This is a genomic window from Neobacillus piezotolerans (assembly GCF_003362805.1).
GTDB classification, from domain to species: Bacteria; Bacillota; Bacilli; order Bacillales; family Cytobacillaceae; genus Bacillus_D; species Bacillus_D piezotolerans.
This window is the reverse complement of record NZ_QNQT01000003.1, coordinates 170,849-228,519: the sequence shown is the minus strand read 5'-3', so window position 1 is coordinate 228,519 and position 57,671 is coordinate 170,849. Positions and strand designations below refer to the sequence as shown.

The following is a 57,671-nucleotide window of genomic DNA, read 5'->3' as shown; positions in this document are numbered from 1 at the left end:
TGTTTTCTTTTAGACATAAAAACGACCCTGCCAATATAAATTGACGGGGTCGTTTTACTAGCTTTATAGTCCAGGAAGGATTCCCGAGAATAGGCTTAGGATGAAGACGCATGCGAGTGCTGTGAGTCCCGCGATGAAACCGCCGATGGTCCATGCTTTTAGGGTTTGCGGGATGGTGAGTTTCCCGAAACGGTTTACTACCCAGAAGCCGGAGTCGTTTGGCAGCGACAGGCCGATACCGCCGGCACAGATGGCGAGGCCAAGCAGGATTGGCGATACGCCAAGGTCTGCCGTCATTGGCCCGAGAATGCTTGATGTTGTAACAAGTGCGACGGTTGCAGAGCCGAGTGATGCGCGGAGGATCTGCGAGAAAATGAAGGCGAGCAGCAAGACCGGAATGCTCCAGCTTTGCATCGTCGCAATCAGGTATTCGCCGACACCACTCTTGTTAATGACCGCTCCGAACGCGCCACCCGCACCCGTAATCAGGATGATGATACCGGCGGAGTTGATTGCTTCGGAATACAGCCTGTCATAAGGAATCGAAATATATGGCCTTAATAGGATTAGGGCTGCAACAACACTGATGAAAAGGGCGATATTCTTTTCACCGACGAAGCCTAGGAAACTTGCGAGGCCAGTGCCCGGGAACGCAAGCTGTGATACTGTGTTTGCAAGAATCAGGATGATCGGCAGGCCAAGCATGAAAAAGCTGAGGCCGGTGCTGATTTCCTTCTTTGGCGCGTCTTCCGGATTCATTTCGACTTCTTCAATTTCGCCGGAGTGCTGGACGCGTTTTCCGATGAACAGGCCGTATAAGTATCCTCCGATAAGTGTTGCCGGGATGGAAACAAGAATGCCGTACAGGATGAACAAGCCAAGGTCGGCTTTTGTGTTTTCCGCGACGACGAGCGGTCCTGGTGTCGGAGCGACCATGTTGTGGGAAACAATCAGCCCGACGCCAAGCGCGGTAACGAATGTGATAACCGACAAGCCGGTTTTTTTCGAAAGGCTCTTGATCAGCCCGCTCAGGATAACGAACGCGGCATCGAAGAATACCGGGATTGAGACGACCGTTCCCGTAAGTCCGAGACCTGCAGGAGAACGCTTAATACCGAATGCTTTCAGGACTGCCTGGGCGATTTTTTCAACGGCACCCGATGCGCCGAGGAATTGCCCGAATATGACGCCAAGACCGATAAGGATCCCGACGCCGGCCATCGTATTCCCGAAGCCCTGTGTGACGGTGACCGCTACTTCCTTCAACGGCATCCCGATTGCAATCGCTGTGGCGAAGGCAACCCCGATCAAGGACAGGAATGGTTCAACTTTTAATTTAAGAATAAGAAAAAAAAGTGCTCCCAAAGCCAGCAAGAAAATCAAAATTAACATACTGCCAGTAACCATATTCATTTCCCCCTTTGTTAATGAAAAATATATAAAACCTGCAGGCAAGCCCCCTAATGCGTGCCTGCAGGAAACTGCCGAGAATAAATCATTTTCCTTCTAACGTTAACACGACATCCTTCAAGGTCGAGACGGCCCCTACATTCCCAGGGAAAATCACGTATGGAATGAACGGGAAGGTGCTTTCTTCACCGGTTTTCCATACCGGGATTCCCGGAGAGATTTGGCCGGCGACGTCCGCGCGTTTGACACAGAGCCCTTTTGTGCCGACATCGCTTGAGGTGATGCCCCCTTTGGCAATCAGGTATTTCGGGCGAAGGGAAAAGTTACGGACAATGCTCGTCACCGCATCGGAAATTTTAACCGACAGCTTCAATTCCTCTTCCTCTAGCCCGGGGCCAAGGTCGAGCCTCTTCCTTTTTGTAAAAATAACCGTCGAGACTCCTGCGGCAACCATTTTTTCCGCTTCAAGGCGGACTCGCTCGGTTTCTTCGAGGAATGCTTCTTCTTGTAAAACAAGATGCGCGTCAAACTCGATAAAGTGCAGCGATTCGACTGTCTTCAGCTCATTCAGCTGATCGGTCGTTTTTTGAACGTGCGAACCGACGATGACAAGGCCGCCAGTCTTCGCATCCTTGTCTATCAGTTCTCCCCGGGTAAGAAGCGGGCGGGAGCTGATGTCGCCGATGACTTTTGTGAACGCTGCCGCAGTCCGGAAGATGAACCGTTTTCCGTTTTTGAGCGCTGTGATAAGGGCGGCCGCGAACACTCTGACATCGTCTTCCTCGATGGCGTTGACTACAATTTTACCAAAATCACGCACTTCCATAAGCTGCGCGGCAATGGCATCGAGCTCCATGTTGCGCAGGCTGTCGAGCGAAATGTACAGAATATCCTCTTTCTTGTAGCGGCCTTCCGTTTTTTCCTCGATCCAATCCCCGAGGTGGCTTGATCGGTAACCGAACGTCCTGTCCTTGGCAAATTCGGTTTCTCCGGCCGGAACGAGCGTGTCGTTTTGCAGGACATAATGGATGTTGTCGATGGTCAAGCGGCCGCCTTCCTTGAAGAAAGGAAGGAGCACCTCGCCGTCGATGTTCGTGCTGGCAGTTTGCTCAATTGTTTCCTTCAAAACTTCGGTTTCGAGCGGATAGTGTCCGCGGAGTGTTGAATCGCCACGGCTGACCAGGATGTACGGCCTGTTGAATTTCCGGGAAACCTTTTCGGCCCGTTCGGCGATATCCTTGTGGACCTTACGGGTTTCGTCGGCAGTGAACGCCCGCGAATTCGTCAGGATGAAGAATATTTGGTTCTCTTCACGAAAACCCCGCTCGATCGTATCCTCGGACCAATCAGTGTAGACGGAAACGCCGTGGACTGTCTGGACGCCGGTCGGGTCGTCATCGAGGACGATGATTTTATGAGTAAAACCGGGTCGTATTTTTGCCCAAGCCTCCTGAACCCTTTGGTGGTTGACGGCAGGGATGGATGCAAGCGTCTCGTGGAAATCTCTAGGCTTTGCCACGGTGCTTTCATTTTGGGTATCAAAGTTGTTTTCCTCTTGGGTATTTTTAGAGTTTGTCATGTTGACCTCCTCTTGGGCGTTTCTAGGCTTCGTCATGCTGATCGCCCTTTATTTGAAAATTGGCCAGCTTTTCGTAAAACTGGACGAGGCCGCCGTGGTCATCGGCTGCTTTGCCGTCTGCTTTCATCGAGTGGAACATTTCAAGCACCTGGCTTGTAAGCGGAAGCGGTACGCCGAGCGCGTGCGCGGTATCCATGACGTTCGTCAGGTCTTTCGCATTGATGTCGATGCGACCGCCGGGGACGAAATTGCGCTCGAGGATGAGCGGAACCTTTGCGTCGAGGACTGCGCTTCCGGCAAGTCCGCCGCGAATTGCTTCGTACATTTTCCGGATGTCAATCCCAGCTTTTGCGGCCAGGATGAGCGCTTCGGACATGGCGGCGATGTTGACATTGACCATGATCTGATTCGCGAGCTTCGCGGTTGCCCCGCAGCCATTGTCGCCGACAAGTGTGATGTCTTTGCCCATTTTTTCAAAGGCAGGTTTGACCTTGTTGAAAATTTCTTCCTTGCCGCCGGCCATGATCGCGAGCGTCCCGTCGATGGCTTTCGGTTCGCCGCCGCTTACAGGCGCGTCAAGCATTTCGATGCCTTTTTCAGCAAGCGCGTCGGCGATTTGCTTCGAATCAACAGGGGAGATGGAGCTCATATCAACGACGATGGCGCCTTCCTTTGCCCCTTCAATGACACCGCTTTCACCAAGGACGACGCTTTTTACATGCCCGCCGTTTGGCAGCATCGTGAAGATGACGTCGCTATTTTGTCCTACTTCCTTTGGAGTGGTGGCGGATTTGGCCCCATGTTCGGCAAGCTGCTTAACAGCCTCCTCGTTAATGTCAAAGACGGTTAACTCGTACCCCCCGCGCAAAAGATTGAGTGTCATTGGCTTTCCCATGATTCCGAGACCGATAAATCCCAGCTTCATAAAAACTCCTCCTTCTATGTTGTTAAACGCTTTCATTTTGCTTTCTGTCACTAATTGTACACACTTGCTATAATTTTGTATACAATAATTTATAATTTGTATACAAAAAAGTTTTGGCTTTAAAATGGAAGGCTGTCGTTCTATACTTTAGAAGGGAGCCGGCTTGAATTTGAAAGCAAGGACTGAAGACTGGCTTAGCCTTGAAAGAAATAGACTCATCAATTACTTAGGAGAGTCGGTACGATGACAAAGAAAACGCAGCAGCACGCATATTTGCACACATATGAATATTTACGGGATAAAATCCTGCAAGGTGAGCTCGAACGGGGGACGAAATTGACCGAGGAGAAGCTTGCGCAGGAATTGGGGGTGAGCCGGACGCCAATCCGCGAGTCAATTCGCCGGCTTGAGCAGGAGGGGCTCATCAAACAAAAGCGGGTTGTGAATCCTACCGAAACGGATTTGCGAAATTTGTTCCAGGTGAGGATTTTACTCGAAGGGTTTGCGGCGAAATCGGCGGCCGCCTATTTGGGTGAAGCAGATTTGAAAAAGCTCGAGGAGTGCGTCCGAGTGGGCAGGACCGGTACGCCTGACGAAATCATGAAGGCGAACGAAAGCTTTCACGACATTATCGTCCGCTCGACCAACAACCCCGTCATGATCGACACGATTGAACGGATGCAAGCAATCATCTATCTATTCCGGAAAACTGTCGTATATCACAAGCGCCCATTCCTAATCGACGAACATCAATACATTTACGAAGCCATCCGCAACCGCAAAGGAGACGAAGCCGAAAACCTCATGAAAGAACACCTCCAAGCCGACCTCGACTTCTGCCTCCACTTCCTCACCCAGTAAAGGGCCGGAGAGGGCAGTGGGGAAAGAAATGCAACAATGCTTCCGGATGTGAACAGGGTCTCCGAAACGTGAACAGTGCTTCGAATGTAAACAGGGTTTCCGAAATACGAACAGTGCCTGTCACTCCCCGAATTTTCTTGTTTCACAGGGTGTTTCACGGGGGTAGCAGGGCGGTTTAGCGCTTCTTTTCGGTTAGGATGTGAAGCAGGTTGATATAGGGAGAGAGCCTTTTAGCCATTTTCATAATTTTTTGCAAGAAGCTGCTCTATCGGGTTTTTAAACCCGGGTGGGTAGTTTTTTTTATTGACTTTGGAAGGAATTGGGGGTTTTGTGAGTAATATATATGTATTGAAAATTTTTAAAAAGGCGTGTGGGGTTGGCATGTTTATTAGAAAGAGGTTATTGCTTCTTTATTTTGCTGTTGCGGCGCTTTTGGTTGCATTGATGATGGTGGCGGGAAATCCTGTGTTCAGCAAAGATAGAGAGCTCAGGCTCCAGTTTGCCGACAATTTTATCAGCTATGCAGTTGATGATGAGAATGGTGCTGTGTTCAATCTTTTTGCGGTCCAGGATGTTCGAAATAGGAATGTGCCTCTGGAAGATTTAATAACCTTGGTTCAGTTTGCGAATCCGAATATTGAGGTTGTTGATTTCAAAGTGGATACCGGGATGGTTCATAAGGGATATAAATTGGTGAACTTGCGGCTGACGGCGCGGGTTTTGACCGACGAACTTGAGCGGGACAATAAACTAAAGATTTGGTTCGGCAATGAGAAGACGGCGACATACAGATTCGGGGAATTGGTCGTCCAAAACGGAACCGGCTTTCAGGATGGGCACTTTGTTCCAACGGGAAGTTATACGGCCGCATATCCATCGGCAGGTCTGGATGTGCGTATTAAAAATATTTCAGGGCAGGAAGCAACCGGACTGAAGATTGAAGATTTATCTGGAGAGATAACACACCTTTTTGAGGGTGATGTTAAAATTGGCCCGGGTAAGGTTGAGCATTTCGAGATTGAAGGCTATGGTGAAACGGAGTATGACTTTGCAACAATCACCCCAATTCTTTCCTACCAACTGGGAGGACAGGAGTATAGCTCTTATATGCCAGGCGTACTGTACGGGGCGATGCTGACGGATAAAGAGAAGATTGAGAAAATCCTGGAATAAAGAGGAGGCCTGCTGTTGGGTAGCGGGCCTCCTTCTTACATTTAAAACAGTGTTGAAATGCGAATAGTGCCCCCGAATTGCGAACGGTACCTCCGGAAATGCGAACAGTGCCTGTCACTCCCCGAAAAATCTTGTTTCACAGAGGTGTTTCACGGGTTCAAGGCTTTGCTCCATTCAGTTTATTGCACTTGAGCACGTGGCATGTAGAGGTAGACGACGAGGCTTTCGCCGGATACGAATGTTTTGATGTTTTGTGTTGAGTATGCCGTATGGGGATACCCAATCGCGTAGTCGAGGTACTTCATGCTTGAAAAGGCAATGTCGGCTCCCCATACAACGGCAATGCTTTTTTTGAACATAGTCCAGTAGTTGCCGTTCCAGTTGTCCGATCTTAGCTGCCAATAGGTTCCGCGGTTCAAGAGGCCGACCGACATGCCGCCATAGGTGTATACTGCTGTTGTGTCAGAGTTGAATTTAAAGCCCATCTTTTGAAAGCCGCTCTTGTATTTGTCCATGTTTGGAGGTAGCTGGTTTTCTCCAGTTTGAAGTTTGTGCAGCAACAACAGCCGGGTGTTTGTATCGGCCACTTTTTTGATTTTTTCCTCAACGGGAGCTTGTAGTTCGGGAGTCCGCCTTTCCACGGCAATTGCCCTGAATTGATCAATCGCCATTTTTGCTGTAATCGTGTTGCTCGCAGCATTGCGCGCGCTTTCGGCCGGTAGCTTGTACTCTTTCAGGATAGCTTCCCGCGTTGTGCTTCCATAGACTTTGTAAAGCTGATTGGCTGTATGTTTGATTCTGTAGGTTAAATCGTGATACGCCTTTTCGGTTTCATCGGTTGACGGTTGGGCGTTATAGGAAGTTGTGAACAGATCCGCCTGTGCCTTCAATTTTTTGCCGGAGCTGATGGCGTCAATGTATGCGACGGCGCGGGTGTAATGAATCTCAGCCTGGTCGCGGAGTTTGGCTTCGAGTTTGGTTTTTTGGTCCGGTGGGAGTGCGCTGAACTCGGATTTTGCTTTTTGGATATTGTCTTTTGTCGCGTTAAAAACCTTCATATCCGGGTACGAGACGTCCTTTTTATATTCAACGGAAATTTGCCATTTAAGCGCGCCGGCCCAGTAGACCGCCTGGTTGACATAAATCTCCGCTTTTGAAGCCGCGGCTTCCGTTTTTACAGATTGGATAGGTGACAGGATGAACGTGGCAGTAAATGCCGCTGTGATCGCCAAGTTTGCTAGTTTCTTCATAATTCCTCCAATGTTTTTAAAAGTATCCTCAAATTTCCTGCAATACTATTATCTTATAAAAATTCCTATCTAAATATCTATGTAGATAATTTGGAAGGGTAGGGAAAATTAGGGAGATAGCGGAGTGGAAATACGAATGGCGCCTCTAGAAATACGAACAGTGCCTGTCACTCCCCGAATTTTCTTGTTTCACAGAGGTGTTTCACGGGTGGGCAAGCTTGCTATTTTAATAGGGTGAGTGACCAACGAGAAGAATGGTTGAGCCATCCTTTATTTGTATTTTATTGGGGGTTTTTTGGTTAGAAGGTTTCAGCATTTAAGTCCTAATAATAGATAAAATATTTTGAATATTTAGTAACTTTGTAGCTTGTTGATATTTGGAGTTGTGAAATACGATAGAGATGTTGAAAATACCGGATTACTAGCACTATCAGGTGCCAGCTATTTCCTAACAGGGGGACTTGTCTGTTAAAGACATTAAAAAAAGTGAAGGATTCTGTACACGTCCCTGCTTCATTTTGATAGTCTAGTAAACCGGAAATTTGGGAGGGGTTTTATGCCGTATCGTAAGAGAGGATTGAAAGTTGCTTCGTCTTTGTTGGTGTTGTCGATGGTGTTTGGGTCTGCAGGGGTTTTGGCGGCGGAGGCTCCCGGAAAGTCGGGTTATTCGCAGGATGAGAAGGTGGTTGCCCGGGTTGATGCGGAGCGGGCAATTGAGCATGTCCGCTATCTGTCGGAGGAAATCGGGCCGCGTCCAGGCGGGCTTGAAGCCGAAAAGGAGTCGGCTAAGTACATTGGTGACGTGTTAAAGGGCTACGGGTATGATGTGGAGTACCAATACTTTCCGGTAGCGGACCAGTACATAGCGACTGTTTCGTTCGCGGACGGGAAGTCGTGGCAGATGGGCGCAGCGCCTAACGGCAAAATCAGCAAGGACGGGGTTTCCGGAGAGGTTATTTTCGTAAATGGCGGAAAGAACCTTAGCGACTTCCCGGGTGATACAGCCGGGAAAATTGTTGTGATGGCAAGGGAAGCGACAACCGCTGACTACCGTACCCAGGTGAACAACGCAATCAGCAAGGGTGCGTCGGCCGTCATCCTGCAAAGCCTTGTCGGCAGCCGCGGGAATTATGGACAGGCATTCAACCCAAGCCTTGCTTCCAAAGTGGATGTCCCGGTTTTTGGGGCGGCTTTTATCCAAGGAGAGTGGCTGAAGGAACAAGTCGCGGACGGGCCAGTTGAAGTGACCCTGGCCGCGGAGCATTTTTCCAACCTACAGTCAGTGAATGTGATAGCGACAAAAGCTCCAAAAGTGAAAAATAAAGATACAAAGCAGGTAATTCTGAGTGCGCACCATGACAGCGTCGTCGGCGCTCCGGGTGCGAATGACAATGCGTCCGGTGTCGGGTTGGTGCTTGAGCTTGCCCGTGTGTTCAAAGGGTACAACACGGATAAGGAAATGAAATTTATCGCGTTTGGATCGGAGGAGCGCGGATTACTGGGGGCATTCCATTACGTGAACCAGCTGTCCACTGAAGAAAAGGAGAACATTGAAGGAGTTTTCAACGCAGATATGGTTGCCACAAATTACGATAAGGCGAAGAATTTGTATGCGATGACGCCGGACGGCAGCAAAAATCTTGTGACGGATTCGGTTGAAGCCGCCGGAGCGCGCTTGGGGAACTCGGATATTCTGCCGGGGACGTTCGGGTCGAGCGACCACGTGCCGTTCCACCGTGCGGGTATTCCGGCGGCGCTGTTCATCTGGATGGGCATCGACAGCTGGGATCCGCTCGTGTACCACATCGAGAAAGTCTATCACACGCCACAGGATACAATTGAAGACAACGTTTCGGCTGAGCGCATGAAATCCGCGCTCGACATTATCGGAGCCGGATTGTATGACGTTGTTCGTAAAGACGTGCCGGCGTTGAGTAAATAGAGGGGAATTTGGGAGAAAGCCGCGGGCATAGCGGCTTTCTTTTTTGAGGTTGGAATGCGGACGGTGCCTCGGGAATGTGAACGGTGTTCCGGGACTACGGAAATACGAACAGTGCCTGTCACTCCCCGAATTTTCTTGTTTCACAGGGATGTTTCACAGTTGAAGGTATTAGGCACTTCCTGTTCAGCTAGGCAGGGAGAGTGTCCCCTGCCTCACTGGTCTATTAATTTATACTCTTCGGTTATCACAATGCACCTGCTATCCCCGGTTTTTGATCCAGATGGGGATGCGGATGGCCAATGTGATAAGGAGGGTGATGAGGACGAGGAGGGCGGATGCTTTTTCGGCGATTTCTTTTGCGTCCTCGACTAGTGCTTCCGACTGGATGTACCAGAGGTGTACGGGCAGCGTTCCTCCTTGAGACAATAGGTTGAAGTCCCACATTTCCCCTGATGTGCCTGTACCGCCGGCCATTAAAATGAGCGCGGACTCCCCGAAGGCCCTGCATGCGGCAAGGCTGATCCCGCTGATGATTCCGTTTAATGCAGCGGGGATGACGACTTTGGCGATCGTTTGGAATTCGGTTGCCCCTAACGCAAAGGAGGCTTCCCGCAAATCAGGGCTGACCGCCTGGATTGCCTCTTCGGTCACGCGGGTGATGACAGGGAGGTTCAAAAGCGATAATGTCACCCCGGCCCCTAGGATGGTCAATCCGATGTCAAAAACATCAATGAACAGGACGTAACCGAAAAGGCCAAAGACAATCGACGGAACCGACGCCAGGTTCTCGACGCAGGTGCGGATCCATCCCGTAAACCGGTTGTCTGGCGCGAATTCGGCTAAGTAAACGCCCGAACCGACACCAACCGGAATTGAGATGGCCAATGAAATGAACAGGACATATGCCGAGTTGAACAAAAACGGGCCAATCCCGCCGCCAGCTTCGATTTCGCTTGGCAGGCCGACGAGAAAGCCTGGCGTTATTTTCGGCAACCCCTTAAATAATATATAGAGCAGCAAGCCGGTAATGAGAATCAAAACAAGCGTTGTGATCGTCCATAATCCAACCGTGAATAACGTATTTGCGAATGTGTTCGCTTTTTTGAATTTGTACCGTGAACTGGCAGCCATGTTTTATACCCCTTTTGTCCGTAGCTTCCTGACGAGCACAATCAGCAGATTTGAGATAATCAGCAGCAGGAAGGCCATCATGTAAAGTGCGTAGTTCCAGGTAGAGTCAAATTCGACATCGATGATCTGGTTTACGATGTTACTTGTAAGCACAGCCGTTGGCGTAAGTAAATCGGTTGCCAGCTGGGGCGTGTTGCCGATGACCATGACAACGGCCATCGTTTCGCCGATCGAACGCGCCATCCCGAGAATGATTCCTGTAAAAATGCCGGGCGCGGCAGCCGGGAGAACGACTTTAATCGTCGTTTGCATCCTTGTGGCGCCGAGCGCGTAGCTCGCTTCCCGCAGTTCGAAAGGGACCGCCGAGATGGCATCGTCGCTGATCCTCGAAATGGTTGGCAGCACCATAATATTCAACACCAACGCCGCTGCCAATAACCCGTCACCCATCGTCGAGCCTGTCAGATCCCTTAAAAGCGGAATCAGGATGGTCAATCCCAAATAGCCATAGACAATGGAAGGAATGCCGACAAGCAAATCCTGGACAGGACGCAAAAGGCCTTTCAGCCACCCAGGGGCGATCTCCGCGGTGAAAATCGCGACCGCGAGTGATATCGGCGCTGCGAACAGCAGCGTCAACCCGGTCAGTTCAAGCGTCCCCAAAATGAAGGCGCCAGCCCCGAATTTTTCGTCATAAGGCTCCCATATTGTTGAAAAAAAGAATTCCGTAAAGGAAACGTCCTTGAAAACGAGTAGCCCCGTCCGGCCGATAAATACAATAATCGATAAAAGGACAAGGCCCAATAAAAGGACGCTGAATAGGCAAAAAAGCTTAAACAGTTTGTTTTTGAAAAGGGTCAAGTCCTTTACGCCCTTGTCGTCCTTGTTGGGTGCCAGATAGGGGATGTTTAGTTCTTGTTCAATTTTTGCCATGGTATCCTCCAGTAAACCAACATAATGCCAGCCGTGTGAATGGCTGGCATCTCGTCGAACCGATTACTTCATTTGGCTGATTGGGATGAATTTCAATTTTTTCAGTGAACCGTTCTGGAATTTGCTGCTTTGCATGTAGGCAATGAATTTGGCGCTGGCGCCGGTTGGCTTCCCTTTTGTGACAAGGTAGCCATAGCCCCACACCTTGTATTTTCCTTTAATGACATTGTCTGTTGTCGCGGCCACGCCGTTAAAGCTGACGGATTTGATATCCCCTTTAACATAGGCGAGGTCGACATAGCCGATTGCATTTGGATTTGTTCCGACAGCGGAAACCATTTCCCCGCTTTTGCCAACTTCCTTGTAGTTATCGCCTTTCGTCATGAACTCCTTGCCGTCGAGCGCCTTCATTTGGTAATTTACACGCGTCCCGGAGCCGTGCTTGCGGTTTACGACTACGATTTCAGCATCCTTGCCGCCAACTTCTTTCCAGTTCTTGATTTTTCCAGCATAGATGTCCTGTAATTGTTTCGAAGTCAGGTTAGTAACCGGATTATTTTTGTTTACGACAGTGGCAAAAGGAATGACGGCAACTTTGTGGGCCACCAAACCGGAAAATGCCTTGAAGCCAGGAACAGCTTCTGTCGGATCCCAGTCAATCGCGCCAATGGTCGCGGATCCTTTCAATACGGATTGCGGGCCAGCGATGGAAGAGGAACCTGATACTGTGACGGAAACTTTCGGATCGACTTTCTTGTATTCCTTTGCCGCCTGCTGCGTGAGTGGGAGAAGGGCGGTTGAACCGGCGATGACCACTTTATTGGCCGAAGCGGCGAAAGCCTCGCCTCCAAATGTGAACCCGATGGCCGCAACGAATGCCGTGGCCGAGATTGCTAGACGTTTGATCAGTTTCATTAAAATCGCTCCTTTTTATGAGGGGCCCGGGCCGCCTGAGGGAAGATTTCGGCGTGCCTGGGCTCAATTTTAGTGTGGGCAGGACCTTCTGCTGAAGGTTTTCTGTGCCTGCCATTTTTGCGTTTAGCCAGGCATTGTGCGGAGAATGTGCAGCATGCCAGGCTGAATGTTGTGGGTGGCTCAGGCCATCATCCGAAGATTGGCGATGTGCCTGGGCCAATTTTTCAAAAAAACACGGGTTACTTCGTCAGAGCTTCAAAAGCTCCATTTTTGTAAAAAACGACAGTGTCGCCGTTGGTTCCTGGCGTGGTTGCAATGATTGATTTTCCGTCATTGGACACGGTGAACGACGTTAGTTCGAGTTTTGTTTCGAGAACTTTTGTTGCCTTTTTCGTGTCAGGGTTTACTTCATAAATGGTTGTGAGATCTTCATTTGCTAAAATAAAGATTTTGCCCTGTGCAGTCACCGTAATGGCGAGAATGTCTTTGTTTGCAACTAGGTCATCGGTTTTTTTGCCGTCGCCGCTGAGCATTTTAAGCGCTGGAAGGTTGTCGCTTTCTGGATCGGCGCTCAGGTACACGATATTACCGTTTGAAAGGAAAGCGGGATAGACCTTGTTGTCTGTCGAAGATGTGACGGCCGCGGCCACTTTCTTTTCGTCGGACAGATTAATGAGATAGATTTGCTCCTCTGTGCCGGTGATATCGATGTCGATGACTTCGGAATTGTCGCCTTCGGATACTTTTGTATTGCCTTCTTTTCCGACAGTGTATAGGAGTTTTGTTCCGTCGATTGACAGGCGCAGATTTGATTTATAGCCTAGTTTGTCTTTGAAGATTTCCGTGAGTGCTCCGGTCTGAATGTTGATGTAGGAAACCGCGTCACTTTTTTCGCCTTGGATGAAGTAAGCGCCTTTGCCATCCTTTGCCCAAACAAACTCAACCTTGACGGAATCATCGTCGCTATTAATGGTTGTTATTTTTTTGGCGTTTAAATCGGCGAGATGGACGGCTCCGGTTTCATCCGAAAAGATTGCGAGTTTGCCATTCGGGGAAACGGTGAGTTCCGTTCCGTTGATCGTGAAAAGTTCCTTTTTGCTAGGGATGTGAAGCAGTGCTGAATGGCTTTCTTCCTCGGTTTCGGAAGTAACTAGAATTGTCGTGTTGTCCACCCACTGCGGGTTGAATGTGTCGCCGCTTGGCAGGCCGGCGGTGGAGACGAATACGCCGGTTTTCGTTGGCACAATGTCGCCGCCAAGGAAAGCTACGATATCGGAAAGCTCTGCATAGACAATTCCTTTTACCATAATCGGATTTTGCTTCACTTTCTGCGCTTTGTTATCCACTGTAATCGTATTTTGATAAAGTTTTAGTTTGATGGTTTTGTTGGCTTGTGTGATTTTGACGTCTTTATTCGTGACGCTAGTAGCCGCGTTGAATAACTTTGCTACATCCTGTATGGAATGAAGCTGCCTGCCGTTTGCGGTCAGGGTGGCGACTTTTTTATCGCTGCCATCGAACGTTAAGGTTTTTGCTTCGGTTTTAAAAGAGCTGGAAGTTGAGATTAGAAGGTTTTTGTCCGCTAATACATCTCCGCCCAGCGCCCTGATGAAGGAGGCGGGCTCGACAAATAAAGTGGCGCCAACGACAACAGGCGCGGCCGCGAGCTTTGTCTGCTTGCCATTAACGGAGGCTGTCGCTGAATTTGCTTTGTACTCGATTTTTTTGAGCTGGCTGCCCACCTTTTTCGATACTGTGTAAACCTTTGTTTTTGCGTTGTAGGCAATGGCCGCCGACATGGAAGTGGCCAGCTGCTTGCTTGAATAAAGTTTTTTGTTTTTTACGATACTTGTTCCGACTACTTTTTCCTGGCCATTCACTACCACGATTTCATTTTTCACACTTGCTTTGGCTTCCAGCTTTACAGAAGCCGCATAGGTTACGTTTGTGGCAACGGGCGCGAACAGGCCGCCGGATACAACCACCGCTGCAATGGCCAAATTCGAAAATTGACGTCTCATTTCCAACCTCCATAAATTATGTATTAAGAACTAGCACCTTCTTACTGGGTATCATCCAAAAGAAGGAAACAAAGCAATTATATTCCTAAGTTGTTAACCACGTTTTAGAATTTTGTAAATTTTGTAAACTGCGCGTGGAACCCACGTAAAGAAAAACTAACAAAAAACTCGCTCGAATCTTGCAGTTCTTTAACTTTGAACAGACCCCCACCGGAACGAAAACAGAGTCCCAAAAAGTGCGAACGGAGCAAGAAATACGAATAGTGTCTACAGAAATACGAACAGTGCCTGTCACTCCCCGAATTTTCTTGTTTCACGAGGTGTTCCACGGGCGGAAAGAGAACGGGGTTTGGAAAATACGAACAGTGCCTGTCACTCCCCGAATTTTCTTGTTTCACGAGGTGTTCCACGGGCGGAAAGAGAACGGGGTTTGGAAAATACGAACAGTGCCTGTCACTCCCCGAATTTTCTTGTTTCACGAGGTGTTCCACGGGCGGAAAGAGAACGGGGTTTGGAAAATACGAACAGTGCCTGTCACTCCCCGAATTTTCTTGTTTCACAGATTTGTTCCACAAATGAAAGGGGCCGGATTTTAAAATCGGGCCCCTATTTTATTTCTTCTATATTTGATTAAAAGGTGAAGCGGTGGTGCTTCTCCTGCTTTACTTTTCAAGGTGCTGGGTTATGATGTGCTCGCCACCGGGTTGGCTTCTGGATAGGATGGCTTTTTTGGCGATGGCGGCGAGGTCGAGTTGTTGGAGGGTTTTGCAGTAGTAGGTTTTTATGTCGTCGTCGATGTGTTCTTCCGTTTTCAGTAAATGGTGGACGGCGTCCGAATCGGTGAACCAGTCTCCGGGTTCGGCGGGGGGATGTTTTTGATTCGGCCAGGCGTATTGGAGCCTTGGGCTGAAAATCCTTGGTGCGCGCGGGACGAGCTGGCAGGCCAAAATTCTTGGTTTCAGTTCGCTGCCTGGCATGAATTCTTCGACGTCGTTGAAAAGGTTCGGCCAGTAGTCTTTCCGCGACCCGGTGTGCGGATTTGCCAGCGCCCACTCCTTCACACGTTTCAGCCGTTCCTCGTCCTTAAATAGAATCTTATATAGTTTTCCACCTATTAAAATGCGTTCTTCGAGGTCTTCAAACTGGTGCACAGTCAGTCCGGCAAGTTCCGTTCGGCCGCCAGGGCTGTATGGAAAGAGAATGTGGTTCATTGACAACACGTCCTGAAGCAGGAACTCGAGCGAGGTGAAGACATTCTCCTTAAATGCAGGGTTATCCAGAACCCGGGATTCCAAATAGTTTTGTTCGTTGACTACCAGCCCCATCGTAATAGTATAACTGTCCCTCTCCTCCCAAAAATAATTCCAGACTGCCTCCATGAACGCCGATACGCCGAGATGCGGCAGCAGGTGAAAGAGTTTCCGGCCGTGTTTCCGGCTTCCTTCATATAAAAGAAGCTGAGGGAAGGCATCCTGAAAGATCAGCCAGTTGCAGCGCTCCAAAAACGTGAAGAAAGCCTCCGCTTCGTTCTTCGTCAAAAGCCTCCCCACTAGGCCGCCTTTCAAATCCGTCATGTTCCAGCCGCCATTCCGAGATACCATATGCGCCAAGAACGCCCAATGGATTTCGGGAAACTTCACATGGAAGTCGAGGTACGCCTTTGTGCGGGTGATGTTATTCAGGTTTAGCCCGCTCGTGCGATTTTCGATGTCCTGGACGATTCGCGCTTCGGGCGGAGGAAGCGGGGCGTGCAGTTTCTTCTTTTTCTTAAGGTCTTTTTTCAGTTTTAGAAGATGGCCTGGGAGCGTGGGCCGATTTTTCAAAAAGAGCTTCAAAAACAATGGGGCCACCGCCTCTCGTGAATTGTTCGGCTTGCTGGTGAATATGTATTTTGTAGGGAAATCGCGGGGGGAGGATGAGGGTGATGGGTGTCGAGGGTGGGATTCGGCGGCTGGTGGAGAGGCTGCGGCGGGATCAGACTCCGCGCGGGTCGTGGGAGTATCCGTTTGAGACTGGGGTTATGACGGATTGTTATATGATCATTTTATTAAGGACGCTTGAGATTGATGATGAAAAGTTCATTCGGGAGCTTGCTGAGCGGATTTTGAGCAGGCAGGGGCGGAACGGGGCGTGGAAGCTCTTTTACGATGAGGGTGAGGGGAATGTGAGCGCGACGCTGGAGGCTTATTACGCGCTGCTTTATTCGGGACTTTTGGATAAAGAGGATGAGCGGCTTACGTCGGCGAGGCGGTTTGTTGTGGAGAACGGCGGGATTCGGAAGGCGCATATGTTGACTAAGGTGATGCTAGCGGCGACTGGGCAGATGGAGTGGCCGGGTTTTTTTCCGTTTCCGCTTGAGATGATGCTTCTGCCGTTGTCGTTTCCGGTGAATATTTTCAGTTTTTCGGTGTTCGGGCGGGCGAATCTTGTGCCGTTGATGATTTTGGCGGACCGGAAGTTTCAGGTGCGGACAGGGCAGACTCCGGATTTGTCGGATTTGGCCGCGCGGGAGGACGAGGAAATCGAGTTTTTCCGGGATGCGGATTCGTGGCGGTCGCTTGGGTCTTTTTTGAAAAGTGGCCTACAATCTCTCGTCGGGCTGCCGGAGGAGGTTCATCGGGTTGCGACGGAGCGGGCGAAGAATTATATGCTGAACCGTGTTGAGGCGGATGGGACGTTTTTAGGGTATTTCAGTTCGACGTTTTTGATGGTTTACGCTTTGCTGGCGCTTGGTTACAGGAAGGATGATCCGGTGATTTTGGCGGCGGTGCGGGGTTTGGCGGGGATGGGGACGGTTGTCGATGGGCATTTGCATATTCAGTATACGACGGCTTCGTTGTGGAATACGGCGCTGGCAAGCTACGCACTGCAGGAGGCAGGGGTTTCCGCTGCGGATCCGATGGTGGCGCGGGCGAATGGGTATTTGCTGAGCCGGCAGCACCAAAAGTATGGTGATTGGGTTGTGCATAACCGGGATGCGGAGCCGGGGGGCTGGGGGTTTGCGGACAGCAATACGATTCAGCCGGATGTGGATGATGCGACGGCGGCGCTTCGGGCGATTTCGTGGAGTGTTGGGAGTGGGGATAGGGCGAGTGGCGGTGGTTCGGGGGCTGGGTTTTGGGGTGGATATAGTGGTGGTTCGGGGGCTGGGTTTGGTGTTGGATATAGTGGTGACCCGAGCGCTTGGTTTGGGCAGGATGCCGCGCCTGGTGCTGGGCAGGGTGCGCGGCATGGGTTGGGTTCGGGTTATCGAATGCAACCGGGTTATGGAATGGGGCCGGGGTATGGGGCTAGTAATTCTTTCGGTCAAGGTGTGCCGTTTGGGAATGGCACGCAATTTGGGCAAAATTTTGGATATGGGCAGCATCTAGGGTACGGACAGCATTCAGGGTACGTGCTGGGCTCTGGTTACGGGACAGCTTCGGGTTCCATTCCAGGTATGCCAGCGGGACAAAATTTCGCGCCTGGGGCAAATCCAGCTTCGGTTTCGGGCGGGGAAGCCAAGATGCCGGATTACTCCGGCGCCTGGAAGCTTGGAGTGCGGTGGGTTCTGTCGATGCAAAACGGCGACGGCGGGTGGCCGGCTTTTGAAAAAAATACAAACAATAAGCTGCTGATGCTTTTGCCAGTTCAGAAAGCGGAGTATCTTTTAACAGATCCTTCGTCCGCGGATTTGACCGGGCGGACGCTTGAGTTTTTGTGCAATTATACATCCCTGCCGAAAAGTGATCCAGCGGTGAAAAATGGGGTACGCTGGCTAGTGCAGAACCAGAAGAAGGACGGTTCATGGTACGGACGGTGGGGGATTTGCTACATTTACGGGACGTGGGCTGCGGTGACCGGGCTGCGGGCGGCAGGAATTTTCCCTTCAGAGAAGGTGTTGGCGAGGGCGGCTGGCTGGCTGAAGGGAATTCAAAATGCGGACGGCGGCTGGGGCGAATCGTGCTTGAGCGACAGTGCCGGCAAGTATGTTCCGCTAGGTGCGAGCACGCTGGTGGATACCGCGTGGGCGGTCGACTCGCTGATTGCACTCGCGGGGCGCGGGCGGCCAACCGAGGAAATCAATGCCGGGGTTGTGTACTTGTTGGAGAATTTGGGGTCTGTGGACTGGCCGGAGGACTACCCAAAAGGGCAGGGAATGGCTGGCGACTTCTACAACCACTACCACAGCTACCGCTACATCTTCCCGCTGCTCGCTTTGGCGCACTACCGGGCAAAGTTTGGGGAGTAAAAATGCGGAATGCGAATGGGAGGCGGACGGAAATTTGGACAGAAATACGAACAGTGCCTGTCACTCCCCGAAAAATCTTGTTTCACAGCGGTGTTCCACAGGCGGAAGCAGGGAACGGGGTTTGAAAAATACGAACAGTGCCTGTCACTCCCCGAAAAATCTTGTTTCACAGCGGTGTTCCACAGGCGGGAGCAGGGAACGGGGTTTGAAAAATACGAACAGTGCCTGTCGCTCCCCGAAAAATCTTGTTTCACAGCGGTGTTCCACAGGCGGGAGCAGGGAACGGGGTTTGAAAAATACGGACAGTGCCTGTCACTCCCCGAAAAATCTTGTTTCACAGCGGTGTTTCGCAGGCGGAAGCAGGGAACGGGATTTGAAAAATGCGAACAGTGCCTGTCACTCCCCGAATTATCTTGTTTCACAACGGTGTTTCACATGCCATACCTAACGTTTTTTTGAGGGCCAGCTGGTTGGCTGGCTCTTCTCTATAAAATTAACAAAGAATTTTAAATAAGTTTGAAGGATTTTCCTTTTTGGTGTCGAAATTGGACAAGTAAGCGGAGGAAGCTCGACTATTCTTCTTGTCCAAAAGCCAGCGCCACAAACAGCACTTCAGCGTTATTTCACCTCTTTTCTCCCAAGCGGTCTCCTAAATTTCCCGTTTCCTCTTCAAACAATCTTATATCCTTAAAAAACAACGATAACAAATTTGGAGGGTGTTCTATGCCAGATGAAGAATTCTATTTTTACATTGCAATAACCATCTCAAGTCAACAGAAGTTCAGGAGGGAATTATATGCCTCGTAAGAAGCGACTCTGGGTGCCGGATGATTTTTATCATGTTGTGTGCCGGGGAAACCGGCGGGATCCGCTTTTCCGCAATGCCACCGACTTTGAGGTTTTCCTACATATTCTTCAGAAGCTCCATGAAAGATACCCGTTTGAAATCTCCTCTTATTGCCTCATGACAACGCATTACCACCTGCAAATCCGCTCGCCCCAAATCCCATTTTCAAAATTGATGGCACTAATTAATAAGCACTATGCGAATTATTACAACACCAAATACAAGCTTAGTGGCCATGTTTATGAAAAGCGTTATTATGCGAAAAATATTTATGGGGAAGAAGGGATGCTCAAGGTCAGCCATTATATCCATCTCAATCCGGTCGCTGGGGGAATGACGAGGAAACCGGAAAATTATCCTTGGAGCAGTTTTCGGATTTATAAATATCAAAATCTCACTCCGCGTAAATTTATGAACATGGAAAGCATTTTAACGTATTATCCCGGCCAGCTGGAGGAGAAGAAAAAGCAATATTGCCGGGGCCTAAGTCAACCCCAACTGTTAAAAAGTCAGCTTTTGGACGGAGTAAAAGAAAGCAGACATAATTTTGACGTTTCAGCTGAATGATAGAAAGGTAAACGTAAAAAGAGGTGATTCCATGGCGAACAATGTATCGCTACCTGAATTTGTTTCTCATGTCCAGGGGACAGAAGGGAAACCAGTTATCCGTTTTAACGAAAAGGAAATTCGCCCCGACGGGATGGCAATCGGTGATGAAGACAGCACGACCGGCGCCAGCCAAAACCTAATCGTGCAGCTCGAACTCGAAACGTCTGCCGGGCCAGTAGTTTATGAGAACGTGTACGACAATCAAGTCGAGTACGAAGAGGACATGAAAATCATTAAGGGATTATTAGAAGAAACCGGTAACTAAGTTAATGGAAAGGGGCTCGCGGCGCTATCGGCTGTCGAGCCTGATTTTTTGAGGCGGAAGCGTCGAACCCGCGTCTAAGCCAAGATAAAACCGATTCCGCACTCAATGGACCACGAATTCGTTACCGCATCTTTCAAAAACCGAATGAAGCGCCATCCCCGTCCGCGTTTCTTTCAAAACCGAATGATCCACAACTTCACTCATCCAGCCTCAAATTGGCGGCTGATCATGCTGCCGAGTTTTTTGGAATGGGCAGTGGCTTCCAAGATACATTGAATCATCGAGTCATGAACCTGATTGTTTTCCAGCACCCGGATGCCAGCTTCGGTTGTGCCGCCCGGGCTCGTGACCTCATGCCGCAGCTGGCGGGACGGCTTTTCGGAAGTCCGCAGCATTTCCGCCGCACCGAGCAGCGTCTGGACGATGAGATCCTTCGCCAAATCCCGTTCGAGCCCGATTTCCAAAGCACTGTACTCCATCGCTTCGACCAGATAGTAAATATACGCCGGGCCGCTGCCTGACAATCCGGTCACAGCGTCAAGCTGGCTTTCTTCGACAAACGCGGCTAGCCCGACGGTTTCAAACAGCGCCTTTGCCTGGGCGGCTTGCTCTCCGGTAACATACGAGTTGAAGGCGAGGCCTGTAGCCGATTTTCCAATTGCCGCCGACGTATTCGGCATTGCCCGTGCAATCGCGAGTTCTTTATCCACCAATCCTTCAATCGTCCCGATCGACAGCCCAGCTATCACCGAAATGATCAGCATCTTCCCAGTCAAATACGGCATCACGCTCTCTAGCCCGGCCACAGCGTCCTTCGGCTTCATCGCCAAAACCACCGCATCGGCCCCCTTGATCAACGCTTCTTTATCGTACGTAGCCGTCACGCCATATCGCTCCCGCAAATCGTTGAGCCGCTCCCCATCACGTCTATTCGTCACCCAAATATCCCCGTTCTTCACAATCCCATTCGCTGAAATCCTCGCAATCAGCGCCTCCGCCATCGAACCCGCGCCAACAAACACAACCTTCCTCATCGGAACCGCCTCCTTTTTTAAAATAACCGCCTGCCCACTTTCCGAAATCCACAAATCGCCTCAATAGCGCTTTCCTAAAATCCAAAAAACGCTTCAAGCCCGCTTTCCGGAATCAACAAATCGCCTCAAGCCGTGTGTTTAAAATCTACAAATCGCCGATATCCAGTGCACTAAATCCATCGAAAAATACAAAAAGGCCCTTCATCCGCAAAGGACGAAAGGCCATTCTTCCGTGGTACCACCTTTATTGACCCTTTTTGTGGGAAAAGCGGACAACGCACGAAGACAACAAATCTCGCGCTACGCCCATCTTTGTACACAAAAAGGCTCACTCAAATCCAGTATCGCCGGACACGCGGCCAGGTTTGCCTGGCAGCTCATAAGGTAGGTTCAATGGGACAGGGGGCTGCGGTACCTTTCAGCCGGTGGGCACCGCTCTCTATCGCCGTATTCCATCTACTGGCCTTAGTCAACGCTCTGCATAATACAGTTTTGAATATCAAAATCGTAACTGCTCTATACATTTTTTGAATTTTCCAAAGTTTTAATTGTCATTATGCTGGAAACCAAGCCCCTCTGTCAAGGAAATTATTTTCCTTTTTAAAAACTCAAGAAACAGAAAGATTTCCTTCTTTTCTGGAAATGGAAAGGGCATGATAAGTACTCCGGACAAAGAAAAGGATGGCCGCTAATGCCATCCTCTTGCATTTTATTATGAAATTAAACAGTGTCCATCAAGGCTTTCAAGTAAACAGATTGCCACAAGTATATTCGGAAAAAATTCAGCAAGTTAACTCTATGCTGCTAGAAGATCAAAAATCCGAGCGATATGATCACGCCGCTGGCAATGAGGGTCAGGACGCAGTAGCCCATGATGTCTTTTGCCTTCAGGCCGGCGATGGCGAGGGCAGGGAGCGCCCAGAATGGCTGGATCAGGTTTGTCCATGCGTCGCCCCATGCTACGGCCATGGCGGTTTTCGGGATGGAGACGTTCATGGCCTGCGCGGCTTCGAGCATGACAGGGGCTTGGACTGCCCACTGTCCTCCGCCTGACGGGACAAAGAAGTTCACGAGCCCGGCGCTAAGGAATGTAAAGAAGTGGAATGTGTATTCATTGGAAATGGCCACGAAGCCTTTTGACATAACGGCTGCAAGGCCAGATGCTGTCATCATGCCCATGATTCCGGCGTAGAACGGGAACTGGACGATAATGCCGCTCGCTCCTTTCACGGCATTGATGACCGCCTCAAGGAACTTCTTCGGTGTTCCGTGGAAAAGGATTCCGAGGAACAGGAACAGGAAGTTGACGATATCAAGATTGAGTTTGAAGCCGTTCGTTATGAAATAGTAGAATAGAAAAACGAGTCCGAAAATCCCGATTAAGAACGAAATGATACGACTGTTTTCCAAGCGGTCGGCCGGGGTCATTGCACCCGCTTCAATGGCAGCGGCATAGGCCGGTTCCTCAAGGAGGGCAGGGTCGACGGTGACGGTTTCGTCCTTTGCCGGCATCATGATCCGGTTGACGAAAGGCAGGACAACCAACAGCGCCGCGACGATAACCAGGTTGAAGGCTGCGAAAATCGTCTGGTCGGTCGGGATGACGCCAATCATTTTTTCGGAAAAATGCCCAGGAGTCGCGATTGTGAGTGGAATTGAGCCGGAAATCCCGCCATGCCAGACAACAAACCCGCTGTAAGCGCTTGCGATTAACAGCCGGTAATCAACGTTTTTAACCTTGCGGGCAAGCTCCTTTGCAAATAGGGCTCCGATAACGAGGCCGAACCCCCAGTTAATCAAGCTGGCAATCATGGAAACCAAGCTAACAATCAGGATTGCCTGGCCAGGCGATTTTGCGGTCGATGCGAGCGCGCCCAATCCCTTTTTAAAAATATGGCTGCTTGCCAGAACGTGGCCAGTCACGAGGACAAGGACCATCTGCATCGAAAAGGCCAGCAGGCTCCAGAAACCAGTGCCCCAGTGCTGCACCATCTGGTACGGCCCGTTGTCTGTAAAAATTAGCCCAAGGCCGAACACCACGAACGTTAAAATCACAACAAACAAAAATGGGTCGGGCAAATACCGCTGCATAATGCGGTTAAAAAAAGAAACCAACATCCTCATCAATACATCCCCCTTTTAAAATATCGTTTCCCAACCTAATTTCTACAATATTCAGTAAATTCCTTCTTTTTTCGACGAATTAATTGATTTTCCTTGCCATAATAAAGGATGAAATGCAAATTTTTTGTATGAATCTTTATTTGGCTGACTGGAGGATTTATTGCAGTTGTCCTTGAATTAATAGATTTACCTCCTAAGGGCAGGAAAAGGGTCATACCCTCGAGGAGAGTCCACTAACTCGGATCGTTTCCCTGTAACCGCATTGTTTTCCTCGTCTTTGCTTCAATGCAAATCTATCACCAAACCAAATTCCCATAATTGGCAATAAATTTTCCGCCAACCGAAAATCAAGTTCGTTTTTTAAAAAAAATAAAGAGCTCATTCACCAATGGAACGATTTTCTCATTTTTGTGTTTTTTGCATATGGTGAGGGTATGGGAATAGAAAAAGAGGCGTTCGGGGCGGAGGTCCCGGCGTGGGAATGGGGGCGTTGGCCAATTTTCAAAAAAGCGGTTTTAAAATGGTTGGTGTTGGCGATTTTGGTTTTGGGGCTTTTTGCGCCATCATTGGGCAAGCCGGAGGTCGCGGCGGCGGGGCAGACGGGTGTGGTAGAGATCAAGAGCGGGGTGCTGAATGTGAGGAGCGGGCCTGGGGTTAAGTACAAGAGGATTGGGTCGCTAAAGAATAAGGCGAGCGTGCCTGTTGCCGGGGTGAAGAACGGCTGGGTGCAGATTAAATTCGGGAAACGGACGGGGTACGTTTCGGACGATTATTTACGGATTTACATGCCGATGGCCGAGGCGGAAGCGCGAAAGATTGCGGACAGGGCGGACGCCATTCAGCGGGTTTCGTGGGAGAAGAGCTACACGAAGGCGCAGGTTTACGCGATTATGGAGCAGGCGTTCACCCGTAAGTTCGTGGACCGCTATTTTAAGCAGCAGTTCCGGACGGATGGGAAGGACAGCCGCGGAAATCAGCTGTACCATGTGATTGAGACGGAGATTTGGGGGCTGGCGCTGTATCCTCTCGATTGGGAGCTGAAGTACAATCCGAAGAAGCCGGCGGTGACGCGCTACCAGAAGGATGGCGTGGAGTATTTGTTCGTTTCACAATATCATCTTGATGAAATGAGCGGCAACCAAACGACGATGATTTGTTTTGTCAAAACAAAGGCAGGCTGGTTTGTTTATGATCATTTGGTTGCTTATGAGGATTAAATTGTGGTTGGTTTTTTGGACAAATGAAACAGTTAGGGTTTTGAATATATTGGCGGGCGGTCCTGATGATGGGCCGCTTTTATTGTGGATATTATTGTGTAGTTTCTGAGAAACGTAGGTTTGATTCACCAAGGGAGTTGGTTTTATTTTCCAGTGGCAGCTGGGAATAAAGCTGTGCAATGATACGAGTAAAGAGACGAACTAAGAGATTTCTAGGAGGTTTACATGTGATTCAGGAGATGTTGGATTTGGCGACCGGGACATATCCGAAACTGGCTAAAGCTTATGAAAAGAAGCGGGGGCAGGGGTTTTCCGCGACGAGCGTTTACACTCAAAGCGTGGCAGTGGAGACGGGCGACGTTATTTCTGTTGTTGAATTGACGATGGCGGGGCCGGCGGGGGAATTAATTCTCCTTACCTACTCGTATTCGAAGGGTGTGCTTGATATTCTTTTAGAAAGAGAACTTCCCGGAGTTCAACAAAAAGGTGATACAAATCTTTTAATAAGCGGCCGGGATATTCAAGATAAGGAATTTAAACGAAAGCTGGTTAGAGGGTATGACCCGGCGGATGTCGATGCGTTTTTGGACGTGATTTTCAAAGATTATTCTTATATCGAGAACGTGTTAATAAAAGAAAATAAGATTTTAAAAGAAGATGTTGGGAAGCTTCGGAGGAAGTAACCTAGGGCCATATATGGAAAAAATGTGTTTTTTTGGAGACTTTCAAGTATGATAGAGTGAGAGATAGTTTTGCGAGATTAAAAGATTGGAGCAGTGACGAGTTGAAAACAATATTGAAAGCCGCGGTCCTGACACTACTTGCCCTTGGATTCTATCATGAAAATGCTTCCGCTGCTGAGCCGGGCTGGGCCTCGAAGTGCTCGAAGTTTGGCGCGCTGAAGCCGAATGAGAACCCGTCCTTCCAGCATATGAACTGCCTGTTGACGAGCGCGGCGATTGCGGCGGATGTACCGCCTGAAGTGGTGAAGGGAGTCGCCAGCCAGGAAAACGGAAAATGGGAGCAGTTCGATGTGGACGGGAACCCGATTATTTCCTTGGATGGCGGAATCGGCATCATGCAGATTACGAACAAGGCTAAATACGACCAGGAGCGACTGCAAACGGATGTTTATTACAATATTGAAAAAGGAGTCGAGGTTCTGGCGTACATGTACACCAGGACGGATATTCCGAAAATAACGAACACCAATCGGCGTGACATCGAGAGCTGGTATTTCGCGGTCATGGCGTACAATGGAACGAAGCCGGTGAACAGCCCGATTACGAGGAAGGGCGTGCCGTACCCCGATGCCTACCAGGAAAGGGTGTTCAGGAATATTGAAAACGACAGCCTGCTTGGCGGCAAATTGGTAAAGCCTAAGTTCAAGGTGAGTGATTTTGATTACAATTCGGAAAGTACGGATAACATAAAGTTCCCGACGATGGCCTATGAGATTATTGGGCCGGCGCATCCATCCGCGTATTTTTATAAAAAAGGGGAAAAGATTGCGACGACGATTGACGGTGCTTCATTAAGGCCAGGGCCTGCGACCGGTCCCACTGTCGTAAAACCACTTGGGAAATTCTCAGCATTGACGATTACCGGAGAGGTTGAATACGATACTTCAGCAAAACCTAACCAGTTTGTCTGGATTCCGGTCAGGACATTGGATAACAAAGTTGGGTACATTTCATCCGCGTACGTGACGAAGCCTGTCTGTACTCCATGTTTGAAGTACAATAAGGGCCAGAAAATATACTGGGAGAAGTATAAGTGGGAACTTACGCCGGGCCTGCTTGGCCGTCTGACTATCCTGCAGGATACGGAGCTTTTGACGAAGGACGGCAAGACTGTGGGGATGCTTAAAAAAGGTCTACCGTACAAAATTTACGCCTTTAGGGAAGGCGAACTCAGCGTCGGAGGCGGGCTCTACGTCAAGCGCGACCTGAAAAAAATAGCATACGAAACACCAAGCAAAGAGAAGCTCGATGCCGTCAAATGCATCGCGAACTTTTATTGAAATTTTGTTAGGGACGGGGCGGACAGTTTATGCTGTCCGCCCCGTTTTTTTTGAGTTGAATGTGAAATACAAACAGTGCCAAAATACGAACAGTGCCTGTCACTACCCGAATTTTGTCGGATACATAAACAAAATACGAACAGTGGCTGAAGCACCACTTGGGTGTTGGAAAATCCCCAAATGTTTGGACAGTAACCTAGCATTTTTGTGGTTTGGTGTCCAAAATTACCTCATGTTTGGACAGTAACCCTGCATTTATGTGGTTCGGTGTCCAAAGGTGCCCCATGTTTGGACAGTAACCAAGCATTTTTGTGGTTCGGTGTCCAAAGGTGCCCCATGTTTGGACAGTAACCAAGCATTTTTGTGATTCAAGCCGCCCAAACAAAATGGGGTGCCATCCCCCAACGCAACGATGTCAACCAACAAGCCAAAACGCATAAAAAACAATAATTCACTGCGCCTGCCTTATAGTTCAAGGTGCTGTTTGAGTTCTGCTTGCACGCGCTGTCTTTCCTCATCGGTAACAAGGTAGTAGTAGATGGCGTTGATTTTTGTTCCCGTTCCGTTCAGCTCCAGCTGCTCGATGTTTTTTGCGGCATCTTTGTAGTTTCTGGCTATTCCGACCATCTGTTCAAATGACAAATTTGTTTTTATCGATCGGCCCAGTTCGGCGAAAATTTTATCGAAATTGGCCAGCGACGGGAGGGATGCGCCTTTGTCAAGGACGGCTTTGATAATCGCGCGCTGCCTTTCCTGCCGCCCAAAGTCCCCCCTCGGGTCCTCATAGCGCATCCTTGAATAGTTCAGCGCCGACTCTCCGTCGAGCGTGATTTCCCCTTTTGAAAAAAGGTCTTCGCCATACGTGAATTCGAACGGATTCGTGACGGTGACTCCGCCAACCGCATCCACCAGCCCACTGAAACCTTCCATATTCACTTTTACATAGTAATCAATGGGGATATCGAGAAAACCTTCGACCGTTTCCATCGCCATTTCAACGCCGCCGAACGCGTAGGCATGGTTGATTTTATCCTCCGCGCCCCTCCCGGCTATCACCGTCCGCGTGTCCCTTGGAATACTGACCATTTTCACGGATCCGAGGCTGGGGTTTATAGTCAGCACGATCATGCTGTCGGTCCGGCCGCGGTCGCCCTCGCGCTCGTCGACGCCAAGCAGGAGGACGGAGATCGGTTGCTGCTTCTCCAAGGTAACCAGTTCGATTCGTTTCGGTGATTTCACACGTTTAATCGGTGTATGCATTTTATCGGTCGCCTTCGATATGGAATGGTAAACCGTAAAGGCATATCCTCCGCCCGCCAGGAATAAGGCGACCAAGCATCCAAGCGCTATGAGCATAAGCCGTTTTTCTTTCGTTCCCGCCATTTTCATCAGTCCTTCAGACATTTTCAGCCACACGGATGGCCGTACTGATAAAGTTTATTGTGCAGCCGCCCGGGCTATGATTCCCGCTGGTAAAATAAGTCCTCGTTGCCGGCAAAACAGTTGATTTTCGTCCGTGATTTGGATAAAAAATCCAACCTGCACTAGTTTATAAGAATGGCCCTGTTCCTGCCTGAATATACTTAGGTAATTTGGTTTTGGGGGGAAATCGGTGGCGATTTTAATTACAGGCGGGGCCGGCTTTATCGGAAGCCATACGTGTGTGGAACTGCTGGATGCGGGGTACGAACTCGTGGTTGTCGACAATTTTTCCAACAGCAATCCTGGGGTTTTAAAAAGAATCCGGGAGATTAGCGGGAAGGAATTTGTGTTTTACGGTGCGGACCTCAATCGGACCGGGCAGCTGGAGGAGGTTTTTCTGACCCACCCAATCGAAGCGGTGATCCATTTTGCCGGGTTAAAAGCAGTCGGGGAATCCGTCCGCGAGCCGCTTCATTATTATAAAAACAATGTTTCCGGTACTCTGAACCTCCTGGCGCTCATGGAAAAACACGGGGTGAAAAGCCTCGTTTTCAGCTCATCCGCTACCGTGTACGGCAATCCGGAATGCGTTCCAATTTCAGAGAAATCGAGACTGCATGCCGCCAATCCATACGGCAGGACAAAGCTGATGGTCGAAAGGATTTTGCAGGACGTTCACGCGGCTGACCGGGAATGGAGCATTGCGCTGCTGCGTTACTTTAATCCAATCGGGGCGCATCCAAGCGGTTTGATCGGCGAGGACCCGAACGGCGCCGCGCCAGCAAATCTTATGCCGTACATCAGCCGGGTGGCAGCGGGAAAATTGGATGAGCTCGAAGTGTTTGGCAACGACTACCCGACAGCCGACGGAACCGGCATCAGGGATTATATCCACATTGTTGATTTGGCGCGGGGACACCTTAAAGCACTGGAGAAGGTTTTCACATCTACGGGAGTGGAGGCTTATAATCTTGGAACCGGGACGGGATGCAGCGTCCTGGAACTCGTCGCTTCGTTCGAAAAAGCTTCGGGAGTACGGATTCCATACCGGTTTGTCGACCGCAGGCCCGGCGACGCCGCCATTTGCTATGCGGACCCGTCAAAGGCGCAGTCGGAACTTGGCTGGTCCGCCGCTCGCGGCATCGATGAAATGTGCAGGGACGGCTGGAAGTGGCAAACGCTCAATCCGAACGGGTACAGGACTGAGTGATTGAGGATGAAGGCTTGCGCATGGACCGCGGTTCCATGCGCTTTCTTTTGTAAAAAAAGTAAAGTGTTCAGTCTCTGGAGGCATAAGCGATTCCCATGGCTGTCTGGGCTGAGAATGAAAGTTAAATCCCCTGTAAGACCCATTTTGAAGGGCGTCCGAAGTTTAAACGGTCTTTATGCCATCCATCAGCCGATTAGGCTCACCAACGATGAACTGCAATTGCAGTGAGGTTAATCGAGGGATGCATGAACGTTTATTTTCCCCAAATCCATCTCCAACTCCAAATCCTCCTCTATGGAGAAATTATCCACAACATCTTCTGCAATTTTTAGCGGTCGCCAGAAACATCCTGTGTTATACTGTAAAAATAATTTTAAAAATTCGCTAAACTGCCCATTCGGGGCTTATTTTCCACTAATAAATTTCCATATTAAGGAGAGCTGCATATGAAGATTACACAATCGACGATTTTGGAAAAGCTGCCATCTGGAATTTTTCATGCTTTGGCGAGCCGCAAGCAGGAGCTCATAAAACAGGGGGTCGATGTCATTGACCTGAGTGTCGGAAGCCCTGATTTGCCACCGTCCCCGCTCGTTACGGAGACGATTGCGAAGTATGCAAGCGACCCGATGAATTATGGCTATACGTTGACGGGGACCGCGGAATTCAGTGAGGCGGTGAGCTATTTTTACAAGCAGCGCTATAACGTGGATATTATTGCGGAGAAAGAAGTTTTGCAGCTGATGGGTTCGCAGGACGGGCTGTCGCATTTGGCGCTTGCGCTAGTGAATCCTGGGGATTATGTGCTTGTGCCGGACCCGGGTTACCCGATTTATGAGGCGAGCGTGACAATTGCCGGCGCCGAGGTTTACCCGATGCCGCTCCTTGAGGAAAACGGCTTCCTCCCTGTGCTCGAGGACATCCCGGCGGAAGTACTGGCGAAAGCGAAGCTAATGATTCTCAGCTATCCGGGGAATCCCGTTCCCGCTTTGGCGGACAGGCCCTTCTTTGAAAAAGTCGTCGCGTTTGCGAAAGAACATGAGATTCTCGTCCTTCACGATTTTGCCTATTCCGAACTGATTTTTGACAGCCATCCACAGATCAGCTTTATGTCAGTCGAGGGGGCGAAAGAGGTAGGCATCGAGTTTAACTCCCTTTCGAAAACGTTCAACATGGCGGGATGCCGGATTGGCTACGCGGTCGGGAATGAGCAGGCAATCAGCATCCTCGCTGCGTTCAAGTCGCACATCGACTATGGCATTTTCCTGCCGATCCAAAAAGCGGCCGTCGCGGCGCTCACATCGGACTACGCTGACCTTGCCGGGCGGGTGAAAATCTACGAACATCGCCGGGACACGCTGATTGAAGGCCTGAACCAGAGCGGCTGGCAAGTACAATCGTCCCCGGCCACGATGTTTGTCTGGGCGAAAATCCCGGAAGGCTGGACTTCCCACGATTTTGCATTCCAGCTGCTGGACAACGCCGGCGTTGCGGTCGTACCAGGCAGTGCATTCGGCAATAAGGGCGAGGGGTACGTCCGGATCGCCCTCGTCCAACCGGCGGAAAGGCTCGCTGAGGCGGCCGGCAGGATTCGTGAATTTTTGAAGGCTGGCGTTGGAGTATAGGCGTAGGGTAGCGGATATCCAATTTAAAGGAACTCGACATGTTTTGTAATGAAAACTTCTAAAAAACTCCTATCGTAAGCAATATCAGAGCCAGCCACCGTCAATTCACGGGGGCTGGCTCTTTGTTCTAGTCCGGCAACAGAGCTCCGCGGAAATAGCATGCCTGGCCTTCATTAACCTGTTTTTAAACATAATAGAAAAATAGAAGCCAGGGTCCGTCTGTTTTCTGCGTTATTCGGGTCCAACTGCAACCTGCCAGAGCGCAGTAACCCGGCGTGGACAAATACAGGTGGCATGGGCCCATTTTCCCCAAAAAAGCTAGAAGGGCTTGACGACCATTAGGATGATGAGGATGATGGCGGCGGCGTGGGTGATTTGGTTGAGGCGGTCCATTTGCCTGGCGATGGTGAGGTACGCTTCGGGCAGGCCATCGCCTGTGTGAGCCTCGAGGATTTGTTTTTGCTGTTTGATTTTTTTCGGCAGGATGCCGGCGACGATTGGCTGGACGGCGATGTAGATGACGATGGAGGCGATGTACCAGAATTCCTTGAAAAGTTTCGGTTCCAAAAACCCTAAAATGAGTCCGGTCAGGAGGAGGGTGATACTGCCAATTTTGGCGATTTTCTCGATTCTGGCGAGGATGCCGAATGTAAATTGCGCCTGCGCGGGGGTTTTCGGCTTGTTGGCGATGGCGGGCAGGGCGAAAGTTGCACCGATTCCGACGATGGCGGCTATGACGTGTACCAGGACGAGGAAATGATAAAGGCCCATAAATTGTTCCTCCTTGTAACGATTTTTTGTTTTTACCAAATTATGTTTCACAATTGTGGAAAATAACGAAACGTTGCAAAATAATTCGACTGCCGAACATTTATAGAAAATCAATCTTCTTGAGTAATAGTGGTATATAATGGAATAAAATTGCTTGAGTGGGGGGATCTGGATGTCGGAAAAGGAACGCGACCGGCTGGAAAGGGAATTGCGGAAGGACCCTGGATATACGTTCAATGAGGCGCAGGGCCAAGGGGTAACTGGATCGCCGGGTGAATTTTTCCGCGGCGGCTGGAAACAGATTCTGTTCAACATCGCGGTGCTGGCGTTTGTCATCCTAGCATTTACTTTATTAACAAGGTGGTTTACTGGCTAATGGCAGAAACGAATGGGCTCAGCGGCGGGCAAAAATCTGTTTTAAAAGGGATGGCGGCGATCCTGCCAACGTTTATCTTAATCGAATTATTAACGAGGCTTTTTCCGTATACCGGCCTTCAGCGCATCCTAGCCATCCCACTTATTCTTTACATAAACCTTGCGCTCGTAGCCGCGGCGATCTTCCTCACCCGAAAAGGAACCGCCCGTAGTGTAACCAAACTAGTTTGGCCTGTGATAATTCTCCTTACCTTTATCACCACGATTGCCTTTTACCCCCAGGAATCCAGTCCCCATGTAGCCGCGCAAATCTGGTCAAGCCTTACAGCATTAAAAAATTATAACGAACTCAAGCCGGAGGACATGGAAAAGGATGACGAGGAAACGTACGTTGTTGCCCTTTACAAGTTTCGAAAAGAAATCCCTTTGGATGGAGATTTTTACCTTTACGGACGTGATGATGAGGAAGACGAGAAAATACATACTCCTGCTGATATCCCGCTCAAGCTATACCCTCACCATAGGCTGATGTGGCGGTATTTGGAATCTTCAGGAAGGTAGCCGACATACTGCTACCCCTTTTTCATTATCCAAAAATAACATTTATGGCAATTGGGGAAATTGCTGGGTTTGGCGGAATGAATTCCCGTTTCAATCTAATTGGTATATTTATATAATTTAGGTTGAAAAGGGGGATTTTACATAATGAAAAAGATTACAATTTTATTAATGTCCTTGCTGCTGCTTGCGGCGCCATTTCAGGCGAACGCTGCGACAAGCATTGTGACAACGGTGGACCGGGCTATTGTACAGATGCAGAAAGCCTACCACCAGTACAGCGATGTGACGGCGACGGGCAAATTCGCGAACATCACTGATGTATACAAGCAATACAACGCGGCCAAAGCGGCATACGCGAATGCCAGGGCGGCTGTTGTAAAAAGCGGCGGAACACAAAAAGCGGCCCTGCTTTTAAAATTGGATACGAATTACAAAACGTACATCACCGAGCGGGTCATCCCGTACATTGATGCGTACAACTACACGGTCAAAAACGTCCAGGCGAATACGGCCGCGCTTCAAAAGGGAATCGATGCCGGCGACCTTGATGCCGTACAGGCGTCCTACCACGAAATTTCCTACCAGCTAAAGGCACGTACTGTCATCATTTACCGCGTCTACGGCTTGACGACGCGGAACCTCTTTAAAGCATATAAGCAAGAAGCGCAGGATCTCCGCGACAGCATGATGTACGATGTGTCAGTCGCGATGAAGATTGATCAGCTGGAAAAGCTTCTCGACGGCGGACTGGACGATAAGGAACTCGCCGCCGCGAAAGATGCGGCCGGAAAGGTGAACGAGTACCTGCCAAAAGTCAGCGGCACATTCAAAGCTCAGCTGACCGAGCAGGCTGATGTGACCCTGCCGAAATACGAGGCGGCGCGCCCGGCTGGAGTGACAGGCGTGGCAGCCGTTAACGGAACTGTAACCGTTACGCTGGATAAGCAAGTAACCGAAGTGCCTGAAGGGCTTATTTTTGTAAAAAATGGCCAGGCCATGGAGATTGCGGCCGATGCGATAACGTTGGATGGGAACAAGTTGGTTGTTGCGGTCCCAAAAGTGGAGCGCACGACTTTGAAGCAGGAAATCGTTTATGGAGTGAAGCTTGGCAGCGGTGAAGCTGTGAATGCGGCCCCTTTGGTTCTTGAAGCGGTTGTGGCACCGGATGCTCCGGTTGTGACCGGGATTGACGGGGAGGTTGTGAAGTCTGCGGCTCCTGCGGTCAAAGCGGTTGAAGGCGTAACGTACACGGCCGTTCTGAAAAAGGACGGGGTGGAAGTGCCGGGATATGTGCTAGGTTCGGAAATTCATGAAGAAGGAAAGTACGAATTGGCTGTTACAGCCGAGCACGACGGATTGAAGGTTTCAACTGAGGTTTCGTTTACGGTTGACACAACGCCACCATCAGTCGCGTTCGATGTAGCGGATGAAACAGTTTACGAAGGTGAATATGTGGTTAGCGGGACCGTGGATGCCGGCGCGGCTGTTACCGTAAATGGTGAAGCGGCTACCGTGGATGCGCAAGGGCATTTTACGAAGGAAGTTGCTTTGGCGGAGGGCATAAACCGAATCGTTGTTGTTACTGCGGACGCAGTGGGCAATACGACGGAAGAGCTTTCCAAGGCTGTAACGTATGTTGTAAAGGTTTCGTCGGTTGGATTGCCACAGAGCGCGACCGTGAAAATCGGCGGGACGAAACAGTTGAATGCGGTTGTCTCTCCTGCGAATGCGACGAACAAAAGTGTTGCATGGTCAACGTCAGATCCTGGCGTGGTAGTTGTTGATGAGAATGGGATTGTGACCGGGGTCGCGGAAGGAACGGCGACCATTACGGCAACTGCCGACGGGAAAAGCGCGAGCACGGTGGTAACGGTCAGCGACCGGCCGCAGCTTGTGCTGAACAGCTACCCGTCTGTGCTATTCAACAACGTCATCCAATCTCTTGCGGTCAACGTGTACAGCCGTGATGAACAGGCTGTCACTGTTGAAAAAGTCGAGATATACGAAAAAGGCAGGCTCTACACAACGTATACAGCGTCTGATTTGGAAAGCGCCGGAATCAGCGCAACTATCAATCCATACGCTAGTTGGGGCTTCAGCATCAACTACAAATACGGCATGTGGCTCGACAACAGTAAAACCAAAATCACAGTAAAAACACTAAACGGCAAAACATTTGAGTTCGAAACACCTATTGAATCGCTGTAAAAATTGATAGGTTACGAATTCATTTTCATACCAGGCACACAGCGGGGAAAAACGTCACACCATGGTGCCTGGGCTCCGGGTGCACCGGGAAGTTTTATGAAAGCAGATAGGATTCAATCCCTGTCTGCTTTTTCTTTATGAAAATATAAAGTGCACACCGCAAAACGTTCCCTCCTATCTTCCAACATTTACCGCCACATTTTTGTCATATAAGGTAATTGTCTGTAGTACTTGCCACTGCTAAAATAGGGTTAAATAAGAAGGAAATTCCACTCATTGTAATTTTAGTAATTCTCATAAAAAGGAACTATCCACTATGAAACTATCTCCTCTCCTTAAGTCGCAGCGGGGGCTAACGCTGATTGAGATATTGGCGGCCATGATGATCCTGACCATAATCATTGTTTCCATGCTGCCTATGTTTGCCCATTCCGCACGTTCCAATAGTTTTTCTAAAAACATGATCGATGCTACGTATGTGGCGGAGGCTCATATGGAGACTGCCTACAACCTGGTTTCCACTGTTCCGTCACTCGATAGCGCGACCGCGTCCCTCACAAGCATCGCCTACGGATATACCCTGACAACGGCCGATTGCCCCGCGGGCAGCAAGTGTTTCTATAAAGCTGACAGCGGGCATTACGTTTTTGTCCAGGTGGCCAATGCGGGCCTCGCTAATGAAATGGCCAAGGTGAAGGTCAAGGTTTTTAAGGATTCAACAAAAGCCGTTAAGGAAGCACAAATGGAAACATTGCTTACCTGGAACCAATAGGGGGTCCCTCATGCTGAAAAATCAGAAAGGCTTGTCTTTGGCAGAGGTTTTGGCAGGGGCTGCGCTTCTTTCGCTCATCATGATCCTTGGCAGCTCGATTTTCCTTTTCGGGCAAAAACAGGCGATCAATCAGTCGGCACAAGTCCAAAATCAGGCGGATGTCCGCCTGGGCCTGAATATCATCACGAAAGAGATCAGGAAGGCATCAAGCGTGACGGTCATAAACAACGTCCTGACGATAAACGATACAGATATTTATAAACTGGAAAATGGCAATCTGACGAAAAACGGCGTTCCGGTTATATCCAGCCTCAAGGATTTTAAGATTCAGATGGCCGGCACTAAAGTTACCATATCGATGTCTGCCAACAACACGCCGAACAATCCGCAAACCACATTATCAACGACGATTTTTATCAGAAAATAAAAAGGTACCCGGAAATGAGTGAGACATTGAAACGAGCGAGAACGATTTTAAAAAATGAATCCGGCATGGCTATGGTCATGGTGCTGCTTGTTTTGGTCGTCATTGTCATTATGGGGCTCAGCATGATGGCGATGGCGGCCAACAATATGAGGATGGGGACAGTTGAGCGCGGTTACCAGTCTGCGTATTACATCGCCGAGGCAGGCGCGACCGCCAGATTAAACGAGATGAGCCCGGCCATCCGGTCAGTCTATAAAAATGCGTCAACGTTGGAAAGTTTTTTTAGTGGGGTCGATGCGGCGCTTGAACTTGGCGTTGAAAAGTCATATACGGATTTTGAAGACACATTTGGTGACAAGCCGGTAGCCAAAGTGAGGATTGAAAAAATAACGAGCGATACGATTATTTCGTATACAATTGATTATAAAATTACATCGACTGGGACAATTAACAACCGGTCCAGAACCGTATCGAGAATTGTCCATGTATCGTGGAAACCCAAAAGCGTCGTAAGGAACATTTTCGCAGACACAGTCATGTTTGGCACAGATGGGTTAGACGTCGCAAACACCCCCATTTCAGGAAGTATCGGCACCAATGCTACCAAGGCGAGTGGAAATGTAAAAATTACAGGGAATAATGTAAATATTAATGAAAGCCAAATAAAATATGATGCCAAAACGCCTGTCATTCTCCCAGAATTCCCCGGCTTTCAAGTACCTATAACTGCCAAAGATTTTTCTGGTGATCAGTTAAAAATGAATCGCGATATGGCGTTCAAATGGTTAACTGTGGGCAGCGGCAAAACATTGATCATCGAAACAGGCGAATATAACCGGAATCTAGTAATCAGTAATCTGACATTATTTCAGGATGGAAAAATAAAAATTATAGGAAAAGGAAAGCTCTCCATTTTTGCCAAAACGATAGAGATGACCAGCGGATCCATTATTAACGTAGATAAAGATTTGGATAAGCTTTATGTGTTCCTTGAGGGATCGGGGGGTACTTTAAACAATGGAACCATCTACGGTTCAATGTATGCAAAAAGTGCTGATATGAATGTAAACAACATCAATGGCGTGCAAGGGCATATTATTACAGGCGGTACCTCGGTTAAGCTCAAAGGTGAGCCGCTCACCTATCCAAGGATGTTTTTTGCACCAAATGCAACTGTTGATTTAGATGTTACGTTTTCCGGATCGATTATTGCGAAAAAAATAATTTCCAAGGGTGCCAATACAACCGGTAAATTTGAATTTGTTCAAATCAACTATGAAAATTCCCCCATCTATGTCGATACCGGCGCAAATGGAACGCCATTACAGGACAGTATCGTCACCGACCCGCTTAGGGAAATTAATTAGAGTGTAATGCCCGGGCTTTCGGTTATGCCACCTCGGCCTTATGGAAACCTCTTAACCAGTTAAGCCTTGAAGACTTGGCTCCTGATCCCCTCGTAAAACTATAGCTTAAAGGCTGCTGAAGCAAATTGCTCAGCAGCCTTTTTTAATTGGTGGAACCTTGCCTTACGGGTATCTCGCCTTATTTTCCTTATTTAACCATACCAGTATAATAACTGTATGGAAAAATTAATTTAAAACCGTAACCAGCCTTACTTTTTACCAATTTAGAATTGAATGACTATTGGTTTTTTGCCGACTGAATAGGTTTTTTCTCGATACCTAATTGGAAATGCTGAGAAAAATACAAACGATTATTAATCTGTTAACCAAAATATTCGCATTGACGGCCTTTATATGTTTGGATAAGATAATGTAATAATAAATACTTAAACTCCATGAGTAAACGGGGGCGTTTGTGAAAATGTTATTCAAAAAACAATATCAGGATATCGCGGAGCTTTCAAAGAAAATCTTCCAGAACCCCGAATTAGGCTACAAGGAGTTCAAGACTAAAGACACCGTCAAGGAATTTTTGCTTAAGGTGAATCGGGACATCGAGATTGAAGAATTCAGTACTACAGGCCTGAAAACCTCACTCGGCAGCCAAACCGGGCTGAATATCGCGTTCATTGCCGAGTTGGATGCCGTCTATGCGCCAAGCCATAAGTGGTCGGATCCGCAAACCGGCGCCGCGCACAACTGCGGCCACTACACACAGGTTGGCATCGCACTCGCGCTGTATAGCTACCTTTATCAGACCAAAGCGTACAAAAATTACGATTTCAAGATAACGTTCGTATTTGTTCCTGCCGAGGAATACCTCGATCTGTCGTATCGAGCGAAACTAGTAGCTGATAAAACAATCAGTTATTACGGCGGCAAACCGGAAGCAATGAAGCTGGGTGTGTTCGATGATATAGATCTCGGCATTTGCGTCCACGCGATGGGTGGCGAATTCCCGGAACGAACGATTGAAGTCAACTGCGACTTGGCGGGCTTTTTGTACAAAAAATACACGTTCAAAGGGAAAGCGACCCATGCGGGGTTCGATCCTTTTTCGGCTAAAAATGCTTACAGCATGTCCACGCTCTTTAATGTGGCGTTGGGACTGAGCCGCCAGCAGCTAAGGGAAGATGAAATGGTACGGATTAATCCAATTGTGATGGAGTCCGACATGTCGACGAACGTCATCCCGAACCAAATTACCGTAGGGAGCGACGTCAGGACGCAATCCGTCGGCTATATGAAAGAGGTCGTCAAGCGGATGGACGACGCGGCCATCGGAAGCGCCCGCGCCCTTCAGGGGGAAGTCGCGATTGAAACACAAATGGGCTATCTGCCTTTCGTCCAGGACCGCTACCTGAACGAGTTCGTGATCAGCGCTTTTGAAAAAAATGATGAGATTGCCGCAATCAAAAACAACAATCCAATTAGTGCCGCCGGCGATATCGGGGACCTTTCCTACATGTTCCCGTGCATCCAGGTCGGGTACAGCGGATTTACAGGGACGATTCACGGCGATGATTTCATTGATATCGACCCGGAATATATCTTTGAGGTATTCCCGAGATTCATGGCCCAGGTACTCGAGGAAATGAAGGGGAAAATCGACCGCGAAAAGCTGTACAAACGTTCTTTCGCGGACTACGAAAAATTGCTTGCGGCGATTTTGGAGTAGTGACATGAAATGGCGCCGGGCCGGGAAATAAGACATGGTTTTTCAGGACCCCACATTGCCATTATTTTTTTAAAAACTAACCACAATAGAGAGAGGCTGACCATGAAATCGAAATTTATTTATTTGCTCGTATTTGTCCTGCTCGTCATCACTGCCGCTGAATTTATTGGTTTCCAGGCAATTACGATTGGAACCATCAAGATCGGCCTTTTGCCGTTGGTGTTTGCCATCCTGATTACAATGATTTTGGGGATACCTGTATTTCGGAAAGGAATTTTAAAAAATATCTACAGCCGTGAGAATGTCCTGTTTTCGAGCAAGTATTTGATTTTTATTATGCTTCCGTTAATGGCAAGGTATGGGGCGGATGTCGCACCGCATCTGCAAGAAATTCTTAAGCTTGGCTGGATTTTTCTTTTCCAGGAGCTAGGGAACCTGGGGACAGTCGTTCTTGGGCTGCCGGTTGCATTGTTTCTCGGCCTGCGGCGGGAAGCCATCGGCTCGACGCTCGGGCTTGGCCGTGAAGGGGAACTTGCGTATATTACCGAAAAATATACGCTTGATTCAGCTGAAGGGCGCGGGGTATTATCGCTCTATATCATTGGTACGCTGTTTGGCGCGATTTTCTTCAGCATCCTCGCACCGATCCTGCTTGACCTTGGCTTCCGTGTCGAGGCGCTCGCGATTGCTTCAGGCATGGGATCCGCCAGCATGATGACAGCCTCGTCCTCAAGCCTGGTCGCACGGATGCCGGACATGCAAAGCACAATTTTGGCATACGCTTCCGCAAGCCAGCTTTTGACCAGCTTCCTCGGTACGTTTACAATGGTTTTCCTTGCGGTTCCACTGCAGCGCTTCATGTACCGTCTATTTGTAAGGGGTGAAAAATAATGGCCGCGGGATTAAATAAATATGTGAAATTCGGACTGATTTTATTGCTCAGCATCGGGCTGATTTTATTCACCCAGCAAATCAAACTGATAAAAAACCCGGATTCAACGCCGATATCGGTTATGACGATTTACGGATTGATTGTATTGTGGATGTTTTCCTTCATTGGCATCCTGATTTCCGATTTGGTGAAAAAGGTTCCCGTAAGTTTTGTCAAGGACTTCCCGGTCCTCGGCTGGGTGGCGATTACGTCGCTCATTTTCTGCTCCATTTCGGACTGGTTCATCAAGGCGATCGGCGCGGTCGACTTCCTGTCCATCACCACGCCAATCCTGGCCTTTGCGGGAATCTCCGTCGTCGACCAGCTCGTGGATCTAAGGAAAACCTCCTGGAAAGTCGCCATCGTCGCCGTCTTCGTCTTTACAGGCACTTACATCGGCAGCGCATTGCTGGCCCAATTCGGACTCTTCGTGTCTGGGAAGTAAAGAAAGATATTTTTCAAAACCCGTTAAGTCATTTACTTGCGGGTTTTTTCCTTTTCAAGAATGTAGAATCTTATAACAGCATTGATTGAAGAAATAGCGTAACGGTCCTTGATTGTTCGCACTTGTGAATTTGTTTTGTAAGCGCTATATTTATAATATACAAAATTTCGTATATTGCATATTGTTAAGGTTGTGATGAGATGTCGCGTATTTGGGAAAGCCTTTTTTCTAAAAATGGCCTGGCAGCCAGGTATATTGCAAAAGAGTTATTGGATTTGGAGGAAGGGCAGCGCATACCGCGGGTCAGTGACTTCACTGACAAGCTGGATTTGGGAAGAGGGACTGTCCAGGGAGCCATAAAAGTTCTTGAGGATTTGCACGCCATCCAATTGGAATCAAGGGGGCATTTGGGGACTTTCCTGCGTAAAAGGGATGTGAATTTACTGTATGAAATCGCCGGGATCGGGCCAATCATTGGCGTCATGCCCTTGCCTTATTCCAGAAGGTACGAAGGGCTGGCCACCGGACTGATTGAGGAGCTGCAAGGTTTGAATATTAAAGTGGGCCTCGCCTATATGCGGGGGGCAATTCCGCGGATTGAAGCTTTGAAATCCCGCCGATATGATTTTTCGATCATGTCCTTATTGGCGGCTGAAAAAGCTGTCAGAAGATTTGATGGCCTTGAAATCATCAGGGATTTCGGAGAGGAATCCTATGTTACCTCGCATAAAATCTTTTTTTCTAATGGGCAGTTCAATTCAATCAAGGACGGAATGAGAGTGGGAATTGATTACTCGTCTATCGACCAGGCGGAAATCACATTGCGTGAATGTAAGGGGAAACAAGTAGAATTTATTGAATCAGGTTATATGCAGCTTTTCTCTATGTTAAAAGAAGGCACGATTGATGCCGCTGTTTGGAATTCGGATGAGGAAAATACCCTTCGAACATTTCCTTCTTCCGATTTTACATCCAAGGAGGCAAACGAACTGGCAGCCAAGGCTACGACAGCTGTGGTAATCGTAGAGTCAATGCGGAATGAAATAAAGGAGCGGATCCAGTCCATCAATATTGGAAACGTCATGCGTACCCAGCGTCTAGTTATCGAGGGAAAAAAGTATCCGCATTACTAGGTGGACTAATTTTCCTTTGAGATGAATATACTAAATACAGTATTTTGGAGGATTTTATGAATATCAAAGATCTTAAAGAGAGACTTTCTATTTTACTAGATTCTGAAGTAATCACAGAAAGGTCGGCGAGCATTTGCCTTGAGGCATGTAAGCAGCTGCTAAAGCGTTTGGGAGCGGAACATATCGAGGGTTCCGAAATGTTATTTACCCATTTGCCGACCGCGATTTCGAGAATTGAAAGGGGTGAAGAAATCGAAGGGCCAATGCCTGAATTGATGGGAGAGGTAAGACAATCTCAATGGTTTGATGAGGCAATGGAAGAAATTAGATACGTTGAAACAATCCACGGAAAACCATTGCCGCCCGAAGAAATTGATTATCTATTGCTTCACTATACAAATGTGTTTTTGCAAAACCATATAAGGAGAGTGACGGAATGAAAATTGTAATTGGCGGCCAAGTAGATAAAAAGGAGATTGATAGTTTAGTAAAAAGCTTTGATAGCAGTATTACGACAATTGTTAAATCGGATCTCGACGCAGCGATGGCGGTCAAGACCGGCCAGGCAGATTATTATCTAGGCGCATGCCATACCGGTGGCGGCGGCGCTTTGGCCATGGCAATCGCGCTTCTGGGAAAACCAAAATGTGAAACGGTCTCAATGCCCGGCAAAAGGCCCGTCGAGGAGAATGTGATTCAGGCGGTTAATGAAGGAAAGGTAGCCTTTGGCTTTACGGCTGACCATAAAGATCAGGCAGTTCCAATGATTCTGGCAGCAATAAAAAGTAAGGCCTAAATCTACATTTATTAGGAGGAAAAAACGATGGAAATGACGTTGATTGTCTTAATCGGTGCTGTTGCTGCTGTCTTGGCCAATATGAATATCGCGGTGTTCAATGACGGGCTCCGCCCAATTGTTTCGGAACATACAGAAGGCCGGCTGACAAGAAGGGACCTGGCCTTCACCGCATTCGCGATGAGTTTTGGTCTGGTAATCGGCTTCGGGATACCCTTCACATTAACGGCAAGTATTATTTTAATCCACAGTATCCTGCTTGGGACTGACATTATCGGGCTGATGACTCCAAAGAACAAGTGGGGCACACCTGTGGCAGCAATCATTGGCGGTGCTTATGGCGCCGGCTTGCTCGTTGGGCTAGAGGGGTTCGTAAAGCTCTTTGAAAAACTTCCCTTGAACTTTCTTCCGGCCATGGGCCAGGTCGGCGCGCCGGTCGTCGTTACGTTTATGGCATTCCCCGCGCTTGCGGTCGCTTTTCAGTTCAGTGTAAAAAAAGGACTCGTAACTTTTATCGTTTCTGCAATCGTTCGCCAATTGGCTGTTTTTGTAAATGAAAACAAATTTTTGACCTTCTCCGACACAGCAGTCACCTTGAACCAGGAAGGTATGGCACTTATTACAGGTATGATTTTCCTTCTCGTTTTTGCAATGAAAGAAAAGAAAGAGGAAGGCACTTCAATCGATCTGGCAGCCATCTTCAGTGACAAGGTAGCCAAGATCCGAAAGAATGTCGTTTTCTTCATGATTATCGGAGGCTTAATTGCCGCTGCGACGAACCTGGCCATCATGGCTGGGGATCCTATTTCTCTCAATCTGCTTGCTGATGGCAAAGAGACTGACGCGGGAATTGCGGCTGCCGCGCGTGCTCTTGGGTTCATTCCTTTAATAGCGAGTACCGCGATTGCAACGGGTGTATACAGCCCAGTTGGCTTTACGCTCATATTTGTTGTCGGTCTATTCTCACCGAATGTCTGGGTTGCTTTACTAGCAGGTGTTATTGTTATTTTCCTCGAAGTCATGCTTTTGGCTAGTATTGCAAGATTTTTGGATAAATACCCCGGCATCCGTAATTCTGGTGAAAATATCCGAAACGCCATGTCGAAGTTGCTTGAGGTTGCGCTATTGATTGGCGGCGCCAATGCCGCAAATGCGATTGCCCCTGGATTTGGGTTCTTTTTCATCGCTGGGACTTACTTGTTGAATGAGGCTGCCGGCCGGCCAATTGTGCGCATGGCGGTAGGTCCGGTTGGCGCGATTCTAGTAGGAATCATTGCAAACATTCTAGTGGTGATGGGGCTTATGACAATTCCAAAATAGGAACGAGGGTTCAAGATGATACAAACAGTCCTAGGCAAGATCAAGCCGGAGGAATTCGGCGTTTGCGCTGTCCATGAACATTTGTCGATTGACCTTTCGAGAATTAAGAAAGATCCTGATACGATCCTTGATGACGAAGAGGGCATGCTTGAGGAATTGAATGATTTTTACCGGCTGGGCGGCCGTTCGATGGTGGAAGTGACGAATGATGGAATGGGCCGGGATGTTAATAGATTAAAAAGGCTAAGTGAGAAATCAGGCGTGCATATTGTAACCTGCACCGGCTTTTATAAAGATCCATTTATTCCGTACTATGCCGCCGAGTGGGATTCTGAACAATTTGCCAGGCATTTTATCCGCGAAGCAAAAGAAGGAATTGATGGGACTGGGATTCTTCCAGGCGTCATTGGCGAGGTTGGCTCCAGCAAGGATGAGATGAAGCCTATTGAAAAAGAGCTGTTGATTGGAGCGGCCATTGCGGGGAAGGAAACCGGGCTTCCAGTGACAACTCATACGACACTTGGGACATTGGGATTTGAACAAGTCGAATTATTGACTTCCCACGGACTGCCAGCCGAACAAATCATTATTGGCCATCAGGACCTTAATCCGAATAAGGATGAGGTTCTGGCTGTCCTTGAAACAGGCGTCTTCATTGATTTTGACACGATTGGCAAAAACAACTACCGCCCAGATGAAGAGCGGGTTGACTTTTTGCTAGATTTCATCGTGCGCGGATATGAAAAACAAATTCTATTATCGGCGGATTTAACAAGGAAATCACATTGGAAAAAACATGGCGGCCCTGGATATGGGCTAGTTCTTGAGCACTTTGTGCCGCGTCTCAGAACAGCGGGAGTACCAGAGGAAGTTATTCATCTATTCCTGGTTTCCAATCCAGCAAGAGCTTTTACGATTAAGGAGTGATTCACGTTGCCGGGATATGATCGAACTAAGCTAAAATACGCGGAATCGGTTTTGCCGAGTTTATCAATTGATGAAGCAAAAGAATTGCAGTTCAGTCTTGTCCATATGATGAGCAGGCATTTTGAAGGGAAGCAGTTTTTATCAATGGGCGATTTGGGCGTTTCCCCGAAATGGAAACGCCCTGAACAAACATACCTGGTGGAACGGGCTATCGCTGATTTCTTTGAAGCGGAGGAGTGCGCACTCGTAAGGGGTGCTGGAACAGGGGCGATTCGCACTATCTTGAGTTCACTTCTTTCCGCGGGAGAAAAAATGATCATCCATAGTGCCCCGGTTTACATGACGACGAAGGAAACAATCCGGATCCTTGGCTTGAATACGGTAAGCGCCGATTATAACAGGATTGAGGATGTCCAAAACGTAGTCAACACGGTAAGTGACGCGAAGGTTTTTTATATACAGCATGCGCGGCAGCAGCCTACCGACACTTATAGTCTAAAGGAAGTAATTTCGGCGGTGAAAAGTGTCCGCCCGGATTTGCCAATCGTCGTGGACGATAACTATTGTGCATTCAAGACCCATGGAATTGGCGTGGAGTATGGAGCGGATTACTCTACCTTTTCTGGTTTTAAAGTATTGGGCCCTGAAGGCATCGGCATCATTGTAGGAAAAAAGGAAGCAATCGATTTTATCCATGAACGTAATTATTCCGGAGGCGGCCAGGTTCAGGGGTACGAAGCGATGGAACTTTTAAGAATGATGACTTTCGCCCCGGTTTCCCTCGCCATCCAGAACGAACAGGTTGAGGAATTGTGCAGGCGGTTAAATGAAGGGGAAGTGCCTGGAATCGATTCTGCCTATATGACAAACGCCCAATCGAAAAACGTCATTGTTGAATTGGCCCATCCAATCGCGAAAAAAGTCATTTCCATCAGTGATACGAAAGGCGCTGCGACCCACCCGGTGGGGGCCGAGTCAAAATACGAGATTATCCCGATGATTTACCGTGTGTCAGGAAGCTTTATTGAAGCCCAGCCCCGCCTCAAGGACTATGGACTCAGAATCAATCCGATGAAGGCGGGCGCGTCGACGATCATTTCAATTTTGCAAAAAGCGATACCGGAAGCAATGGAAACATGAGATACGCATCGTTAGAGAATCCCAATGAAAAGGGGGGAACTTCATGTTTTTAGATGTTACGAAAAGAAGGAATCCAGGGCTAATCCGTACCGGCACCGCGCTGCACCAAATGGGGAAGATTCCCCCAAATACGTATGTGATTGATTTGGATAGTTTACAAGAAAATGTGAGGCTGCTTTCCAAGGCCGCTAAAGAGCACAACTTTCATCTTTATTTTATGAGCAAGCAGCTGGGCAGGCTTCCCGAAGTTGCCAAACTTATCTCTGGGAATGGCATTCAAAAAGCTGTTGCGGTTGAATTCGATGAAGGGAAGACATTGTTTGAAGCGGGAATTCCGATTGGAAATATCGGGCACCTTGTCCAGCCCGGCAAAAACCAATGGGATGAAGTGCTTTCGTGGAAACCCGAGGTCGTGACCATCTTTTCGAACGAAAAAGCAGAACAGGTGTCGAATGCGGCAATAAAGCTTGGCCAAGTCCAGGATATCTTGCTTAAAGTGTATGGGGAATCTGATCTTATTTATCCGGGGCAGGAAGGCGGATTCCAATTGAGGGATTTGCCATCCTCCTTGGCCATATTGAAAAGCTTGCCGGGAATCAGGATAGCCGGCATTACAACATTCCCGAATTTCCAGCTCTCGGAATCCCATGATGCCATGATTCCGACCCCCAACTTTTATACATTGTTAAAGGCAAGAGTCATTCTTGAGCAGAATGGCATTACAGTCCAACAGGTCAATGGGCCAAGTGCGACGAGTGTAGAAACGATTCCATTTTTGGCTGAAAACGGGGTAACCCACGGTGAACCCGGACACGCACTCACCGGGACAACTCCATTGCATGCGTATAAGGATTTACCGGAAAAGCCCGCTATCATCTATGTAACCGAGGTATCCCATTGCGATTCAGATTATAGTTATGTGATTGGCGGAGGGTATTATGGCCGTTCAAATTTATCCGGCTGCCTGGTGGGCGATTCCGAGGAAACCATCTTGGATCAATTTGTCCCCGCCTATGAAGGGAGCCCCGAAGCGATCGACTATTATGGCAGAATCGGAAAAAGTGATAACTTCACGATAAAAACTGGAGACACAGCCGTGTTCGCCTTCCGGACTCAAGTGTTTGTCACGAGGGCCCATATCGCGCTGGTTAAAGGCATTCAATCTGGAAATCCTGAGCTGGTGCATTTCGAAAGGAAGTGGTAACAATGGCAAAAGCGATTTTGCTAGTCATTGACAGCTTCGGGATTGGCGCGATGGAGGATTGCAACGAATTTAATCCGGCGGACTGCCAAGCAAACACATTTAATCACATCCGCGAAGCTGTTCCTTCATTGCATATTCCAACTTTATATGGACTTGGGCTCGGGGCGCTTTCGGACGGGAAAGAACCTTCCATCCATGCTTACGGGAAATCGAAGCTAGCCCACCATGGCGCGGATACGTATCTTGGCCACCAGGAAATCGCCGGGAGCTGTCCGAAAAAGTCCACGAAAAGATTGATGAAGGACATCCATCAGGAATTGGCAGCGGCACTTAAAGAGAAGGGCTATGAAATCAGCTATCCTTGGCCAGGGCGTCCCGTTTTCGTCGTCAACGGTGGGTGTGTTGTCGGGGATAATCTAGAGTCTTCTTTAGGTAATATTATCAATCTTTGTGCAGACTTTAACATAATGCCGTTCGAAGATTTAAAAAAGGTCGGCAAAATAGTCCGCGAACACGTCGACACCAGCAGGGTGATCGCATATGGGGGACCGTATACTTCCATTAAAAAAATCCTTTCTGTCGTGAAAGAGAAGAATCCTGGCCAGTGGGGAGTCGACAGCCCGAAAGCAGGCGTTTATGGGAAGGGCTACGAAGTTTATCATATGGGATATGGGGTCAATATAAAAGGACAGTTCCCGATGATTGCCGCGCAACATAGTCTAAAGGTTTACCGCATCGGCAAAACAGCCGATGTCCTGCACGGAAAGGGACCAGCCTACCCGCTCGTCGATACTGATAAAATCCTCCAGGTTTTGAAGGAAACATACGAACAGGAGGAAGAGAACGCGGCCTACCTTGTTAATATACAGGAAACCGATCTTGCGGGACATTCCGAGGATCCGGACTGGTATGCGGAAATATTGAATAAAACGGACCAGTGGCTGGAAGACTTTCTTCCTTCGATGAATGAAGAAGATATGATCATCATCATGGCTGACCATGGAAATGACCCTACCATTGGCCATTCAAATCACACCCGTGAATATGTTCCGATTATGATCTCGGGAAAAAAAGTCCGGCAAGTCCATATCGGAACCCGGGAAACGATGGCCGATATCGGGGCCACACTCAGTGCCTTCTTCGGCTTGCCAAAAACCGAACAGGGAGAAAGCTTTTTAAGCATGATTCTTAAATAGCAAACGAAAAGGAAGCAGGAAAAACCTGCTTCCTTCTATTGTATTACCCAACTTCACTCGGCATGGTAGCTGATGAGGTTGGTGAAAATGCGATATCCGCCGGGAACCTGCCCCTGGATTTGGCGGTAGAAGACGAGATTTGTATAAAGGTATGTGCCTTTACCGTAGTTGGCCATAAGGATGCCGCCATCGAATGGCGCTTCTCCCGGGTCGGCCATGCTGACAAATGTCTGATACTCAGGCGCCCAAGCCATCGGGTAGTACAGCCCCCGTTCCTGGACCCAGCCGGACCAGTCACTGTCCGTGATCTTGTTCGGATAGTTGAACAGCGGCGAATCAGGCTGCAGCACAGTCACTTTGGCGTTTTCATCCGTTACCCTCCACTTAATGGACGGGCTGCCGATTGTCAGTGGATAGGGCGCAGTCGTATCCTTGTTCCAGCCATCCTCCGGTTTATGGTATTGGACGACCAGGTGCCCGCCATTTGCGACGTATTCCTTCAGGCGTTCATTGTTCGCCTTCAAGTCATGGCGCGACAAGTAGGCGCGGATGCCGGTAACAATCGTATCGTACTGGCTCAAATCCCCAGAAGCCAAATCGGCCTCCGTCAGCTTCGTAATATTCAAACCCGCATTCGCAAGGTAATCAGCGACCATATCAAAGCCACTCTCAATATAGCCGATTTTCAAATCGCGATTAACAAGCAGCTCGAACGCGACTCCGTTCACCTTCGCGGGATACTCGTAATAAAACGTCCCGATATGGCCGTAGCTGATTTCCTGGATCGTCGAGCCGACCGTTTTCCCATTCACTTCGGCCACAGCGTCAATTTCGAAGTTCCCTTCCTTCACGTCAGCAGGCGGAACGAGCTTAAAGGCAACTTCTTTTTCCTCAAGCTTTTTGGAAAATTGGACAACACCCACAGCCGGCGACGCATTCCAACCTGCCGGGACGTTCAGTGCAACCTTCGCGCTTGTCTCTCCATCATGGTAATTCCTCACCTTAACGGTAACCGGGATTTCATCCTGAACATTCGCGGTATTCACGACGATATCCTCCGGCGACAATGTCAGCGCCACATCCGGGAGGACCGCCACCGTTCCGTCAAGCTCCTTCACCTGTACGGTTTTAGCGCCGGCGGATTCAAAGCTGACAGCCGTGCGGATAGCCGGTTCGTTGTACGCATGGTAGTAATCGGCGTCCTTAGGCACAGCAACTTTAAACGTTAGCTTTGCCGCTTCACCCGGAGACAGGCTGCCAGCTGAACCGTTCCCTGAAACCTTCCAGCCATCCGGAACGAGCAATTCAGCCTTGGCGTTTTTCAGTTCCTGTCCGCCGTTGTTTTTAAGCTCGACAGTCACAGTCGTCGTTTGTCCCTGATTCAGGATGTTGTCGGCAGCTTTTGCGTCAGCGGTGAGGCCGGAAGCTTCGAAGCTTGCTTCCTGGAGCTGCTCTTCCTTAAGGGATAGCTTATGGAGGAGGTCGTTTTTCAAAGCAGCATCAAGCTTTGCGCTTTTTGTTTTATCCAAAAGCCTGTTGACATCCTTCAATGCTTTCTGGCTCGTGGAAAATACACTGTCCCTGTTAGGGTAGGCGGCGATGATTGCATCGAGTTCTTCCTGAAGCTTAGTGAATTGAATCTTCAGGTCATTCGCGTTTTTCGGTAAAACTTGCGCCCATTCACTGAAGTCATATGGAATACCCGCGAACAGGCTGTTGTCTCCTTTTGTGTCAACGGCGGACTTCACTAGCTGAAGATGCGCTTGCCGTGGGGCAACAGGGATGTCGCTTCCCATTCCCTGGCTTTTGTGCATATAGCGTGACTGTTCGCCGAGCTGTGGATACGACATCCCGTAAATCGGATCGAACATGCCAATTTCAATCGAGGTAGTCACAACATCCTTTGATACTGGAAGATAGAATTTTTTCACCTGCCAGACAGACAGGCCTTCTTTTAATTGTTCAGGATAAACGGCGGGATCCGAGGCGTCCTTAAAGGCTTTTTCGCTTAGGATGGATATCGCGCGGTGATGGCCGTGCTGTGTATCGACGTTCAGGAAGGATGGCATGACGATGTCAGGCTGGTATGTCCGGATGAAGCGGATCAGCCGTTCGTATGTGACATCTTCTCCCCATTTTTCCAACGTTTCATCGGGGCTTTTTGAAAAGCCGAAATCATAAATATCGTCCGAGGTTGTTTCGCTGAGATGATAGGCCTTTACGCCAGTTATTTTCGCGGCCTCGATCATTTCCCTTGAACGGATGATGCCGAGGGCGTTGCCCAATTCCTGGCCGATTTCATTTTGCCCGCCCTCGCCGCGGTTGGCGATCAGGCTGGACGTTTTCACGCCGAGCCCCCTTGACAAATAGGCGAGAAGATCGCTCCGTTCATCGTCGGGGTGCGCACCGGTATTCAAGAATGTAACCGTCGTTCCAAGCGGTTTGACAACATTCCAAAGGCTGACATCCGGCCCGTCCGCTTTGGCGGCGCCGCCTGAAAACGGGAGGAGCGTGATGACAAGCAGCAGTGAAGCAAACACGTTCAACAATTTTTTCATGCTTTGTAACCCCTTTCATTTTTATGTAAGACAAGCTCTTAATAAGGAGTTTTCCCTCCTCATTGCCAATTACGTTAGTTAATCTAAATAACTAACGAGGCGCGGGCTGTCACTTAAGAAATAGCATAAGGAGAAAATAATGTAAATAATTCAATATTGGGAAAATTATAAATAGTTATTAAGGCCCATTAAGTGAATGTTTGTGCAATTCCGAATATAATTTCTTGTAAACGATTGCATTATTCGTTATAGTTTGGTTAATTAGTAGAATTTACTAACCAACTAATAAGGCCGTGATTGAATGACCACAACCAAAATGACAGTTAAACAGAAGAACAAGAGGAACGTGTTGGGCTGTATCCGCGAGCATTCGCCGATTTCACGGGCCGAAATTGCCGTGAAGGCGCGGATCAGTAAACCGACCGTTTCGCTCTTGGTCGACGAACTGCTTAAGGAAAAGCTAGTTTTTGAAAAAGGGATCGGCGAGTCGTCCTCGCAGGGTGGAAGAAGGCCTATCCAGCTTTATTTTAACGAAAAGGCGTTTTTTATCGTCGGGACCGACATCGGCGGGACGAAGGTAAAGACGATCATTTCCGACCTGGGAGGCAATATTATCGCTTCAAGCAGCTTTAAGACCGGGCAGTATTTGAATTCAGGACTCCTTAGGCAGATTTCAAAGGAAATCGACTGCCTCATCGAGAGAAACGGTATCGATCCGGGAAAAGTCCTTGGTATGGGTGCCGGCATTCCCGGGATTACCGAAACGGAGATGGGCATCGTTACCGAAGCCCCAAGCCTGAACTGGATTCGTTATCCGTTCATAGCCGAAGCGAAGCAAATTTTCCCGTTTCCGGTTTATGTCGACAACGATGTGAATGTCGCCGCGCTTGGGGAACAATGGCTCGGAAATGCTAAAAATAAGCGGAATGTTTTATTCATCGCGGTCGGGACAGGAATAGGAAGCGGAATTATCATCCATAACAAGCTATATCGCGGGGCGTCTTATGCTGCCGGGGAGCTTGGCTATATGGTTACTGATAAGAATGATATGAATGGAGACTTCACGCCTGTTTTCCACAGGTATGGATACCTGGAGAGCGTGGCGGGAGGGAAGGCGATTGGCGCGCGATTGACGAAGGCCGTGCTTGGCCATCCCGGGCATCCTCTATATGAAGAGGCAAAGGAGGCCGAACTGCCCGGCGAAATGGCGTTCAAGCTTGCGAAGTCCGGGGATAAAACGGCTTTGGCCGTCCTCGATGAGGCGGTCGGGCACCTCGCGTATGGAATTATCAACGCGGCCAGCCTATTGAATCCGGAAGTCATTATTTTGGGAGGTGGTGTGTTTAAGTCAGCTGACATGCTTTTGCCAAAATTGAAGGAAATCGTCAATCAATATCTTCCGAGTCCGCCAGAATTAAAGATTTCCCAACTTGGTGAGAATGCAGGCGCCCTTGGAGCAGTCTCTTTGTTTCTACGGGAGCACGAATCGATTTTCAAAATTTAAGTTTAGGGGGAATTTTTTATGAAAAAGAAAAAGGTATCCGTACTTATGGCATTGACGATGTCTGCCTCATTGCTGCTCGCGGCCTGCGGAGGGAACGAAGAGGGTTCGGGATCAAAGAAAACAACGGGCGACACAGGTGAAAAGAAGGAAAAGCTTGAAGAAAAAATTGTTGTTTATTCACCGCATGGCAAGGATATTTTATCCAAATTCGAGCAGCAGTTCGAGAGCAAATACAATGTAGATGTTGAATGGCTGGACATGGGTTCTCAGGAAATCCTGGACCGGATCCGTTCCGAAAAGAACAACCCGCAGGCTGACGTTTGGTGGGGGGCTCCTTCGGTGAACTTTGATCAGGCGAAGGATGAAGGCCTGCTTCAGCCGTATGAGCCATCCTATTCCGGCAGCTTGGCAGAAGGCTTCCATGACGCGGATTGGAACTGGACCGGAACGAGCCAGACTCCGGAAGTCATCATGTTCAACACCAAGCAGCTGAAGAAAGAAGATGCCCCGAAGGACTGGGATGAGCTTCTTGATCCTAAATGGAAGAACAAGATCATCATCCGTTATCCTCTCGCATCCGGGACAATGAGGACAATTTTCTCATCAATGATTTACCGCGACTTCAAAGATTCCGGCGATCCGAATGCTGGTTACGAGTGGCTGAAAAAGCTTGATGCGAATACAAAGGAATATGCCGCAAACCCTGAAATGATGTACAACAAGGTTGCAAAAGGTGAAGGAATCCTTTCTGTCTGGGCGATGCCGGACGTCGTTATGCTGAAAGAAAACAAAAATTATCCATTTGAATTCATTATTCCGGAAAGTGGGACGCCGGTTTTGACAGAGGGGATTGCTGTCGTAAAAGGCGCGCCGCATCCGAAAGCCGCTGAAGCATTCTATGAGTTCGTCAACACACCTGAAGCCGCGAAGCTTTTGGCTGAAGAGTTTTACCGCATCCCGACAAGGGACGATGTGAAGGATTTGCCGAAGTGGATTACCGATACGGAAATCAAGGCGATGGATATCGACTGGAAAGTGTTCCAGAAGGAAAGCGATGGCTGGATGAAGTATTGGGATGAAAACATCAAGAGCGGAGAGAAAGAAATTAAAGAATAGGAAGTGTACTCGGTATGGCGTCAATTAAAATTGAGAATGTCCAAAAAGCCTTCGGAAAAGTGGTCGCGGTCGATCATTTGAACCTTGAAATAAAAGATGGCGAGTTTTTCACGTTTCTGGGCCCAAGCGGCTGCGGCAAGACAACTACGCTCCGTATGATCGCCGGCTTCTATTATCCGACTAAAGGTGTCGTGCGGTTTGGCGATAAGGATATGACGCGAGTACCTCCTGAAAAAAGAAATACGGGCATGGTTTTCCAAAACTATGCCCTTTTTCCCCACATGACGGTTTTTGAAAATGTCGCCTATGGCTTGAGGGTAAGGAAGGTAGGCTCGGCTGCTTTAAAGACCCGTGTCCAGGATGTTCTTCGCAAAGTCAGGCTTGACCAATATTCCGATCGCCAGGTTAGCCAGTTGAGCGGAGGCCAGCAGCAGCGTGTCGCACTTGCCCGCGCCCTGGTCATCGAGCCGGAAATCCTGCTACTCGATGAGCCGCTCAGCAATCTCGACGCGAAGCTGCGCGATGAGATGAGGAGCGAGATTTTAAGGCTGCAAAAAGAATATAAAATCACGACGATCTACGTTACGCATGACCAGGCGGAAGCCCTGTCAATGAGCGATAGGATTGCCGTATTCAATTTCGGGGTCTGCCACCAGGTCGGGACGCCTTCCGAAATCTACAATGAACCAGTAAATGATTTCGTTGCCGGGTTCATCGGTGAAATCAATCTTCTGCCGGCCGAAGTCGATAAAATAGAAAACAGCCAAGTGACAGTATCAGCCAAAACCGGCGAGGATACAAAGAAACTTGTTGTACATAACGACCCATTTAACTTTAACCCGAAAAACGAAGGAGCGCTGGCGCTTTCAATCCGGCCCGAATCGGTCAAGCTCCACAGCGAGCCCGCTGGCAGGCAGAATGAATTTCGCGGCAAGGTTGAAAATGTTGAATTTTTCGGCTCGCTCGTCAATGCGACTGTCAATATTGACGGCATGCTTCTCCAGGCGAACATGCTGAACAACGTGAAGACAAACCTTCAGCCGGGCGCGGATGTATGGGCAGAGCTACCGGAGGATCAAATTAGGATCATTCCAGTCGTGAGTGGTGATCCGGCATGATAAAAAACCGCGATACGAGATTCACCGTCCTGCTGCTCATCCCGGTCCTCCTTGTATTGATTTCATATGTCCTTTATCCGTCAATCCGGACGATCATCGAAAGCCTCGATAAAGGCGGGAGCTTAAGCTTCGGGAACTATCAGGATTTCTTCATTCAGGAGTCGCGGACAAATCTGCAGGCCTTATGGAATTCGGTTTATATTTCGGTTTTAAGTGTCCTGCTCAGCGCTTTGATCGGGATTCCGCTTGCCTTCATCTTCAATCGCTATGATTTTCCGGGACGCGGCTTTTTCGCTTCCGCGGCAATCATGCCGATTGTCCTGCCTTCGCTCGTCGGCGTCATGGCGTTCATGTTTTTATACGGCGAATCCGGCCTCATTCCGAATGGAATCAAGGATTTGTTCGGGCTTGAAAAAGTTCCTTTTAAAATCGGCGGGGTTTCGGGAATCCTGATTGTCCATGCCTATACGATGTATGTGTATTTCTATATGACGGTTTCATCAGCAATCAATAAAATCGACCCTTCGCTAGAAGAAGCGGCGTATAATCTCGGCGCGAGCAGGTACAAGGTGTTTTGGCAGGTCACGTTCCCGCTGTTGACGCCCGCGATCGTTGCAGCGTCGCTGCTTGTATTCATGATTTCGATGGCCTCCTTCAGCGCGCCGTTTTTGCTCGCGGGGGGATACCGCGTCCTGAGTTTGCAGATTTATTTTTCAAAAATAAACGGTGACATGGAGATTGCCGCGACGCAGTCTGTCATCCTGTCGATTGTGTCGATCGCGTTCCTGCTGTTCATGCGCTGGTACCAGAACCGGAAGGACTACCGGATGGCCTCTAAGGGAATCGGCGCGCACAGGAGCGAAGTGAAGAACCCTGTGCTGAAGTGGGTGCTTGTTGTAATTGGCGTACTTGGCGTCATCATCTTGCTTTTGCCGCATTTCACCATCCTGCTCCTGTCGCTCGTGCCGGACGGAACGTGGACGTGGCAGACGTATCCATCCGTTTTCAATTTTGAAAATTACAGGCTGCTGTTTCAGGATCCAAATATCTTTAAGCCTTTGAAAAACAGCTTGATTTTGTCGTTCATCGCGACGGCGGGGAACTTGGTGTTCGGCGTGCTGACGTCGTACGTGCTTGTTAAGAGGAAGTTTGTCGGCAAAAACTTCGTCGATATCCTCGTGATGATTCCGTGGGCGCTGCCTGCGACCGTTATTGGGATGAACCTGATTTTCGCGTTTAATGAGCCGACGATTTTCACGTTCGGCAACATCCTTGTCGGGACGTTCTGGATCTTGCCGCTCGCTTATTTCATCAGGCATATCCCGCTCGTTGTCCGTTCGACGAATGCCGTGCTTGAGCAGCTCGATGATTCGATTGAAGAGGCGTCAAGAAGTCTTGGTGCGAAATGGTTTTACACGTTTAGAAAAGTGATTCTGCCAATTATCATGCCCGGGGTTCTCGCCGGAACTTTGTTGGCGTTCGTTGAATCCGTCGGCGAGTTCCCGACATCGGTCCTGCTTTACACGATTTCGAACAGGCCGATCTCAATCGAAATCATGAACCAGCTACGGATGTTCAACATGGGCCAGGCCGCAGCTTACGGCATGATCCAAATCGGCCTCATCGCCCTTGTCCTCTTCATATCCAACAAATTCTTCGGCGTCAAAGCTGAAAACTCGCAGTCCTAGCCAGAGTGGCGTGGGTTGAATAGTTGGATTAGGATTGGTGCCTGGCAGCTTCGCGTAATTCCGCTGCCAGGGCAAAAATGCTTTCATAAATGGAGATGAAATTGTGAGTAAATTTGAAGGTTTCATAAAGGAAGAAGGTATAGCATTTCCGGGAAAGACGTATGTGGAAAAGCTGCTGAAGCCTGTGTTTAACGACCAGAGGGATTACCTTTTCGATGTTATGTTCGATATTCACCGTGCCCATGTCATCATGCTTGCCGAGCAGGGAATCGTACCGGAATCCGAGGCGAAAATCATGCTCGATGGGGTTAATAAAGTCAGCGAATTCGACAGAACGCAGCTCGCCTACCAGCCGGAGTTCGAAGACCTGTTTTTCATGATGGAAGCAAGAATCGGCGAAGAAATTGGCGAGGAGCTGGCTGGAAAAATCCATATCGGCAGGAGCCGGAACGACATGGGAATTGCCATGTACCGCCTCGTCCTCAGGGAGCATCTGCTAAACCTGCTCGGCAGCGCGAACCGGCTGAGCGAAGCGCTCCTTGAGCAGGCAGAGCAGAACACGGATACCTACATGACAGGCTACACCCATACCCAGCCGGCCCAGCCGACCACGCTTGGCCACTATTTCCTAGCCATTTATGATGTTTTGCAGAGGGATATTAAAAGGCTCTGGTCCTCCTATGAGACCGTCAACCAATCATCGCTTGGAGCAGCCGCATTGACGACAACCGGCTTTCCAATCAGCCGGGACCGTACCCGTGAATTGCTGGGATTCGATAAGCTTATTGAAAACTCCTATGACAGTATCGGCGGGGCGGATTACTTGCTCGAAACATCGACTGCCCTTATGACATGCATGATCAATACGGGCCGGTGGATTCAGGATTTCCTCCAGCATGTAACGCGGGAATTCGGCAACTTCTATGTTGCTGATCCATACGTCCAATGCAGCAGCATCATGCCGCAAAAACGCAATCCTGTATCAATCGAGCATTCAAGGTCAATCGCCAGCAGCGCGTACGGGGATGCGCTCGCCGCCGTCACGATGATCCACAATACCCCGTTTGGTGACATTGTCGATACGGAGGATGACCTTCAGCCGCATCTTTACCGGGCGTTCAATAACGCAAACCGCGTCCTGGCGCTTATGTATGCCGTTATCGCCACGCTTAAGGTCAACAAGGAACACGCCTTGGAAATGGCGCGCAAATCGAGTATCACCATCACTGAACTCGCCGACACCCTGGCAAGGGATTACGGCATCTCGTTCAGAAAAGCCCATTCTATCGCAAGTTTCCTCTCAAAAGAAACAACAAGGCAGGCAAAAGAACTTTATGAATGGGATATCGATCAAATCAATGCGATCATTGCTGGGGTTGTCGATGTAAAATTATCCGAGGCAGAATGGAAAAAAATCATTTCTCCGGAATACTTTGTCGAAATCCGCAGCATCCAGGGCGGCCCAAGCCCGAAGGAAGTCGGACGGATGATTGCCGAACGCAAAACTTCCCTTTCTGAGAAAATTGGACTATACGAACAAACTGTACAAACATTAACGAAAAAACGTGAACAGCTCCTTGCCTACACGTTTAAAGAGTGAGCGGAAGGAATCATGGGACGAACAAAGTGCTTCATGTTTTGAACAGCTCC

48 protein-coding genes are annotated in these 57,671 nt (G+C 48.9%); 34 read left to right on the top strand and 14 right to left on the bottom strand.

The genetic code is table 11. The features are described from left to right. Window positions 1-63: 63 nt before the first annotated feature. From DRW41_RS10125 to garR, 3 genes are all read right to left on the bottom strand, one after another. Window positions 64-1,407, bottom strand: coding sequence for a GntP family permease (locus DRW41_RS10125; protein ID WP_115451866.1), 1,344 nt, complete (start codon window positions 1,405-1,407; stop codon window positions 64-66). Window positions 1,408-1,495: 88 nt separating this feature from the next. Continuing rightward, window positions 1,496-2,989, bottom strand: coding sequence for a four-carbon acid sugar kinase family protein (locus DRW41_RS10120; RefSeq protein ID WP_115451865.1), 1,494 nt, complete (start codon window positions 2,987-2,989; stop codon window positions 1,496-1,498). A 22-nt stretch (window positions 2,990-3,011) separates the two neighbouring features. Then, the gene (garR, locus tag DRW41_RS10115) at window positions 3,012-3,914 is read right to left on the bottom strand and encodes a 2-hydroxy-3-oxopropionate reductase (RefSeq protein WP_115451864.1); all 903 of its coding nucleotides are present in this window, start codon (window positions 3,912-3,914) and stop codon (window positions 3,012-3,014) included. Between the two features lie 243 nt (window positions 3,915-4,157). On the opposite strand from garR, the gene DRW41_RS10110 reads away from it, so the two are divergent. Beyond that, a complete protein-coding gene (locus DRW41_RS10110; protein ID WP_115451863.1) occupies window positions 4,158-4,775 on the top strand; it encodes a GntR family transcriptional regulator in 618 nt (205 codons plus the stop codon). A 348-nt stretch (window positions 4,776-5,123) separates the two neighbouring features. Further along, window positions 5,124-5,948 carry a hypothetical protein gene (locus DRW41_RS10105; protein WP_222928842.1) on the top strand — a complete coding sequence of 275 codons (825 nt, stop codon included), beginning with the start codon at window positions 5,124-5,126 and terminating at the stop codon, window positions 5,946-5,948. A gap of 179 nt (window positions 5,949-6,127) precedes the next feature. Here DRW41_RS10105 and DRW41_RS10100 read toward each other — a convergent pair whose 3' ends face one another. Further along, a complete protein-coding gene (locus tag DRW41_RS10100; RefSeq protein ID WP_115451861.1) occupies window positions 6,128-7,198 on the bottom strand; it encodes a hypothetical protein in 1,071 nt (356 codons plus the stop codon). 556 nt (window positions 7,199-7,754) lie between these two features. Here DRW41_RS10100 and DRW41_RS10095 point away from each other — a divergent pair. After that, on the top strand, window positions 7,755-9,140 hold the full coding sequence (locus DRW41_RS10095; protein ID WP_115451860.1) for a M28 family peptidase: 1,386 nt from the start codon (window positions 7,755-7,757) through the stop codon (window positions 9,138-9,140). Window positions 9,141-9,398: 258 nt separating this feature from the next. Here the strand turns inward: DRW41_RS10095 and pstA are convergent, their stop codons facing one another. From pstA to DRW41_RS10070, 5 genes are all read right to left on the bottom strand, one after another. Further along, a complete protein-coding gene (pstA, locus tag DRW41_RS10090; protein ID WP_115451859.1) occupies window positions 9,399-10,271 on the bottom strand; it encodes a phosphate ABC transporter permease PstA in 873 nt (290 codons plus the stop codon). Window positions 10,272-10,274: 3 nt separating this feature from the next. Beyond that, complete coding sequence (gene pstC, locus DRW41_RS10085; RefSeq protein WP_115451858.1) at window positions 10,275-11,204, bottom strand: phosphate ABC transporter permease subunit PstC; 930 nt, start codon at window positions 11,202-11,204, stop codon at window positions 10,275-10,277. Between the two features lie 63 nt (window positions 11,205-11,267). Continuing rightward, the gene (locus tag DRW41_RS10080; RefSeq protein ID WP_115451857.1) at window positions 11,268-12,119 is read right to left on the bottom strand and encodes a phosphate ABC transporter substrate-binding protein; all 852 of its coding nucleotides are present in this window, start codon (window positions 12,117-12,119) and stop codon (window positions 11,268-11,270) included. Between the two features lie 239 nt (window positions 12,120-12,358). Further along, entirely contained in the window at window positions 12,359-14,140 is a 1,782-nt protein-coding gene (locus DRW41_RS10075) for a stalk domain-containing protein (protein WP_115451856.1), read from the bottom strand. 662 nt (window positions 14,141-14,802) lie between these two features. Continuing rightward, entirely contained in the window at window positions 14,803-15,963 is a 1,161-nt protein-coding gene (locus DRW41_RS10070) for a DUF2515 domain-containing protein (RefSeq protein ID WP_245959404.1), read from the bottom strand. 101 nt (window positions 15,964-16,064) lie between these two features. On the opposite strand from DRW41_RS10070, the gene DRW41_RS23400 reads away from it, so the two are divergent. The 4 genes from DRW41_RS23400 to DRW41_RS10050 all read left to right on the top strand — a co-directional run bounded on the left by DRW41_RS23400 (window position 16,065) and on the right by DRW41_RS10050 (window position 20,092). After that, entirely contained in the window at window positions 16,065-18,371 is a 2,307-nt protein-coding gene (locus tag DRW41_RS23400) for a terpene cyclase/mutase family protein (protein ID WP_245959403.1), read from the top strand. A gap of 9 nt (window positions 18,372-18,380) precedes the next feature. Beyond that, complete coding sequence (locus DRW41_RS22660) at window positions 18,381-18,830, top strand: hypothetical protein (RefSeq protein ID WP_142752216.1); 450 nt, start codon at window positions 18,381-18,383, stop codon at window positions 18,828-18,830. Window positions 18,831-19,167: 337 nt separating this feature from the next. Continuing rightward, window positions 19,168-19,785: a transposase gene (locus tag DRW41_RS10055; protein ID WP_245959402.1), complete on the top strand. Its 618-nt coding sequence runs from the start codon at window positions 19,168-19,170 to the stop codon at window positions 19,783-19,785. Between the two features lie 31 nt (window positions 19,786-19,816). Then, window positions 19,817-20,092 (top strand): hypothetical protein, encoded by a 276-nt coding sequence (locus DRW41_RS10050; RefSeq protein WP_115451854.1) that lies wholly within the window; start codon window positions 19,817-19,819, stop codon window positions 20,090-20,092. A gap of 200 nt (window positions 20,093-20,292) precedes the next feature. Here DRW41_RS10050 and proC read toward each other — a convergent pair whose 3' ends face one another. Together proC and DRW41_RS10040 are read right to left on the bottom strand one after the other, a co-directional pair. Beyond that, entirely contained in the window at window positions 20,293-21,126 is an 834-nt protein-coding gene (gene proC, locus DRW41_RS10045; protein WP_115451853.1) for a pyrroline-5-carboxylate reductase, read from the bottom strand. A gap of 804 nt (window positions 21,127-21,930) precedes the next feature. Then, entirely contained in the window at window positions 21,931-23,250 is a 1,320-nt protein-coding gene (locus tag DRW41_RS10040) for a short-chain fatty acid transporter (protein ID WP_115451852.1), read from the bottom strand. Between the two features lie 410 nt (window positions 23,251-23,660). On the opposite strand from DRW41_RS10040, the gene DRW41_RS10035 reads away from it, so the two are divergent. From DRW41_RS10035 to DRW41_RS10025, 3 genes are all read left to right on the top strand, one after another. Then, the gene (locus DRW41_RS10035) at window positions 23,661-24,467 is read left to right on the top strand and encodes an SH3 domain-containing protein (RefSeq protein WP_181884494.1); all 807 of its coding nucleotides are present in this window, start codon (window positions 23,661-23,663) and stop codon (window positions 24,465-24,467) included. Window positions 24,468-24,694: 227 nt separating this feature from the next. Next, window positions 24,695-25,150: a DivIVA domain-containing protein gene (locus DRW41_RS10030; RefSeq protein WP_181884493.1), complete on the top strand. Its 456-nt coding sequence runs from the start codon at window positions 24,695-24,697 to the stop codon at window positions 25,148-25,150. Between the two features lie 56 nt (window positions 25,151-25,206). Then, window positions 25,207-26,490 (top strand): transglycosylase SLT domain-containing protein, encoded by a 1,284-nt coding sequence (locus DRW41_RS10025; RefSeq protein WP_181884492.1) that lies wholly within the window; start codon window positions 25,207-25,209, stop codon window positions 26,488-26,490. 465 nt (window positions 26,491-26,955) lie between these two features. Here DRW41_RS10025 and DRW41_RS10020 read toward each other — a convergent pair whose 3' ends face one another. After that, window positions 26,956-27,879, bottom strand: a complete 924-nt coding sequence (locus DRW41_RS10020) for an LCP family glycopolymer transferase (protein WP_115452060.1) — start codon at window positions 27,877-27,879, stop codon at window positions 26,956-26,958. A gap of 223 nt (window positions 27,880-28,102) precedes the next feature. On the opposite strand from DRW41_RS10020, the gene galE reads away from it, so the two are divergent. Beyond that, window positions 28,103-29,122, top strand: a complete 1,020-nt coding sequence (galE, locus tag DRW41_RS10015; RefSeq protein ID WP_115451849.1) for a UDP-glucose 4-epimerase GalE — start codon at window positions 28,103-28,105, stop codon at window positions 29,120-29,122. Between the two features lie 446 nt (window positions 29,123-29,568). Further along, the gene (locus tag DRW41_RS10010) at window positions 29,569-30,747 is read left to right on the top strand and encodes an LL-diaminopimelate aminotransferase (RefSeq protein WP_115451848.1); all 1,179 of its coding nucleotides are present in this window, start codon (window positions 29,569-29,571) and stop codon (window positions 30,745-30,747) included. A 318-nt stretch (window positions 30,748-31,065) separates the two neighbouring features. Here the strand turns inward: DRW41_RS10010 and DRW41_RS10005 are convergent, their stop codons facing one another. Next, window positions 31,066-31,518, bottom strand: coding sequence for a DUF2269 family protein (locus DRW41_RS10005; protein WP_115451847.1), 453 nt, complete (start codon window positions 31,516-31,518; stop codon window positions 31,066-31,068). 172 nt (window positions 31,519-31,690) lie between these two features. Here DRW41_RS10005 and DRW41_RS10000 point away from each other — a divergent pair, with 172 nt between their 5' ends. The 17 genes from DRW41_RS10000 to DRW41_RS09920 all read left to right on the top strand — a co-directional run bounded on the left by DRW41_RS10000 (window position 31,691) and on the right by DRW41_RS09920 (window position 48,037). Beyond that, the gene (locus DRW41_RS10000; RefSeq protein WP_115451846.1) at window positions 31,691-31,894 is read left to right on the top strand and encodes a hypothetical protein; all 204 of its coding nucleotides are present in this window, start codon (window positions 31,691-31,693) and stop codon (window positions 31,892-31,894) included. Then, window positions 31,894-32,454, top strand: coding sequence for a hypothetical protein (locus DRW41_RS09995; RefSeq protein ID WP_115451845.1), 561 nt, complete (start codon window positions 31,894-31,896; stop codon window positions 32,452-32,454). Before DRW41_RS10000 ends, DRW41_RS09995 begins: the two co-directional genes overlap by 1 nt. Window positions 32,455-32,598: 144 nt before the next feature. Further along, a complete protein-coding gene (locus DRW41_RS09990) occupies window positions 32,599-34,662 on the top strand; it encodes an Ig-like domain-containing protein (protein ID WP_115451844.1) in 2,064 nt (687 codons plus the stop codon). A 316-nt stretch (window positions 34,663-34,978) separates the two neighbouring features. After that, the gene (locus tag DRW41_RS09985; protein ID WP_115451843.1) at window positions 34,979-35,434 is read left to right on the top strand and encodes a type IV pilus modification PilV family protein; all 456 of its coding nucleotides are present in this window, start codon (window positions 34,979-34,981) and stop codon (window positions 35,432-35,434) included. A 10-nt stretch (window positions 35,435-35,444) separates the two neighbouring features. Then, window positions 35,445-35,861, top strand: coding sequence for a PulJ/GspJ family protein (locus DRW41_RS09980; RefSeq protein WP_115451842.1), 417 nt, complete (start codon window positions 35,445-35,447; stop codon window positions 35,859-35,861). Between the two features lie 14 nt (window positions 35,862-35,875). Then, the gene (locus tag DRW41_RS09975) at window positions 35,876-37,228 is read left to right on the top strand and encodes a PilX N-terminal domain-containing pilus assembly protein (RefSeq protein ID WP_115451841.1); all 1,353 of its coding nucleotides are present in this window, start codon (window positions 35,876-35,878) and stop codon (window positions 37,226-37,228) included. A gap of 460 nt (window positions 37,229-37,688) precedes the next feature. Beyond that, window positions 37,689-38,945 (top strand): M20/M25/M40 family metallo-hydrolase, encoded by a 1,257-nt coding sequence (locus tag DRW41_RS09970; RefSeq protein WP_115451840.1) that lies wholly within the window; start codon window positions 37,689-37,691, stop codon window positions 38,943-38,945. Between the two features lie 102 nt (window positions 38,946-39,047). Continuing rightward, window positions 39,048-39,836, top strand: coding sequence for a DUF3100 domain-containing protein (locus tag DRW41_RS09965; RefSeq protein WP_115451839.1), 789 nt, complete (start codon window positions 39,048-39,050; stop codon window positions 39,834-39,836). Then, the gene (locus DRW41_RS09960) at window positions 39,836-40,321 is read left to right on the top strand and encodes a hypothetical protein (RefSeq protein WP_115451838.1); all 486 of its coding nucleotides are present in this window, start codon (window positions 39,836-39,838) and stop codon (window positions 40,319-40,321) included. The genes DRW41_RS09965 and DRW41_RS09960 overlap by 1 nt, the downstream gene beginning before the upstream one ends. 200 nt (window positions 40,322-40,521) lie before the next feature. Next, the gene (yhfZ, locus tag DRW41_RS09955) at window positions 40,522-41,454 is read left to right on the top strand and encodes a GntR family transcriptional regulator YhfZ (RefSeq protein ID WP_115451837.1); all 933 of its coding nucleotides are present in this window, start codon (window positions 40,522-40,524) and stop codon (window positions 41,452-41,454) included. 56 nt (window positions 41,455-41,510) lie between these two features. Next, on the top strand, window positions 41,511-41,894 hold the full coding sequence (locus DRW41_RS09950) for a PRD domain-containing protein (protein WP_115451836.1): 384 nt from the start codon (window positions 41,511-41,513) through the stop codon (window positions 41,892-41,894). Further along, window positions 41,891-42,250, top strand: coding sequence for a DUF2620 domain-containing protein (locus tag DRW41_RS09945; RefSeq protein WP_115451835.1), 360 nt, complete (start codon window positions 41,891-41,893; stop codon window positions 42,248-42,250). Before DRW41_RS09950 ends, DRW41_RS09945 begins: the two co-directional genes overlap by 4 nt. A 27-nt stretch (window positions 42,251-42,277) precedes the next feature. Continuing rightward, window positions 42,278-43,570 carry a YhfT family protein gene (locus DRW41_RS09940; RefSeq protein WP_115451834.1) on the top strand — a complete coding sequence of 431 codons (1,293 nt, stop codon included), beginning with the start codon at window positions 42,278-42,280 and terminating at the stop codon, window positions 43,568-43,570. A gap of 15 nt (window positions 43,571-43,585) precedes the next feature. Next, window positions 43,586-44,497, top strand: coding sequence for a phosphotriesterase family protein (locus DRW41_RS09935; protein ID WP_115451833.1), 912 nt, complete (start codon window positions 43,586-43,588; stop codon window positions 44,495-44,497). A gap of 6 nt (window positions 44,498-44,503) precedes the next feature. Next, window positions 44,504-45,637 (top strand): aminotransferase class V-fold PLP-dependent enzyme, encoded by a 1,134-nt coding sequence (locus tag DRW41_RS09930; RefSeq protein WP_115451832.1) that lies wholly within the window; start codon window positions 44,504-44,506, stop codon window positions 45,635-45,637. A 43-nt stretch (window positions 45,638-45,680) separates the two neighbouring features. Next, window positions 45,681-46,841 carry a YhfX family PLP-dependent enzyme gene (locus DRW41_RS09925; RefSeq protein ID WP_115451831.1) on the top strand — a complete coding sequence of 387 codons (1,161 nt, stop codon included), beginning with the start codon at window positions 45,681-45,683 and terminating at the stop codon, window positions 46,839-46,841. 2 nt (window positions 46,842-46,843) lie between these two features. Continuing rightward, the gene (locus DRW41_RS09920) at window positions 46,844-48,037 is read left to right on the top strand and encodes a phosphopentomutase (RefSeq protein WP_115451830.1); all 1,194 of its coding nucleotides are present in this window, start codon (window positions 46,844-46,846) and stop codon (window positions 48,035-48,037) included. 53 nt (window positions 48,038-48,090) lie between these two features. Here the strand turns inward: DRW41_RS09920 and DRW41_RS09915 are convergent, their stop codons facing one another. Continuing rightward, window positions 48,091-50,595, bottom strand: coding sequence for an NEW3 domain-containing protein (locus DRW41_RS09915; RefSeq protein ID WP_115451829.1), 2,505 nt, complete (start codon window positions 50,593-50,595; stop codon window positions 48,091-48,093). Between the two features lie 316 nt (window positions 50,596-50,911). Here DRW41_RS09915 and DRW41_RS09910 point away from each other — a divergent pair, with 316 nt between their 5' ends. The 5 genes from DRW41_RS09910 to argH all read left to right on the top strand — a co-directional run bounded on the left by DRW41_RS09910 (window position 50,912) and on the right by argH (window position 57,621). After that, on the top strand, window positions 50,912-52,099 hold the full coding sequence (locus DRW41_RS09910; protein ID WP_115452059.1) for an ROK family transcriptional regulator: 1,188 nt from the start codon (window positions 50,912-50,914) through the stop codon (window positions 52,097-52,099). 18 nt (window positions 52,100-52,117) lie between these two features. Next, window positions 52,118-53,215 (top strand): extracellular solute-binding protein, encoded by a 1,098-nt coding sequence (locus tag DRW41_RS09905; RefSeq protein WP_115451828.1) that lies wholly within the window; start codon window positions 52,118-52,120, stop codon window positions 53,213-53,215. A gap of 14 nt (window positions 53,216-53,229) precedes the next feature. After that, window positions 53,230-54,333: an ABC transporter ATP-binding protein gene (locus tag DRW41_RS09900; protein ID WP_115451827.1), complete on the top strand. Its 1,104-nt coding sequence runs from the start codon at window positions 53,230-53,232 to the stop codon at window positions 54,331-54,333. Beyond that, window positions 54,330-56,021, top strand: a complete 1,692-nt coding sequence (locus DRW41_RS09895; protein WP_115451826.1) for an ABC transporter permease — start codon at window positions 54,330-54,332, stop codon at window positions 56,019-56,021. Before DRW41_RS09900 ends, DRW41_RS09895 begins: the two co-directional genes overlap by 4 nt. A 103-nt stretch (window positions 56,022-56,124) precedes the next feature. Continuing rightward, window positions 56,125-57,621: an argininosuccinate lyase gene (gene argH, locus DRW41_RS09890; protein ID WP_115451825.1), complete on the top strand. Its 1,497-nt coding sequence runs from the start codon at window positions 56,125-56,127 to the stop codon at window positions 57,619-57,621. Window positions 57,622-57,671: the final 50 nt, after the last annotated feature.

What these genes read in the sequence shown, in the direction of transcription:
- DRW41_RS09960 (WP_115451838.1), top strand. Translation starts at nt 39,836, where the DNA reads ATGGCCGCGGGATTAAATAAATATGTGAAATTCGGACTGATTTTATTG.
- DRW41_RS09925 (WP_115451831.1), top strand. Translation starts at nt 45,681, where the DNA reads ATGTTTTTAGATGTTACGAAAAGAAGGAATCCAGGGCTAATCCGTACC.
- DRW41_RS10120 (WP_115451865.1), bottom strand. Translation starts at nt 2,989, where the DNA reads ATGACAAACTCTAAAAATACCCAAGAGGAAAACAACTTTGATACCCAA.
- DRW41_RS09995 (WP_115451845.1), top strand. Translation starts at nt 31,894, where the DNA reads ATGGCAGAAACGAATGGGCTCAGCGGCGGGCAAAAATCTGTTTTAAAA.
- DRW41_RS09990 (WP_115451844.1), top strand. Translation starts at nt 32,599, where the DNA reads ATGAAAAAGATTACAATTTTATTAATGTCCTTGCTGCTGCTTGCGGCG.
- DRW41_RS09900 (WP_115451827.1), top strand. Translation starts at nt 53,230, where the DNA reads ATGGCGTCAATTAAAATTGAGAATGTCCAAAAAGCCTTCGGAAAAGTG.
- DRW41_RS23400 (WP_245959403.1), top strand. Translation starts at nt 16,065, where the DNA reads ATGGGTGTCGAGGGTGGGATTCGGCGGCTGGTGGAGAGGCTGCGGCGG.
- DRW41_RS10080 (WP_115451857.1), bottom strand. Translation starts at nt 12,119, where the DNA reads ATGAAACTGATCAAACGTCTAGCAATCTCGGCCACGGCATTCGTTGCG.
- DRW41_RS09965 (WP_115451839.1), top strand. Translation starts at nt 39,048, where the DNA reads ATGAAATCGAAATTTATTTATTTGCTCGTATTTGTCCTGCTCGTCATC.
- DRW41_RS10100 (WP_115451861.1), bottom strand. Translation starts at nt 7,198, where the DNA reads ATGAAGAAACTAGCAAACTTGGCGATCACAGCGGCATTTACTGCCACG.
- DRW41_RS10095 (WP_115451860.1), top strand. Translation starts at nt 7,755, where the DNA reads ATGCCGTATCGTAAGAGAGGATTGAAAGTTGCTTCGTCTTTGTTGGTG.
- DRW41_RS10005 (WP_115451847.1), bottom strand. Translation starts at nt 31,518, where the DNA reads ATGGGCCTTTATCATTTCCTCGTCCTGGTACACGTCATAGCCGCCATC.
- DRW41_RS09915 (WP_115451829.1), bottom strand. Translation starts at nt 50,595, where the DNA reads ATGAAAAAATTGTTGAACGTGTTTGCTTCACTGCTGCTTGTCATCACG.
- garR (WP_115451864.1), bottom strand. Translation starts at nt 3,914, where the DNA reads ATGAAGCTGGGATTTATCGGTCTCGGAATCATGGGAAAGCCAATGACA.
- DRW41_RS09975 (WP_115451841.1), top strand. Translation starts at nt 35,876, where the DNA reads ATGAGTGAGACATTGAAACGAGCGAGAACGATTTTAAAAAATGAATCC.
- DRW41_RS10000 (WP_115451846.1), top strand. Translation starts at nt 31,691, where the DNA reads ATGTCGGAAAAGGAACGCGACCGGCTGGAAAGGGAATTGCGGAAGGAC.
- DRW41_RS10040 (WP_115451852.1), bottom strand. Translation starts at nt 23,250, where the DNA reads ATGAGGATGTTGGTTTCTTTTTTTAACCGCATTATGCAGCGGTATTTG.
- DRW41_RS10125 (WP_115451866.1), bottom strand. Translation starts at nt 1,407, where the DNA reads ATGGTTACTGGCAGTATGTTAATTTTGATTTTCTTGCTGGCTTTGGGA.
- DRW41_RS10050 (WP_115451854.1), top strand. Translation starts at nt 19,817, where the DNA reads ATGGCGAACAATGTATCGCTACCTGAATTTGTTTCTCATGTCCAGGGG.
- DRW41_RS09935 (WP_115451833.1), top strand. Translation starts at nt 43,586, where the DNA reads ATGATACAAACAGTCCTAGGCAAGATCAAGCCGGAGGAATTCGGCGTT.
- DRW41_RS09970 (WP_115451840.1), top strand. Translation starts at nt 37,689, where the DNA reads ATGTTATTCAAAAAACAATATCAGGATATCGCGGAGCTTTCAAAGAAA.
- DRW41_RS10075 (WP_115451856.1), bottom strand. Translation starts at nt 14,140, where the DNA reads ATGAGACGTCAATTTTCGAATTTGGCCATTGCAGCGGTGGTTGTATCC.
- DRW41_RS10110 (WP_115451863.1), top strand. Translation starts at nt 4,158, where the DNA reads ATGACAAAGAAAACGCAGCAGCACGCATATTTGCACACATATGAATAT.
- DRW41_RS09980 (WP_115451842.1), top strand. Translation starts at nt 35,445, where the DNA reads ATGCTGAAAAATCAGAAAGGCTTGTCTTTGGCAGAGGTTTTGGCAGGG.
- proC (WP_115451853.1), bottom strand. Translation starts at nt 21,126, where the DNA reads ATGAGGAAGGTTGTGTTTGTTGGCGCGGGTTCGATGGCGGAGGCGCTG.
- DRW41_RS09985 (WP_115451843.1), top strand. Translation starts at nt 34,979, where the DNA reads ATGAAACTATCTCCTCTCCTTAAGTCGCAGCGGGGGCTAACGCTGATT.
- yhfZ (WP_115451837.1), top strand. Translation starts at nt 40,522, where the DNA reads ATGTCGCGTATTTGGGAAAGCCTTTTTTCTAAAAATGGCCTGGCAGCC.
- DRW41_RS22660 (WP_142752216.1), top strand. Translation starts at nt 18,381, where the DNA reads ATGCGAATGGGAGGCGGACGGAAATTTGGACAGAAATACGAACAGTGC.
- DRW41_RS09905 (WP_115451828.1), top strand. Translation starts at nt 52,118, where the DNA reads ATGAAAAAGAAAAAGGTATCCGTACTTATGGCATTGACGATGTCTGCC.
- DRW41_RS09895 (WP_115451826.1), top strand. Translation starts at nt 54,330, where the DNA reads ATGATAAAAAACCGCGATACGAGATTCACCGTCCTGCTGCTCATCCCG.
- DRW41_RS09950 (WP_115451836.1), top strand. Translation starts at nt 41,511, where the DNA reads ATGAATATCAAAGATCTTAAAGAGAGACTTTCTATTTTACTAGATTCT.
- DRW41_RS09910 (WP_115452059.1), top strand. Translation starts at nt 50,912, where the DNA reads ATGACAGTTAAACAGAAGAACAAGAGGAACGTGTTGGGCTGTATCCGC.
- DRW41_RS10010 (WP_115451848.1), top strand. Translation starts at nt 29,569, where the DNA reads ATGAAGATTACACAATCGACGATTTTGGAAAAGCTGCCATCTGGAATT.
- DRW41_RS09940 (WP_115451834.1), top strand. Translation starts at nt 42,278, where the DNA reads ATGGAAATGACGTTGATTGTCTTAATCGGTGCTGTTGCTGCTGTCTTG.
- DRW41_RS09920 (WP_115451830.1), top strand. Translation starts at nt 46,844, where the DNA reads ATGGCAAAAGCGATTTTGCTAGTCATTGACAGCTTCGGGATTGGCGCG.
- DRW41_RS10055 (WP_245959402.1), top strand. Translation starts at nt 19,168, where the DNA reads ATGCCTCGTAAGAAGCGACTCTGGGTGCCGGATGATTTTTATCATGTT.
- pstC (WP_115451858.1), bottom strand. Translation starts at nt 11,204, where the DNA reads ATGGCAAAAATTGAACAAGAACTAAACATCCCCTATCTGGCACCCAAC.
- DRW41_RS10020 (WP_115452060.1), bottom strand. Translation starts at nt 27,879, where the DNA reads ATGAAAATGGCGGGAACGAAAGAAAAACGGCTTATGCTCATAGCGCTT.
- DRW41_RS09945 (WP_115451835.1), top strand. Translation starts at nt 41,891, where the DNA reads ATGAAAATTGTAATTGGCGGCCAAGTAGATAAAAAGGAGATTGATAGT.
- pstA (WP_115451859.1), bottom strand. Translation starts at nt 10,271, where the DNA reads ATGGCTGCCAGTTCACGGTACAAATTCAAAAAAGCGAACACATTCGCA.